This is a genomic window from uncultured Pseudomonas sp. (assembly GCF_913774235.1).
GTDB lineage: Bacteria > Pseudomonadota > Gammaproteobacteria > Pseudomonadales > Pseudomonadaceae > Chryseomonas.
In genome coordinates, this window is sequence record NZ_CAJYDW010000011.1 from 1 (window position 1) to 57671 (window position 57671).

The following is a 57671-nucleotide window of genomic DNA, read 5'->3' on the forward strand; positions in this document are numbered from 1 at the left end:
TGTCTTCCAGCATCAGCGCCAGGCGCTCGGCCGGATAGTCCGGGTCCAGCGGCAGGTAGGCGCCGCCGACCTTGAGTACCGCCAGCAGGGCGACGAACAAGTCGACGCCGCGCTCGCAGGCCACGCCTACACGGGTCTCGGCCGCGACGCCCTGCCCGCGTAGCCAATGCGCCAGGCGATTGGAGCGCGCCTCCAGGGTGGCGAAGTCCAGTCGCTCTTGGCCATGCACCAGGGCGATGGCCTGGGGTTGGCGACGGGCTTGCTCGGCGATCAGTGTGGGCAGCAGTGGCTCAGCCAAGCTCGCGGGCGCAGGTGGATTCCAGCGTTGCCAGGTGGCCAGGCCTTCGGCATCGAGTAGCGGCAGGTCGCCCAGGGGCGTTTCCGGCTGGCGGACCAGGCCGTCGAGCAACTGCCCCAGGTGGGCGGCCAGGCGTTGCACCTGAGCGGGCGCGAAGCGGGCGCGCTGGTAGTGCAGGTGCAGTTCCAAGCGCTCACCGGCCATGACGGCGATGCTTAGCGGATAGTGGGTGCGCTCGCTTACCGTCACCGCGCCGATGGTCGGTGCCTTCTGGGTAGCGCCGCGCAGGGCGGTGTCCACTGGGTAGTTCTCGAAGACCAGCAGCGTATCGAACAGTGCCTGACCGGCATGCCCGGCCAGCCGTTGCACCTCGAACAGCGGCGTGTGCTCGTGCTCGCGCAGGGCCAGGTTGTGGGCCTGCAGGGCGGGCAGCCATTGGGTGGCGGTCAGCTCCGGGGCGGGCGCCTGGACCACCGGTAGGGTATTGATGAACAGCCCCAGCAGCCGCTCGCTACCAGCGACCTCGGCCGGACGACCGGCGACGGTGGCGCCGAAGGCGACCCGGCGCTGACCGGTGTAGCGTTGCAGCAACAGGGTCCAGGCCGCCTGCACCAGGGTATTGAGGGTAACGTGCAGCCGCCGGGCGGCGGCGTCGAGCGGGGCCCGGTCGCGGATCAGGTGCTGTTCGCCACTACGCGGATCGTCCGCCGTGGTCGAGCGACCGAGGCTGTCGGCCAGACGGGTCGGCAATTCGAAGTCGGCCAGTTGTCCTTGCCAGAATTCGCCGCTACGCGCCGCGTCACGGCTGGCCAGCCAGGCGAGGTAATCGCGGTAGCGACCCGCTGCCGGCAGCGCCGCGCCGCGGGTCGCCTGGAGGACTTCCGCCAACAGCGCCGCGCTGCTCCAGCCATCGAGCAGAATATGGTGCAGCGTCCAGACCAACTGCCAGCGCTCATCACCGAGCCGCACCAGCAGCAGGCGCATCAGCGGCGGCCTGGCGAGATCGAAGGGGCGCTCTCGCTCTTCCTGCTGCAGATCGGCCAGGGCGACCGAATCCAGAGGGCGGTCGCGCCAATCCAGTTCGCGCACGGCAAGGTCGAGGTGGCGCCAGATGGCCTGCACCGCCCGGCCTTCGCCGGCCAGCCGCAGGAAGGCGGCGCGCAGCCCGGCATGGCGCCGCAGGGCCTGCCGCCAGGCGTCGAGGAAGGCGGCCTTGGGCAGCCCGTCCAACTCGACGCCTACCTGGTTGACGTAGAGATCGCCCGCGCCGCCCAGCTCGACATGGAACAGCAGCCCCTGTTGCATGGGCGTGAGGGGATAGAGCTCTTCGATGGCGGCCAGCGGCAGCGCATCGAGTTGCGCCTGGGTCAGGGCCAGCAGCGGGAAGTCCGAAGGGGTCGCGCCACTGCTCTGGCGGCACAGGGCGAGGACCTCGTCCAGCGCCGCGCCGAAGGCAGCCAACAGGGCCTGGATACGCGAGGCCTCATGGCGCTGGCCGCTGTAGGTGCAAACGAAGTGCAACTCGCCACCGCGGACGGCCCCTTCCAGGGCCAGTTCGGCCTCAAGTGGGGTGCGAGGATCGCGCGCCTGCCCAGCCGACTCCTCCGCCAGCCGGAAGCCACCCAGGTCGCTGTCGAGCTGGCCCAGATAGTTGAACAGCAGCGAACCGGCGGTGTCCGGCAGCCCCGCTTCGCCACGGGCCTGGAGCAGGCCGTAGCCGAGGCCGCCGCGCGGGATAGCTCGCAGTCGCTCCTTGATGGTTTTAAGGCTAGTGGCGAGATCGGCCTGGTCGCCCAACCGGACTGGATAGAGGCTGGTGAACCAGCCGAGGGTCCGGCTCAGATCGAGTCCGGGGAAGAGATCTTCCCGGCCATGGCCTTCCAGCAGCAGCCGCGCCTCGGCCTGCCCGCTCCAACCATGCAGGGCCCGCACCAGGGCGGTAAGCAGCAGGTCGTTGACCTGGGTGCGGAAGGCGGTGGGCGCCTGGGTCAGCAGCTCGCGGGTGCGCTCGGCGTCCAGGCGCAGGCTCAGGCGCTGGGCGTCGCGCTCCCAGGCGCGCCCGGCGGGATCGTCGCAGGGCAAGGCCGGCGCCGCCGGCAGTTGCTGCCAATAGGCCCTTTCGCCGTCCAGCTCCAGGCTTTGCAGCGCCTGGACCCAGCTGGCATAGGGGGTCGCCGCCGGCAACGCCTGCTCGGGCTCGGCGTAGGCGCGCGCCAGGTCATCCAGCAGGATACGCCAGGACACACCATCCACCGCCAGGTGATGGATCACCAGCAACAGGCGCTGACCGCCCTCGGCGAGGTCGGCGAGCACGGCGCGCAGCAGCGGTCCCTGGTCCAGGTTCAGGCTGGCCTGGGCCTCGTCGGCCAGGGCCGGTAGCTCGGCACGGCTCACCGCCGAATGCCAGAGCAGCTCGGCGTCTTCGCGGGCGCGATAGCCTTGCTGCCAGTGACCCTCGGCCTGGGCGAAGCCCAGCCGCAGAGCGCCGTGGGTGGCCACCAGCCGCGCCAGGGCCCGGCGCAGGCGCTCGGGCTCCAGCGGCGTCTCCGGTTCCAGCAGCAGCGCCTGGTTCCAGTGTTCGGGGCGCGGTAGCTCACGGGCAAAGAAGGCGTGCTGGATGGGCGCCAGCACAAAGGGTTCACGGGGTTCGGCGGCGATTTCGCCGGGCGTCTCCAGGCGCTGCACCGCGGGGGCCAATTCGGCCAGGGTCTGGCGTTCGAACAACTGCCGCGGACTGAACACCAGCCCCAGGCGCCGCGCGCGGGCGATGATCTGCAGGCTGAGGATGGAATCGCCGCCCAGGGCGAAGAAATTGTCGTCCCGCCCTACCCGCTCCACCTGCAGCAGTTCGGCCCAGAGCGCGGCCAGCTCGCTCTCGATGCCCGGCTCCGGCGCGCGATAGGCCTGCTGGGTAATTGCGGGCTCCGGCAGGGCTTTGCGGTCCAGCTTGCCGTTGGGGGTCAGGGGCAAGTGATCAAGCGCCAGCAGATGGCTGGGCACCATGAAGTCCGGCAGCCGCGCCAGCAGGGCCTGGCGCAATGCCGCCTCGTCCAGGCTCGGCGTCACCAGGTAGCCCACCAGTTGGGGTCCGGTGGCGCTCTGGCGCAGCAGCACCACCGCCTCGCTCACGCCCGCCAGCTCGCGCAGCGCCGCCTCAATCTCGCCCAGCTCCAGGCGCAGCCCGCGCAACTTGACCTGGTGGTCCAACCGGCCCAGGTAGTCCAGGGCACCGTCGTCGCGCCAGCGGGCCAGATCGCCACTGCGATACAGCCGCCCACCCGGGGTGAAGGGATCGGGGACGAAACGCTCGGCGGTCAGCCCGGGACGGCCCAGATAGCCACGCGCCAGGCCGACACCGCCGATGTACAGCTCACCGGCTACGCCGATGGGTTGCGGATTGAGGCGTTCGTCGAGGATATGGATCTGCAGGTTGGCGATGGGTCGGCCGATGGGTACCGCCAGGCGATCGGACTCCTGGCAGGTCCAGTGGGTGACGTCGATAGCAGCCTCGGTGGGGCCATAGAGGTTGTAGAGCGCCGCCTGGGGCAGCCGCCGACGGACCTCCTGGGCCAGCTCCGCCGGCAGCGCCTCGCCACTGCAGACGATACGGGTCAGGCTGGCGCAGCCGGACAGATCGTCCTGGGCCAGGAAGGCAGCCAGCATGGAGGGCACGAAATGCAGCGTGGTGATGCCTTCGCGGGCGATCAGGGCACTGAGCGCCGCCGGATCGCGATGCTCACCCGGACGCGCCAGCACCAGACGAGCGCCGGTCTGCAACGGCCAGAAGAATTCCCAGACCGAGACGTCGAAGCTAAAGGGCGTCTTCTGCAGCACATGGTCGTGTGAGTCCAACCCATAGGCCGCCTGCATCCACTGCAGGCGGTTGTACAGCGCCACCTGGGTGTTGCCGGCGCCCTTGGGCCGGCCAGTGGAACCCGAGGTGTAGATCAGATAGGCCAGTTGCTCGGGGTGTACCTGGAGCTCGGGCGCACTGGCCGGTTCGCCGGACAGGTCCAGCCGCTCCAGGTCCAGGACATCCAAATCGAGTTCATTGGGCAGCAGGGCCAGTGCCGGGCCATGACTGAGCAACAAGCTGGCGCCGCAGTCTTCCAGCATGAAAGCCAGGCGTTCGGCCGGGTAGTCCGGGTCCAGCGGCACATAGGCCGCGCCGGCCTTGAGCACCCCGTAAAGAGCGATCACCATCTCCACCGAACGCAGCATGGCCACGCCGACCCGGCTTTCGCGGCCGATGCCGCGCCCGCGCAGGTGATGGGCCAGGCGATTGGCGGCCTGGTCCAGTTCGGCGTAGCTCAGGCGACGCTCGTCCAGGCACAGGGCTTCGCGTTCAGGGTGCGAGGCGACCTGTTCGAGGAAGCCACCCAGCACGCCAGCGGGCGGCAGTGGCGCATAGGCTTCCGCGGTGGCGTTCCAATGGGCCAGGCGCTTGGGCTCCTCGGGCAATAACAGGGGCGCCTCGGCCAGGGGCTGCTGTGGTTTGTCGAGCAGGGCCTGCAACAGCACCAGGAAACGGGCGTGCAGTTGCTCGATGCGCGCCGGTTCGAAGAGATCGCTGGAATAATTCCAGTTGCCCCCGAGACTGCCGTCGGCCAGTTCCCAGGTATGCAGCGCCAGATCGAACTGGGCGCTGCCATTGTCCAGCGGCAGCAGTTCGGCGCTCAGCTCGGGCCCCAGTTGCAGGGCGTCGAGTTGGCGCGGCTGGTGGTTGTAGAGCACCTGGAACAGGGGGTGATGGCTGAGGGTGCGCTCCGGTGCCAGGGCGTCCACCAGTTGCTCGAAAGGCAGGTCCTGATGGGCCTGGGCCTCCTGTACCCGCTCCCGGGCCTGGGTCAGCAGCGCCAGGAAGTCCGCGTCGGCTGCCAGCTCCAGGCGCAGTACCTGGGTGTTGACGAAGCAGCCGATGACCCGCTCGACCTCGCTGCGCTGGCGCCCGGCGACGGGTACGCCGATGCGTAGGTCGCGCTGGCCGGAGAGACGACCGAGCAGGGTCGCATAGGCGGCCAGCAGCACGGTGAACAGCGTGGTGCACTGGGTCCGGGCGAAGTCGCCCAAGCGTTGCGCCAGGGGCGCTGGCACCTCGAAGCTCAGCCGCGCGCCACGCTGGCTGGGCGCCGCCGGGCGCGGCCGGTCGGCCGGCAATTCCAGCACCGGGTGCTCGCGGCCCAGGCGCGCGCGCCAAAACTCCAGTTGGCGCTCGCCGTCCCCAGCGTCGAGGCAGGCGCGCTGCCAGAGTGCATGATCGGCGTAGCTGACCGGTACGGCGGGCAGCTCGGCCGCGCGCCCCTCCAGTGCCGCGCGATAACAGGCGGCGAAGTCGTCCAGCAGGATCTGGATCGACCAGCCATCGGCGATGGCATGGTGCAGGCACAACAGCAGATGCGCCGGCGCTCCCTCCATGCCACGCGCCAGGCCCAGTCGCCACAGTGGCCCGCGCTCCAGGTCGAAGGGCCGGTTGGCGAAGGCGCGGGCCACGGCCGGCAAGTCCTGGGGCGAGACCTCGCCCAGCGTCTCCAGCGGCACCTCACAGGTGTCGGCCACCCGTTGCAGCGGCGTACGGCCCGGCCCCTCTTCCAGCGTGGTACGCAGGCTGGGATGGCGCGCCGTGAGAGCCGCGAAGGCCTCACGCAGCGCGCGCTCGTCCAGTCGGCCGTGCAGGCGCAAGGCACCCGGCAGGTGGTAGGCGGCATTGCCCGGTTGCAGGCGCTCCAGGAACCAGAGCCGCTGCTGGGCATGGGAGGTTTCCGCACAGGCCGCCGCGGCGCCGCCGGGAATCGGCAGCGCCGCGGCATCGAGGCCCTGGTCGCGCAACTTGGCGAGGAAGGTACGGCGCTGAGCCGGCGGCAGGCCGAGGAAACGCTTGGCCAGGGCCTGGGCTTTGTCGTGCAACATCAAGGGGTCTCCTCCAGCTCGTCCAGCAGCGCGTCCAGCGCGTCCAGGCGAGCGTCGTCCAGGGTCTGCTCGCGCAGGGTGTCGATGAGTTCGGCTTGGGCCGCTACCGTGGTGGCGGTAAAGGCCGCGGCAAGGGGCACGCGCACGCCGAGTCGCTCGTGGATGCGCGACAGCAGGCGGGTGGCCAGCAGCGAGTGGCCGCCCAGGGCGAAGAAGTCGGCGTCGCGGCCCACCTCCGCCACCTGCAACAGTTCCTGCCACAGGGCGGCCAGCTGCCGTTCGGTGTCGCTCTGCGGCGGCTGCCCCGGTGCGGCGTCCAGCGCCGGTACCGGCAACGCCCGGCGGTCGAGCTTGCCGTTGGCAGTGCGCGGCAGCCGCTCCAGCCAGAGCGCCTGGGTCGGCACCATGAACAACGGCAGGCGCTGCGCCAGGGCTTCGCGCAACGTGGCAAGGCCTGGGCGCTCGCTGCCCTGGGGCTCCAGGTAGGCCACCAGTTGCGGCCCCTGGGGTGTGGGCTGGGCGGCGACCGCGGCGTCCCGCACACCTGGTTGCGCCCGCAGCAGGGCCTCGATCTCGCCCGGCTCCAGGCGCTGGCCGCGCAACTTGATCTGGAAGTCGGTCCGACCGACGTACTCCAGCTCGCCACGGGCGTTCCAGCGCACCAGATCGCCACTGCGATAGAGGCGCTCTCCGGCCGCGAAGGGATTGGGTACGAAGCGTTCGGCCGTCAGCCCGGCGCGGCCCACATAGCCGCGCCCAAGGCCGGCGCCGCCGATGTACAGCTCGCCGACCCCGCCGCGGGGCACCAGGCGCAGCCGCCCATCGAGCACGAACAGCCGGGTGTTGTCGGTCGGCTTGCCGATGGGGATGTCGGCCTGGGGCGCGCGCAGCAGTTGAAGCGCTACGTCGTCGGCGCACTCGGCCGGGCCATAGGCATTCACCAGCGGGATGCCGGGATAGCGTTGCAGCCAGCGCGCCGCCAGGTCGGGTGCCAGCGCTTCGCCGGTGGGCAGCAGCCAGCGCAGCGCCGGCAAGGGCTGCGGCGGCAACTCCAGCAGCGCGGCGATCACTGTCGGCACGCATTCCAGAACGCTCACCCCGCTGGCGGCGACGCGCGCCAACAGCAGCGCCGGGTCCTGCACCTCGGCTTCGGCGACGATCTCCACCCGGCCGCCGAACAGCGGCGCGGTGAGGAACTGCCAGACCGAGACATCGAAGCCGGTGGCCGCCGTCTGGGCGATGACGTCGTCCTCGCCGAGCTGCAAGTACGGCAGCTTGCTCAGCTGGTTGTTGAGCATGCCCTGCTGGGTGACCATCACCCCCTTGGGCTCGCCGGTGGAGCCGGAGGTGAAGATCACGTAGGCCAGTTGATCCGGCCGGCTGCGCACGCCAGGGCCGCCCTCGGGCTGCCCAGCCAGGAGTTCCTCAAGGATCAGCAGCCGTGGCGCTCTCTGCGTCAGCGCCAGGATGGCCTCGGCCCGCTCTCGCTCGGCCTCGGGCACCACCAGCACCGGTGCGGCGCTGCCGTCCAGCAGCCGGGTGCTGCGCGCCGGGGGATGACGTTCGTCCAGCGCCAGGTAGCCGGCGCCGGCCTTGAAGACGCCGACCATCAGGGTCAGCAACGCCAGCCCCCGCGGCGCCCAGAGCACCACGACCTGATCCGGACCGATGCCTTCGGCCACCAGGGCACGGCCCAGCCGGCCCGCCTGGTGGTCCAGCTCGCCATAGCTCAGGCTGGCCTCGCCGCAGCGCGCTACCAACCGCTCCGGATGGTCGGCGGCATGGGCTTCGAAGCGTTCGATCCAGGGCAACTGATACCAATGCGGCTGAGCCGAGCCGCGGCCCCAGCCGAGCAGGCGTTCGCGCTCGTCCGGCGCCAAGGGTTCCAGCTGTTCCAGGGAGCGTTCCGGCGCCTCGATCAGGGCCAGCAGCAGGCGCTCGAACTGGCCCAGCAGGGTGCGCATGTCGGCGGCGGCGAACAGCCCGCTGTCGAAGGTGAATTGCAGGCGCAGTTCGCTACCCGGCAGCAGGACCACCGTGAGCGGATAGTTGGTGTGGGTACGGTTGGCCAGCGGGGTGATGCCGAACTCGCGCACGGCCTCCTCCACCGCGCCGCCCAGGGGCACGTTCTCGAAGACGAACAGCGATTCGAACAGCGGCTCACCGGCCGGGACCGAGGCCAGCCGCTGCAGTTCGGCCAGCGGCAGGTGCTCATGCTGGCGCAACTCCGCGTTGCGCGCCTGCAACTGCTGCAGCAATTCCAGCGCCGGCACCTCGGCGGTCGGCCGGGCGACGCGCAATGGCAGGGTGTTGATGAACAGGCCAAGGGCTTCCTCGATACCCTCCAGCTCGGGCGGCCGACCAGCGACGGTGACGCCGAAGACTACCTCGTCCTGGCCGCTGTGGCGCATTAGCAACAGCGCCCAGGCCGCCTGGACGAAGGTATTGGCGGTCAGCTGGTGGCGCCGCGCCTGGGCGGCCAGGGCGCGGGTCGCCTCTGCCGACAGCGCCACGGCTTCGTCGCGCATCTCGCCCGAGGCCAGGCCTTGGCGGCGATAGGGCAAGGGCGTGGCCGCCTCCACGCCGGCCAGCTCGGCGCGCCACCAGGCGCGACCCGCGGCGGCATCCTGGGCCCCCAACCAGGCGAGGAAGTCGGCATAGGGTCGGGCGGGTGGCAGCGCCAGCTCGGTCCCGGCGACGGCCGCCCGATAGCGAGCAAAGAATTCGCCCAGCATCAGGCCGCGGCACCAGGCGTCGATCAGCACATGGTGATGGGTTTGCACCAACTGGTAGTCGTTCGGGCCGAAGGTCACCAGGCGCAGGCGCAGCAGCGGTGGCCGGGCGAAATCGAAGCCAGTGCAGCGCTCTTCGGCCAACAACGCCTCCAGCGCGGCCAGGCCCTCCTCCCGCGGCCGGTCGCTGAAGTCCAGCAGGCTGACCGGCGAGGGCACCTGGCGATGCACCACCTGGCGCCATTCGCCGTCCACTTCCTGGAAACCGGTGCGCAGCGCTGGATGCCGCGCCACCACGGCCTCCCAGGCCTGGCAGAAGGTCTCGGCCGCCAGCGGCTGGCGCAGCTCGTAGCGGTCCTGCATCAGGTAGATGCCGCTGCCCGGCTCCAGCAGGCTGTGCATGAGAATGCCTTCCTGCATGGGTGCCAGGGGCAGCACGGCTTCGTGCTCGGCTTCCGGCGCCTGGGCGCCGTCGAGCAGCGCCGCCAGCGCGTCCACGAAGCCCTGATGCAACTGTTCGATAGCGTCCGCCGCGAAGCGCGCGGCGCTATAGCGCCAATCCAGGCGCAACTGGCCGTCCCGTACCTGGGCATCCAGCACCAGGGCGCTAGTCAGGGGGCCCTCGGGGTCGCGACTGCTGCGCAGCTCCAGCCCCCGCAGCGGGAAGCCGTCTACCACCGGCCGTTCGAAGCGGCCCAGGTAGTTGAAGGTCAGGCCATCGCGGGTATCGGCCAGGGTGGCACCGCCCAGGTAGCGCAGCAGGCCGTAGCCCAGCCCCCGCTCGGGTACCTCGGCGAGGGTCCGCCGCACCCGCGCCAGGGTGGCGCTAGGGCTGGACTCGGCGCCCAGCACCAGCGGATACAGGCAGGTGAACCAACCCAGGGTGCGACTCAATTCCAGGGCGCCGCCGCGATCCTCGCGGCCATGGCCTTCGAGGGCGATGCGGGTGGCCGCGCGGCCCGTCCACTGCCGCAGCGCCTCGGCCAGTGCCGCCAGCAACACGGCTTCGGTGCCGGGTATCTTCAGCAGCCGCTCGGTCAGCGCCACCGGCAGTCGTTGCGCCAGGCTACCGGCATCGCGGACTTGGCAGCGGCCTTGCGGATCGACGCAAGGCAGGGTCTCGGGGACCGCGGTGACCGCTTCCCAGTAACCGCGCTGCTGCTGCAACCGCGGCTCGGTGGCGCGTTGCGCCTGTTGCTGGGTCCAGGCGCTCCAGTCGCTGCCCGTATCGCCCAGCGCGAGGGACGCACCGGCGGCCAGCTGTCGATAGGCCAGCGCCAGGTCGTCAAGCAGGATGCGCCAGGAGACGCCATCCACGGCGAGGTGATGGATGGCGATCAACAACCGGGGTCGCTGTTCCGGCCCCTCGGCCAGCACCGCTCGCAGCAGGGGTCCGCGTGTGAGGTCCAGGCTGTGTTCGGCCTCGTCGAACAGCGGGGCCAGCTCGGCCTCGGCGGCCACCTGGCAGGTCCAGAGCAGCCGTTCCGCGTCTTCCTGGAGCCGCACCTGCTGGCGCCAGCCGCCTTGCTCGGTCGGTACGAAGGCCAGGCGCAAGCTGCTGTGGCGGGCGACCAAGGCCGCCAGCGCCTGGCGCAGGGCCGCGGCATCCAGCGGCGCGGCCAGTTCGAGGATGACGGACTGGTTCCAGTGCGCACGTTGCTTGACCGGCTCGCCGAAGAAGCGGGCCTGGATGGGTGTCAGGGGCAGCTCGTCTGTCACGGCAGCCACCGGCGGTTTGGCCACGACGGGCGCGGCGGCGGGCACGGCGACCGCGGCCAGGGCGGCGATGGTCTGGTGCTCGAACAGCTGCTTGGGCGTGAGCTTGAGCCCCTGGCGCCGAGCCCGGGCGATGATCTGCAGACTGAGGATGGAGTCGCCGCCCAGGGCGAAGAAGTTGTCCTCGCGCCCGACGCGTTCCACCTTGAGCGCCTCGCTCCACAGCGCCGCCAAGGCAATCTCCACCTCGCCCTGGGGCGCCGCGAATTCGGCCTGGCGAGCCTCGGGTTCCGGCAAGCGTGCGCGGTCCAGCTTGCCATTGGCGGTGAGCGGGAAGGCCTCGAGCACCAGGATCTGGGCCGGCACCAGCGCCTCGGGCAGGTGCTGCGCGAGGCGCTCCCGCAGGGATTCGCCGTCGAGCTCCCGGCCCGTCACATAGGCCACCAGTTGGCCGCGTCCATCCAGCTGCACATGGGCGGCCCCGACACCGGGCTGCGCCAGCAGGACCGTGACGACTTCGCCCGGCGCCACGCGATAGCCGCGCACCTTGAGCTGGTCGTCGCTGCGCCCGAGGAATTCCAGGCGACCATCCGCGGCCAGGCGTACCCGGTCCCCGGTGCGATAGAGGCGCTCGCCGGGCGCCCAGGGGTCCGGCAGGAAGACCGCGGCGGTATCGCCCGGGCGGCCCTGGTAACCCCGTGCCAGGCCCGCGCCCCCCAGGTAGAGGTCGCCGACGGCACCGGCGGGCAGCGGATTGAGGTCGGCGTCCAGCACCCGGGCGCGCAGATTGGGTAGTGGCGTGCCCAGGGCGATTACCGCCGCCGCATCGTCGAGGGCCGCGGTGAGGGCACCTACGGTGCTTTCGGTGGGGCCGTAATGGTTGAACAACCGGCAGCCGGGCTGGAGTTGCCGCACCCGGTCGGCCAGCGGCGCCGGCAGCGCCTCCCCGCCAAGTACCAGGGCCACGGACGGCAGCAGCCGCGCCGGGTCGGTGGCCTGCAGCAAGGCGTTCAGATGGGTGGGGACGATCTTGAGCACCGCCACCGGCTGGCGTGCGAAGTACTCGGCGCAGCGGTCGGCATCCTGGACCACCTCGTCATCCAGCAGATGCAAGGTACCGCCGCTGGCCAGGGCGCCGAACAACACCGTATGCCCCAGGTCGGCGGCGACGGTGGACACCATGGCGAAGCTGGCCCGCGGCGGCAGCGCCAGCCGCTGCAGCACGCCCTGCACATAGTTGGCGATGGCGCCGTGGGCGACCACCACGCCCTTGGGCCGACCGGTGGTCCCGGAGGTGTAGATCAGGTAAGCCGCCTGGGCCGGCAGCACCTCGACCGCCAACGCGTCCGCCGGGGCCTGCCGCCAGTCGGCCGCGGCGTCCAGCGTCAGCGTGGGCGGCCCCTCGGGCACGGGTGCGCCAAGCAGCAACTGGGCGCCGCTGTCGGCCAGTACCTGGGACTGGCGCGCCGCGGGCCATTTGGGATCGACGAAGACACAGGCGCCGCCGGCCTTGAGAATGCCCAGCAGGCCGACGACGAAGCTGGCCTGCCGCGGCTGGCAGAGCGCGACCCGCACCTCGGCGCCGACGCCCCGGTCCCGCAGCGTCCGCGCCAGGCGATTGCTGTCGGCCTCCAGTTGCGCATGGCTCAGGTGGGCATCGCTGGCCACCACCGCCGGCCCCTCCCCGGCCTGCGCCAACCCCGCGCGCCACAGCGCCAGCAGATCCGTCACCGGGAACGCTAAAGACTCGCCCGCCAGACCCGGGGTCTCCTGGGCCAGACGATAGCGCGCCAGGGGTTGCCTGGCATCGGCCACCACCTGCTGGGCCAGGTGGGCGAAATCGGCCGCCAGCGCGGCGATGCGCGGTGCGTCGAAGAGGTCGGTGGCATAGGTGAACACCGCCTCGATACCCGCCGGAACGTCGGTGATGTCCAGGCCCAGATCGAAGTGCGCGGCGCCATCGTCGAGCTGCCGCGCGGATAGCGTCACCCCGCCCAGGTCCAGCGCCTGGGGCAGCGGGAACTGCTGGGTGAATTTCACCTGGCACAGCGGATTCCAGCCTAGGTGCCGCTCCGGCGCCAGGGCTTCCACCAGCAGATCGAACGGCAGGTCCTGGTGGGCCTGGGCTTCCAGGGCGCGCTGCTTGACCTGATCGAGCAGGACGCTGAACGAACGGGCGCCGTCCAGTTGGCAACGCAGCACCTGGGTGTTGACGAAGAAGCCGATCAGCCGCTCGGTTTCCCGCCGGGTACGTCCGGCCACGGGAACGCCCACGCAGAGGTCACTGCTGCCGCTATGGCGCTGCAACAGCAGCTGGAGCAGCGCCAGGCCGACCATGAACAGCGTCGCCCCCTGGCCCTGGGCCAGGTCACGCAGTCCCTGGCTGACTGCGGCGGGCAGGTTGAAGGCGAAGCGCGCGCCCCGGCCGCTCTGTTGCGGCGGCCGGGGGCGGTCGCAGGCCAGCTCCAACCGCGCGGGTGCGTCGGCCAGTTGGGTCCGCCAGTAGGCCAGTTGCCGCTCGCGGGCTGCACCGGCCAACTCGCGACGCTGCCAGCGGGCGAAGTCGGCATAGCTGATGGCGAGCGGCGCCAGCGCGGACGTCTCGCCCGGCTCCGCCCGGTACAGGGCGGCGAAATCCTCCAGCAGCACCTGGATCGACCAGCCGTCGGCGATGATGTGGTGCAGCACCAGCAACAAGCGGTGATCCTCGGCGTCACGACGGATCAGCGCCATGCGCCACAGCGGGCCTTCGCGCAGGTCCAGCGGACGGCGCACCAGGCTCTCGACCAAGGTGGCCTGGGCCTGCTCCGGCGCTGCCGTCTGGCTCAGGTCATGGTGCTCCACCGCCCCCTGGGCCAGGGCCTCGATACATTGCTCGGGTACCTCGCCGGCACCGGCGCTGAAGCGGGTACGCAGTGCGGCATGCCGCTGTACCAGGGCCTCCAGCGCCCGCTCCAGCCGCGCCACGTCCAAGGCGCCCTGTAGGTGGATTTCACCGGCCAGGTGATAGGCGGCGTTGCCCGGCTCCAGCTGATCGAGAAACCACAGGCGCTGCTGGGCGAAGGATTGGGGCGCACGGGGCGCATCCTCGGCGACGGGACCTTCCGCCGCGGCTTCCCGCGGCAGCGCGGCCACCCGGGCGGAAAAGGCGCCCAGTGTCGAGGCCTCGAACAGCAGTGCTGGATCGACAGACACGCCGAGCGTCTCGCGCAGCCGGGCCTGCACCTGCACCACGGCGACCGAATCCCCGCCCAGGGCGAAGAAATGCGCCTGGGCGGTGAGATCGTCACGGCCAAGCACTTCGGCCCAGGCCGCGCGCACCTCGGGCAATACGGCCGGCGCCGCTGCCTGGGGCTCGCCCTGGGCCAGGGCGCCATCGCGCCACTCGGCGAAGCTGTCCAGGCTGCCGGCCAACCAGCCAGCCCGGCAGGCGGCGCGTTGCAGCTTGCCGCTGGTGGTGCGCGGCAGCGTGCCGGGTTCCAAGAGGGCGATGGCCCTGGGCGCTACCTGGAAGGCCTGGGTCAAGGCCTCCACCAAGGCGGCGCAGATGCGTTCGGCCGGCACCAGGCGGCGCACGTTGCGACTGATCTCCAGCGCCAGGCCGATGCCCTCGCGGCCGTCCTCGCCTGCCAGGGCGAAAGCCGCCACCCGGCCGCGCCGCAGGTAGTCGGCCACCTGCTCTTCCAGCACCAACTCCACATCCTGCGGATAGAGATTCTGGCCGTTGAGGATGATGATATCCTTCAGCCGCCCGGCGATATAGAGTTCGCGCTCGGCGGCGATGCCCAGGTCGCCGGTGCGTAGCCAACGGCGACCATCGCGCTCGACGAAGGCGGCGGCCGTAGCCTCTGGATTGTTCCAGTAGCCTTGCGCAAGGCTAGGACCGGCGACCCAGACCTCGCCGGCCCGCGCCTCGCCGAGCGGCTGCAAGGTGTGCGGATCGACAATCCGCAGTTCGTGGTCGGCATCGCACCAGCCGCAGCCGGCCAGGCGGCCGTGCTGCAGCGCCGCCTCGGCACCGGCGGCGCCGAGGGCGTCACCGGCGAAACGCTGGATACGGAATTCGTCGGTCGGCTCGTGGGCGCAGACATAGAGGGTCGCCTCGGCCAGGCCATAGGCCGGCGTCAGCGCCTGGCGGCGGAAGCCGGCGGCGGCGAAGCGCTCGCAGAAGGCATCCAAGGTGTCCACCCGGATCGGCTCGGAACCGGAAAAGGCCATGCTCCAACGACTCAGGTCGAGCTCGGCCAGCGCACTGTCGCTGATCCGCTCCACGCACAGGCGGTAGGCGAAGTCCGGCCCGCCGCTGACGGTGCCACCGTACTGGCTGAGCGCCTGCAGCCAGCGCGCTGGACGGGTGAGGAAGTGATTGGGCGACATCAGCGTCAGGGTGCCGCCGTGGAAGATCGGCAGCAGCAGCCCGAGCATCAGGCCCATGTCATGGTAGAGCGGCAACCAGCTCACCCATTCCTCGTCGCGCCCGGTGAAGAAGCCGCGCTGCATGGCCCTTTCGTTGGCGATCAGGTTGGCATGGCTGACCATCACGCCCTTGGGCGCCGAGGTCGAACCCGAGGTGTATTGCAGGAAGGCCAGCGCTGAAGGGTCCACCACCTGCGGTCGATAGGCCAGGACCCAACTGGCCTCGATGTCTTCCACCGCCAGGCACAGCGCGCCCTCGGGCAGCGCCTGCGCCAGGGTCTCGGCATGGGCGGCGAGGCAGGCCCGCTCGCCGAGCACCACCCGCGGCCGGGCATCGTCGAGGATGCCGCGCAGGCGCTCGATGTGCATCTGCCGACTGTTTTCCGGGGGAAAGGCCGGCACGGCGATGACCCCGGTATAGAGGCAGGCGAAGAAGGCCGCCGCGTAGTCCGGACCACTGGGCAGCAGGAGCACGCAACGCTCGCCCCGGGTCTGCCCCAGGCGCTCCTGCAGATAGCCGGCCAGGCTCAGCGCCCGCTCGCGCAGTTGGGCATAGGAGGTCAGCTGGGGCGTCTCGTCATTGGTCAGATGCCGCAGCACCGTCTTGTCCGGCTGGCGCTCGGCGTAGAAATCGAGGACGTCGACGAAATGTTCGGCTTGATCCGCTCGGGAGGTCATGGCTTCACCTGCAAAAAAAGAAGGCCGGACGCCGCCACGGCAGCGTCCCGATAAAGAAGGAAGTGGCGGGTGGCTCAGGCGGAACGCATCGCCAGCGGCGTCGCGCTGGCGAGGGTCATGGCCTCGACCAGCTCGGCGGAGCGAATCGCCAGGACCGACAGCAGGGTGTCGGACAGGCCGTGGCTGACCTCGCAGCCGCCTTGCAGGAACACCTGGACCGCCCCGCCCGCGGCCAACGGCAGGCGGTAGTGGCGGTCTGGCTCGCCGTCTTGCAGGTGCTCGCGCAGGCCGGCCAGCAGATGCTGGTGGTAGTCGCGGCGATAACCGGTGGCCAGGATCACCACGTCGTAGTTCAGCATGGTGCGGCTGCCGTCCAGCCGCCCTTCCAGCTCCAGCTCCAGCCCCTGCCCAGACGGCCGGCAGGCCACCACGGCGCGCTCGCAGAGCAGGCGATGGCGCTCCTGGCCACGCAGCTTCTGCAGATAGAACAGCTGGTAGAGGTTTTCGATCAGCTCCAGATCCACCACCGAATAGTTGGTGTTGCGGTACTCGGCGAACAGCCGCTCACGGCGCTCCGGCGATTGCGCATAGATCCGGTCGGTGAACGATGGATTGAAGATCTCGTTGACGAAGGGGCTATCGTCGGACGGCTTGAGTGCCCCGCCCCGCAGGATCAGCGACGCCTCGACCTGGGGAAAGCGCTGGGTCAGATCCTGGAAGATCTCGGCGGCGCTCTGGCCGCCGCCGATCACCGCCACCCGGCGCGGCTGGGCCGGATCGGCCAGCAACGCCTCGATCCGCCCGCGATAGGCCGAGGAATGCAGCACCCGCGCATCGCTCAGCCCGGCGAAGGCCGGCGGTACCTGCGGGGTCCCACCGATGCCGAGGATCAGGTTGCGCCCCAGGCGCCGTTGCAAGGTGCCCTGCTGATCGCGAGATACCACCTGCACGGCGTCCAGGCTGCCGTCGCGGTACCAGGGCTCCACCGCCACCACCTCCTCGCCGTAGTGCACCTGCTCGGCGAAGGCGGCCGCCGCCCAGCCGAGGTAGTCGTTGTACTCCTCGCGGCTGGGGAAAAAGGTCTTGAGGTTGATGAAGTCTTCCAGCCGTCCGCGTTCCTTCAGGTAGTTGATGAAGGTGAAGCGACTGGCCGGATTGCGCAGGGTCGCCAAATCCTTGAGAAAGGAGATCTGCATGGTGCTGCCCTCGAGCAGCATGCCTTCGTGCCAGCTGAAGGCCGGCTTGCGCTCGATGAAGCAGCCTTGGATCTGGCGCTCGGCGGCCTGCTCGTCCGCGGCGATGGCCAGCGCCAGGTTGGAAGGCCCGAAGCCGATGCCGATGTAGTCGTGGACCTGTTCCATGCGAACCTCTCGTCGATAACCGGGTGGGATTGCCCTCGAGCCGTAGCACGACTGACAATCATTCTCACCCTCATCGACGAACAGCCCTGCCGCTTGTTCAGGGCTTTTTTGCCGATCGCTGTCCACATCGGCGACGGGTTCTCACCCTTAGCCGGCGATCTCCCGTAGCGCATCGCGACTGGCCCGCTCGCGCTGCTCGCCGACCAGTTCCACCAGGCGGCCACCATCCATCTTCAAGAGCCGATCGGCCTGATCGAAATAGGCGTCGTCATGGGTGATGGCGAACACCGTCAATCCCGCCGCCTTCATCAGGGGCAGCAATTCCCGATAGAACAGCTGGCGAAACAGCGGGTCCTGGTCTGCGGCCCACTCATCCAGCAGGACGATACTGCGGCCCTCCAGCATGGCCAACAGCAGGGCCAGCCGCTTGCGCTGGCCCTGGGACAGGCGGGTATCACTCAGGCGCCCCGCCGCCACCCGGACCTTGAACTCCAGATGCAGGCGCCGCAGCCAGGTCTGCACCTGAGCCCCGTCGGCAATCCCGCCATCCGGCCCGAGCAGGCGGTCGAACAGATGGAAGTCGGTGAAGACCGAGGCGAACAGCTGGCGATAGGCCGGCCGGTCGGCCTCGCCCACTACCCTGCCATCCACCGCGATGACGCCGCGTTGCGGCTGGTACAAGCCGGTCAGCAGGCGCGCCAGGGTCGACTTGCCGCTGCCGTTACCACCCATCAGGAACACCGTTTCGCCACGCCTGAGCGTGAGATTCAGGGGGCCCACGTCGAAGCCCTGCTCATCGCCCTGGGTCTGATAGCGATACTCCACGCCACGCAATTCCAGACGCTGCCAGTCGCTGGCAAAGGCCGGTGCCGGCTCGGCGAACGTCTCCGCGGCGGGCGCCAGGGCCAGGGCCTCGACCCGCTCCAGCGCGACCTGCCCCGCCATCAGCGGGGGCAACGCCCCGACCGCCATCACCAGCGGCGTGCGCAGGAACAGGATGGTCAGGGCATAGGTGGCAGCCACCTCCGTGCTGGCCCAGCCCAGACCGTTGGCCAGGTAGAACGCCAGGCCTATGGTGCCCAGCACCATGGTGTTGGCCCAGTTGCTGGCGATGGCGTTGTAACGATCCGCCAGCGTCACGTGATCGCGATAGCCACTGGCGCTGACCTCGAAATCCTCTTCGAAGAACCGCTGGGCGCGGGCCCGATTCAGCGCCAGCTCCTTGCGGCCCTCGATCAGGGCCTGGTAGTCCTCGTAGAGGCGATTCTCCGCATCGCGCAGCAGCTGCAGATGGCGATTGAGCCGGGTCACCAACAGCCAACCCAGGCCCAGGGTCACCGTCATCCAGGCGAGGGTCACCAGGAACAACGACCAGGATAGCCAGGCCAGATAGAGAAAGGCTGCCAGGGTCAAGACCGCACCGTAGAGCAGTCCCGGCAGCTGCACGAAGGCCAGGGTGAGGTTGCGCAGGTCGCTGGACAGGCTGGCCAGAATGGCCGGTCCCCCCACGGCTTCGAGGCGTTCGATGTCGGTATCCAGCACCCGCTTCACCACCTGCCGCCGCAGATCGTAGACGAAACGGTGGCCCAGCGCGGTCAGAGCCACCTGGGCGCTGGCGGCCATCGCCAGCAACAGCAGGAGCAAGCCGAGAAACTGCAGCAGCGCCTCGGTCAACGCCGCCTGCGGGGTGACCAGCCGCCAGTTGATGAAGGCGATCACCCCGACGCTGAGCAGGGCCCCGCCCAGGCTGAGCAGCAGCACCAGGGTGGTGGCCAGGGGTCGATAGCGCAGGATGAGGCGGATGAGGGTCATGGGCGACCTCGCTTCGGACAATGACGGGCAAGACAGTTGCCGGTGAGGGACTTGCGACAATGCAGGGTGGCATCCTGCAACAGGACATTGACCAGCGCCGGCGACGCCCCTATCCGCCGGGCAACGTCGCGCTGGGTCAGGCCCTCGACCCGGCACAGGGTGATCACATCCTGGGTGCGTGCCGGCAGCTGCCGCAACGCCCGGACCACCAAGCCGATCTCCTCCCGGGCCTGGACCACGCGCTCGGCGGACACCTCACCGGCTAGGCCCTCGGCCTGTTCATCGGGGCTGGCGAACCAGCGCTCCTCCAGCTTCCGGCGGCGCAGCTGATCGACCGCCAGATTCTGCACCACCCGATACAGATAGCGCGAAGGCTCCATGACCTCCTGGGAATCGCGCCGCTCCCAGAATTTGAGAAAGGCTTCCTGCACAATATCTTCGGCCCGCTTGCGACACCCGAGTAGCCGCGTCGCGAGGGTGAGCAGCCGGCTGCGGTGATGATCGAACAGTTGACCCAGGGCCAAACCATGATCGGCAAGACGCTGCCCTACAGGCTTCGGCTGGGAGGGCTGCGTGGTCGGCTGGGTTATCTCATCGAAAGAGAGCCTGGGCTGACGTGAAGCCTGCGGCAGAGCAAGAGGCGATAGCATTTCTGCGTCCATTGAACTAGGAACGCAAAACTCTAATTGATACTCATTCTCACATCAATGAGTCGTTCAACGTTTCGTGACCCTGCTCGTAGCATGGAAAACCGCGCAGCCTTTTCCACGGGTTACCTACGCTCGGCGATTTTTCGTCCAGAACCTAAGACGACAGCTCCGGCGCCAGCGGCGAGAGGTCCACACCGCGGCAATAGTCCATGAACAACCGCGTCGCCTTGGTCGGCTCGTTGTTGCGCAGGTAGGCCATGATGAAGGTGGAGGCCGGCATGTCGTCGTGGATGTTCACCTGGGCCAGGCGCTTGCCGTCGTAGGTGATGTCCGTCGTCGGCCGGGTGACCAGCACGGAAAAGCCCAGGCCCTGCCCTACCATGCAGCGCACCATCTCGATGGAGGGCGAGCTATAGGCCACCGTGGGGTGGTAACCCTTCTCCTTAAAGATGTCGATGAAGTAGTTACGGCTGGGCACCACGTCCAGCAGGATCATGGGTTCGCGACTCAGCTCCTTGAGGGTCACCGCCTTCTTGCCCGCCAGGGGGTGGGCGGCGGGTAGCAGCGCATAGGGCTTGTGCGGGGCGTTGAGCTTTTCCTTGGTGATGGAGTCGCCCAGTTCCAGATCGTAGAGGAACACCAGGTCGAAGCGACCTCGGTGCACACCGTGCATGAGTTCGTGCTGCTCGCCGTCGTGCAGCTGGATGGTGATCTCGGGATAGAGCCGCTTGAAGCCGGCGACCAGCTTGGGCAGATAGAGCGGCGCCGCGGATTCGAAACAGCCGATGGCCACGGTGCCCGAGACCATCTCGTTTTCCGCCTTGGCGTTCTGTTCCAACTCCTGGGACAGTCGCAGCAGCTCCTTGGCCTTTTCATACAGCCGCCGGCCACTGGCGGTGAGAGAAACCCCTTGGGCGTGATGGCGAATGAACAACTTCTGCTCGAAACTTTCTTCGAGATTCTTGATGGCCACGGAAATGGACGGCTGGGAAATATGCAGTTGCCGCGCCGCCTCGACGATGCTGTCTTCCTCGACCACCGCCACGAAATAACGAAGTTGTCTCAGGGTGAAACGCGTCATGGCACTTCCATAGGATAAAACTTTGCAGATTACTTATCTGCATAGAATAAGCTTTCAAAGCGAAAGCCATGCCATTCCCCGCGACTGGGCTGCGCAGCCCATTTTATCCAGCATTGCGACCACGGCATCGAACGCCCGAGAGGCCAGTTTGCCGGGGTAAAACGCACCAAAAGACTGCATCTCACCACTCTATGATTGCATCTTGCCCCGCGTTGGGGCGTACAGCGCACAGAACAAAATGCCGTGTCTAGCTACTTAGGAAAAGCCTATGCAATGACCCGTAATTTGTTAATTGACGATAAGTCTGGCGAACGCCAATTCTGTTCTCAGCAACAGTGCGAACGCTCCGCGAAAGTGCGCACTTTCTTTGAAATGGCGACAGGTTGGCTTCCCATGACTTTCGACTGGAACTACATGTTCAGCCTGATTGGCGACACTCAATTCTGGCTGGCAACCTGGACGGTCATCAAACTCAGCACCCTCACCTGGATCATCAGCATCGCCCTGGGCTTCTTCATCGCCCTGGCCAAGCAATCCCGGTATCCGGCGCTGAGCCTCCCCGCTCGCGGTTACATCTGGTTCTTTCGCAGCGTGCCGCTGCTGGTGCTGCTGATCTTCATCTACAACCTGCCCCAGGCCGTACCGGCCACTTCGGTGGTGCTGGCCGACCCCTTCTGGGCCGGGCTGATCGGCCTGGTCATCAGCGAGACGGCCTATGTCGCCGAGATCCACCGCGGTGGCCTGCTGTCGATTCCCAAGGGCCAGGGCGAAGCGGCCCGGGCGCTGGGGCTGCGCTTTCTCGGCACCCAGTGGCGCATCGTCATTCCCCAGGCGCTGCGGGTGGCGCTGCCCTCGCTGGCCAACGAATACATCTCCATCGTCAAGCTCAGCTCCCTGGTGTCGGTGATCTCCCTTACCGAGATCCTGATGGTGGGCCAGCGGCTGTATTCGCAGAACTTCCTGGTCATGGAGACCATGGTGGCGGTGGCCTTCTACTACGTGCTGATCGTCACCCTGTTCGACTTCCTGCTCAAACGCCTGGAGCGCTTCCTCGACGTCACCCAACGCAAGGTGGTGCGTACCCCCGATGAGCAGGTGCTGGCCCTGGCCACCCAGGCCTCCACCGCCAGCGCCAAGCCGCAATGGGACGCCGCCACCCCGGCGCTGCAGGCTGCCCGCCTGCATAAGGCTTACAACGATGTCGAGGTGCTGGGCTCGGTCAACCTGCAGATCCAGCCGGGCGAAGTGGTGTCGGTGATCGGCCCGTCGGGTTCCGGCAAGACCACCCTGATCCGCCTGCTGAATGGCCTGGAGCAGTTGGACAACGGCGAGATCCGCATCAACGGTCAGCCCTTCATCCACCTGCGCAAGGACGGCGCCCAGAAGCCGCGCTTCATCGAGCACGCCGAGCATCGCCTGGACATCGGCATGGTGTTCCAGAGCTTCAATCTCTTCCCCCACCTCACGGTGCTGGACAACCTGCTGCTCGCCCCTCGCTACCACCGCCTGGATACCCCCGCGGCGCTCAAGCAGCAGGCCTATGCCCTGCTGCACAAGGTCGGGATGCTCGACCACGCCTGGAAGTATCCGCACCAGCTGTCCGGCGGTCAGCAGCAGCGCGTGGCCATCGCCCGGGCATTGATGATGCGGCCGCAGATCATGCTGTTCGACGAACCCACCTCGGCGCTGGACCCGGAAAAGGTCAACGAGGTGCTGCAGGTGATCGAGGCCCTGGCCAACGAGGGCATCACCATGGTGATCGTCACCCACGAGATGAACTTCGCCTTCAAGGTCTCGGACCGCATCGTCTTCATGGAAAAGGGCCGCGTGGTCTGCGACGACGCGCCCCAGGTACTGCGTAACGGCCAGCATCCACGCGTCGAGGCCTTCCTCAAGGACGTGTCCCTGGCTTGACCCCCACCCCTGGCTTTCGGAGAACAGACATGATCGAGCAAGCGCAACTGGAAAGTTTCCACCAGAACGGTTACCTGGTGGTCGAGAACCTGCTGACGGCCGAAGAGATCGCCGCCCTGCAGGCCGATTTCGAGCGCTGGGTGGAAGACAGCCGCAGCCACTCGCAGGCGTGGGGCGAGACCCAGGACGGCCGGGCGCGCTTTGACGTGGAGCTGGACCACCGGCCCGATCACCCGTCCCTGCGACGGGTCAGCTCGCCCACCGAGATCTCCCCGGCCTATCGCCAGGTCGCCTTCACCTCGCGGATGGCCCAGGTCGCGGCCCAGTTGATCGGCGGCAGCGGTACCCGCTTCCACCACAGCAAGATCAATTCGAAGCTGCCGCACACCGCCACCCAGGTGAAATGGCACCATGATTTCCTCTTCACCCCGCACAGCAACGATGACGTGGTCACCGCGCTACTGATGGTCAGCGAGGTTACCCCGGAAAACGGTCCGCTCACGGTCATCCCCGGCAGCCACAAGGGCCCGCTGTGGTCGCACTGGCAGGATGGCCGCTTCACCGGCGCGGTCGACGACAGCGTGGTGGCCGAACACTGCGGCGAGCCGGTGGCCTGCTTCGGCCCCGCCGGTTCGGTGTGCTTCATGCACACCCGCCTGCTGCACGCCTCCAGCCCCAACCAGACCGAATTGCCGCGCACCCTGTTCATCAGCGTCTACGCCGCCGAGGACGCCCTGCCCTTCGGCGAGAATCCGCTGCCCAGCGAACACGCCGGGGTGCTGGTGGCCGGCCAGGAAAGCGGTCTGGTGCGCAGTGTGGCCAACAGCGTCCGCCTGCCGCAGAAACCGCGCGGCGCCTCTTTCTTCGTCCAACAGGCCGGGCTCGACCAGGCCGCCGTTTGATCTTTCCCATCCCCTCAAGGAGCACCGCCATGCAAAGATTCAGCAGCGCCTCGATTCGAACCCTCACCACCACCGTACTGGGCGCCACCCTGGCGCTGACCGCGACTCTGGCCTCGGCCGACTTCCTGCAGCCGGGCAAGCTGGTCGCCGGTTCCGACCTGACCTTCTTCCCCTATGAGTACGTGCAGGACAACAAGCCGGCCGGCTTCGACATCGAATTCGTCGATGGCCTGGGCAAGATCATGGGCCGCAGCGTGGAAACCCTCGACACCCGCTTCCCCAACCTCATCACCGGCCTGCAGGGCGGTCGCTTCGACATCACCAACTCGTCCATGTACATCACCGCCGACCGCCTCAAGGTGATCGATATGATCCCCTACCTCAAGAGCGGCGAGGCCATCATCGCGCTCAAGGGCAGCGACTATCAGCCCAAGAAGCCGGAAGACTTCTGCGGCCACAAGATCGGCTCCATGGGCGCCACTTCCTGGCTGCAGCAGCTGCACAAGCTGTCGGACGAGTACTGCGTGAAGAACGGGCTCAAGCCCATCGCCGTGAGCGAATACGGCACCGATCCCCAGACCACCCAGGCGCTGCTGTCCAAGGCCGTCGAGGCCCAGATCACCGACGCCGCCGTGGCCCGTGGCCTGGTGGAAAAGCTCGGCAATCGCGTGGTGATCTCCTCCGACACCCTGATCTATCCGGTGCTCAACGGCTTCGGCGTGAAGAAGGGCAACGACGCGGTGAAGACCGCCCTGGTGGACGCGCTCAAGCAATACAGCGCCACTCCGGAGTACGCCGCGCTGCTGAAGAAGTACAACTTCCAGGCGCCCACCGAGGCGGATATAGCCGCCCTGATGCCCAAGCCCTAAGAGCCTGTTCAAAATCTGCTGCGCGTCGGCCAAACCGCGTTGAAAATGCCTTCGGAATGCTCATTTACCACTCGTAAACTCCGCTTCCTCAGGCCTTTTCGCCTTGTTTGGCTCTAGCTCGCGAGATTATGAACAGGCTCTAAGCCTGCAACGGTCGTCCCTGCGGACGACCCCTTTGGAGTCACGACCATGGCACTTTCTCCTGAGAAACGGCCCCACGAGGAACAGCTGCGTATCGATCTGGCGACGACCTTTCGCGTCATCGCTCATCTCGGCATGCACGAGGCGGTCGCCAACCACTTCAGCGCCGCCGTCTCCGCCGACGGCAAGCAGTTCCTGATCAATCCCAAGTGGAAGCACTTCTCGCGCATCCGCGCCAGCGACCTGCTGCTGCTCGATGCGGACGATCCCCAGGGCGCCGAGCGGCCCGACGTGGATCGGACGGCCTGGTCGATCCATGGGCAGATCCATCGCCGGCTGCCGGAGGCGCGGGTCGTGCTTCACCTGCACCCGGTCTACACCACGGCGGTGGCCTGCCTGGCCAAGCCCGAGGTGCCGCCCATCGACCAGAACACCGCGCGCTACTTCAATCGCATCGCGGTGGACGAACTCTACGGTGGCATGGCGGATACCGAAGCCGAGGGTGCGCGCCTCGCCGGGCTGCTGGACGGCAAGCAGCGGCTGCTGATGGGCAACCACGGCGTCATGGTGATCGCCCCCACCATCGGCCAGGCCTTCGACGACATCTGGACCCTGGAGCGGGCCTGCCAGATCCTGGTCACCGCCTGGTCCACCGGGCAGCCGCTCAAGGTGCTGTCCGCCGAAGTCGCCGAAAAGACCGCCCGGGCCTGGGAAGGCATCACCGACTTCTCCGAGCAGCACTTCGCCGAAATGAAAGAACTGATGATCCAGCAGGACCCCTCCGTGCTGGATTGATCGCCGCGGAGCCTCCGCGCTCCGCCCTCCTACTGCTTAGATGACGGCCGCACCCCGTGGAGCGGCCGAAGGGTACCGTCATGACCGCATTACCGACCGCTATCGACACCCTGGTGATAGGCGCCGGCCAAGCCGGCGTCGCCATGAGCGAGCACCTGGGCCGCCTGGGCATCGAACACCTGGTGCTGGAAAAGAACCGCATCGCCGAAGCCTGGCGCACCGGCCGCTGGGACTCCCTGGTGGCCAACGGCCCGGCCTGGCACGATCGCTTTCCCGGCCTGGAATTCCAGACGCCGCCGGATGGTTTCCCCGGCAAGGACGAGATCGCCGCCTACTTCGAGACCTATGCCCAGCAGATCGGCGCACCCATCCGCACCGGCGTTGCCGTCACCCGGGTGACCCGCCAGGAGGGCCAGAGTGGTTTCCTGGTCGAAACCTCCGCGGGCAGCCTGAGCGCACAGCGGGTGGTGGTGGCTACCGGTCCCTTCCAGAAACCGGTCATCCCGGCCATAGCGCCCAAGGACGAGGGGCTCTACCAGATCCACTCCGCCCAGTACTTCAATCCCCAGCAATTGCCCGACGGCGCGGTGCTGGTGGTGGGCGCCGGCTCCTCGGGGGTGCAGATCGCCGATGAACTGCTACGTGCCGGCAAGCGCGTCTACCTGTCGGTAGGGCCTCATGATCGTCCGCCGCGCGCCTATCGCGGGCGCGACTTCTGCTGGTGGCTGGGCGTGCTCGGCCTCTGGGACACCGAGACCATGCAGCCGGGCCGCGAGCACGTGACCATCGCCGTCAGCGGTGCCCGCGGCGGCCATACCGTGGACTTCCGCCGCCTGGCCCAGGCCGGCATGACCCTGGTGGGTCTCACCGACACCTTCGTCGATGGTGTGGTGCGCTTCCGCCCGGACCTCAACCAGAATCTCGACGCCGGCGATGCCAACTACCTGGCCCTGCTGGACGCCGCCGACGCCTATGCCGCCCGCCACGGCCTGGACCTGCCCGAAGAACCCGCAGCGCGTGAGCGCGTGGCGGACGCCGACTGCATCCGTGAACCGTTGCAAGAGCTGGATTTGAAGGCCGCCGGGGTGAGCTCGGTGATCTGGGCGACCGGCTACGCCACTGACTTCAGTTGGCTGCAGGTGGATACCTTCGGCGACAACGGCAAGCCCAAGCATCAACGCGGGGTCGGCGCCGAGCCGGGCATCTACTTCGTCGGCCTGCCCTGGCTCAGCCGCCGTGGCTCGGCCTTCATCTGGGGCTGCTGGCACGACGCCCGCCATGTCGCCGATCAGATCGCCATCCAGCGCCGTTACCAGGAGTACCGCCCCGGCGAGCAATCGACCGTCCAGCCACGTAAGTCGCGCATCGCCTGACACCCCTTTCCAGAGCAGGAGCCCCAGCCATGGCCACCCCGACCCACACCCGTATCCGCATGTTCAACACCAAGGACACCTACCCCAACCAGACTCTGGACAACGACCTCTGCCAGGCGGTGCGTGCCGGCAACACCGTCTATGTGCGCGGCCAGGTAGGTACCGACTTCGAGGGCAACCTGGTCGGGCTGGGCGATCCCCGGGCCCAGGCCGAGCAGGCCATGAAGAACGTCAAACAACTGCTGGAAGAAGCCGGCAGCGACCTGAGCCACATCGTCAAGACCACCACCTACCTCATCGATCCGCGCTACCGCGAGCCGGTCTACCAGGAGGTCGGCAAGTGGCTCAAGGGTGTCTTCCCCATCTCCACCGGACTGGTGGTCTCGGCCCTGGGCCAGCCCCAGTGGCTGATGGAGATCGACGTCATCGCCGTGATCCCTGACTGAGGCCGCGCCATGACCTTTTCCATCACCGCCCGCTGCGCCGCGACCGGTCAGTTCGGCATCGCCATCAGTTCGTCGAGCATCGCCGTGGGCGCCCGCTGCCCCTGGCTGCAGCCCGGTGTCGGCGCGGTCAGCTCGCAGAACATCACCCTGCCCGCCCTGGGACCGCGCACCCTGGATGGACTGGCGCGAGGCCTGACACCCGCGGCGGCCCTGGCCGAAAGCCTGGCTGGCGACGGCTACGCCGAGTATCGCCAGGTGACCGTCATCGACGCCCAGGGCCGTAGCGCCCACCACAGCGGTGCCCATACCCTGGGCGTGCACCAGGCCCGCAGCGGCTGGGACTGCGTGGGCGCCGGCAATATGCTGGCCAGCACCGCGGTTGTGGATGCGCTGGTGGAGAATTTCGAAAGCACCCAGGGCGCCCTCGCCGAGCGCCTGCTGCTGGCCATGCAGGCAGCGATGGCCGCCGGTGGCGAGGCCGGTCCGGTGCATTCGGCGGCGCTGCTGGTGGTCGGCGAGCCCAGCTGGCCCATCGTCAACCTGCGCGTCGACTGGACCGAGACCGACCCCATTGGCGAGCTGGCGGCCCTCTGGCGCGCCTATGAACCCCAGTTGCAGGACTACCTCGACCGCGCGGTGCGTCCGGATCTCGCCCCCGGCTACGGCGTGCCGGGAGACGACCGATGAGCGCCAGCCGGGAGTTGCTGGCCCGGCTGGTGGCCTTCGACACCACCAGTCGCGAGTCGAACCTGGCGCTGATCGACTTCGTCGCCGGCTACCTGGATGGCTTCGGCGTGCCTTATGAGCTGATCCACAACGCCGAAGGCACCAAGGCCAATCTCTTCGCCACCCTGGGGCCGGCTGACGTACCGGGCATCGTGCTCTCCGGCCATACCGACGTGGTGCCGGTGGACGGCCAGGCCTGGACCCGTCCACCCTTCGAGCTCAGCGAAGGCGACGGCAAGCTTTATGGCCGGGGCACCGCTGACATGAAGGGCTATCTGGCCTGTCTGCTGGCGCTGGTGCCCGCCGCCAGCCGCGCGCCCCTGCGGTGCCCGCTGCACCTGGCGCTGTCCTATGACGAAGAGGTGGGCTGCCTGGGGGTTCGCAGCCTGCTCGACCAACTGGCCCAGCGTCCGGTAAAGCCGCTGCTGTGCCTGATCGGCGAGCCCACCGAACTCAAGCCCGTGCTCGGCCACAAGGGCAAGGTGGCCATGCGCTGCCAAGTGCACGGCGCGGCCTGTCATTCGGCCTATGCGCCCAAGGGGGTCAACGCCGTGGAATACGCCGCCCACCTGGTCGTCGAACTCGGACGTCTGAGTGAGGCCCTCAAGGCGCCGGAGCGACGGGACGCCCGTTTTGATCCGCCCTTCTCCACGGTGCAGACCGGGCTGATCGCGGGCGGCCAGGCGCTGAACATCGTGCCCCAGGACTGCGCCTTCGACTTCGAGATCCGCGCCCTGCCCGCCCAGGACCCTTACCAGGTGATCCATCAGCTACGGGACTATGCCGAGCACAGCCTGCTACCGGCAATGAAGGCCATCAGCGCTGAAAGCGCGGTCAACTTCGCCGAGCTTTCCAGTTATCCCGGCCTGGATACGGCCGCCGACAGCGAGGCCGCGGAATGGATCGCGAGCTTCTGCGGCTCACGGGACTTCGGCACCGTCGCCTTCGGCACCGAAGGGGGCCTGTTCGCCGCCGCCGGCATTCCCACCGTGGTCTGCGGGCCGGGCAGCATGGATCAGGGGCACAAGCCGGACGAATTCATCGCCCAGGGCCAGCTGGATGACTGTGATGCCATGCTGGGGCGGGTGTTGGCGTTCGCCTGTGGCTAGGTCGATCATTCCATTTTGCGGAATGCTGAACTGACGAGAAGGCCGATTCCCCCGAAAACGATCTGATCCCAAGCTGGTAGCACGAATCGGGACCACCCTCGGCCCGATGCCTGCCAGGAGTTGGATCATGAAGATCTACCACCTTCCGTTGTCCGGTCATGCCCATCGCGCCGTGCTGTTCGCCTCGCTGCTGGGCCTCGCGCCCGAACTCGTCGAGGTCGACCTCGCGGCCGGCGAGCACCGCACTCCGGCGTTCCTCGCCCTCAATCCCTTCGGCCAGGTGCCGGTGCTGGAAGACGACGGTGTGGTCGTCGCCGACTCCAATGCCATCCTCGTCTACCTGGCGAAGAAACTGGGCCGTACCGACTGGCTGCCGGAAGACCCCGCCGGCGCCGCCGCCGTCCAGCGCTGGTTGTCGGTGGCCGCGGGCGAACTGGCCTATGGCCCGGCAGCGGCGCGGCTGATCACGGTATTCGGCGCACGTATGAATGCCCAGGAAGTCATTGCCCGTGCCCATGTCCTCCTGGAGCGGCTGGAGGCTCATCTCGAGAATCGCGACTGGCTGGCCGCCGATCACCCGACCATCGCCGACGTCGCCCTCTACAGCTACCTGGCCGGGGCGCCGGAAGGCAACGTGGACCTGGCGCCCTACGCCGCCGTGCGCGCTTTCCTGCAACGCGTGGAAGCGCTACCGGGCTTCGTGCCCTTCCCGCAGACGGCTGCCGGTCTGCGCGCCTGAGGCAGCTGGATCACCCGCCTTCCCCACTGCGAGGAGCTACCTCGATGAGCACGCCCCCGAACGCTCTGCCCACCTGGCACCCCGGCGAAATCGCCCTGCAGGAGCGCGTCGGCGTCCGCCAGCGGATGGTCGAGGTCGGCCCGCGGGTGATCCGCAGCTTCATGCCCGACCAGCACCGCGCCTTCTACCAGCAACTGCCCTTCCTGGTGCTGGGTAGCGTGGACACGACGGGCGCGGCCTGGGCGACGATCCTGGAAGGCGCGCCGGGCTTCGTCAGTGCACCCACACCGACCCGGCTGGACATCGCGGCCAGCCTACCGGCAGGCGATCCGGCCGGCGCCGGCCTGGCGGATGGCGCCGCCGTGGGGTTGCTGGGCATCGAGCTGCATACCCGGCGCCGCAATCGCGTCAACGGTGAGGTCGAGTTGACGCCCCAGGGCCTTCGGATGACCGTGGACCAGAGCTTCGGCAACTGCCCGCGCTACATCCAGCTGCGCGACCTGCAACCCAACCAAGCACCGGATAAGACGCCCGCTCCGGCCGCCGAATGCCTCGAGGCGCTGGATGAGGCGGCGCGGCAGCTGATCGAAGGGGCCGATACCTTCTTCGTCGCCTCCTATGCCGAGCAGGAGGGACGGCGCCGGGTGGACGTCTCCCACCGTGGCGGCAAGCCGGGCTTCGTCCGGGTGGACGCCGAGGGCGTGCTGACCATTCCCGACTTCAACGGCAACCTGTTCTTCAACACCCTGGGCAACATCCTCGCCAACGGCCAGGCCGGGCTGCTGTTCATCGACGGCGGGCGCGGCGACCTGCTGCAGCTGAGTGGCTTGGCCGAGGTGCTGTTCGACTCGCCGGAGATCGCCGCCTTCGAAGGCGCCGAGCGCCTCTGGACCTTTCGCCCGCAGCATATCGTTCGGCGCCGCGCCGCCCTGGCGTTGCGCTGGCAGGCACGGGTCGGAGGCGAGTCGGACAGCAGCCAGCTGACCGGCAGCTGGACGCAGGCGCGCGAGCGTCTGCTGAGCCGGGAACTCGGCAACCGCTGGCGACCCTTGCGCGTCATCCGCGTCGTCGAGGAGAGCGCCACCATCCGCTCCTTCCATCTGGCCGCGGCGGACGGCACCGCCTTGCCACCCGCCCAGGCCGGCCAGTTCCTGCCGGTGCGTCTCACTCCGGTCGCTGGCCAGCCCCCGGCGCTGCGTAGCTACAGCCTCTCCAGCGCGCCGGCCGACGGGCACTACCGTATCAGCGTCAAGCGCGAGGGGCTGGTGTCCACCTGGCTGCATGAGCGGCTGCGCGAGGGCGATGTGCTCGACACGCGCCTGCCAGCGGGGGACTTCACCCTGGCCGCCGCTGCCGACCAGTCCCTGGTACTGCTGGCTGCTGGCATCGGCATCACCCCGCTACTGGCGATGCTGAGGCACCTGGTCCACGAAGGTCGCCGGACCCAGCGCCAGCGCCCGATCACCCTCTTCTACGGCGCCCGGTCGAAGGCCGAGCGCGCCTTCGAGGCGGAGCTGGCCGAATTGGTAGTCGCCGCCGGGGGCTCGCTGCGCCTGGTGCGGGCGCTGAGCGATACCCGCGGGGCCGTGGCGGAGACCGACTACGAGGTGGCCGGGCGGATCGACCTGGGCGTGCTGGGCCGCTTCCTGCCCTTCGGCGATCACGCCTTCTACCTCTGCGGCCCGGCGGCCTTCACTCAAGCCCTGTACGACGGCCTGCGCAGTTACGGCATCGAGGACGCGCGCATCCATGCCGAAGCCTTCGGTCCGGCGGCGCTGCGCCGCAGTCAGCCCCTGGAAGCGGCGGCTCCCGTGCGTCCAGCCGCCGCCACGGACAGCGTACCGGTGGTCTTCACCGCCTCGCTCAAGGAGGCGCGCTGGACGCCCGCAGCAGGATCGCTGCTGGAGCTGGCCGAAGCGCGAGGTCTCGACCCCGCCTTCAGCTGCCGCGAAGGTCATTGCGGCAGTTGCCGGACGCGGCTGCTCGCCGGCGCCGTCACCTATGCGCGGGAGCCGGTGGCGCGGGTCGCCGACGGCGAGGCGTTGCTGTGCTGCGCGGTGCCGGCGGCTGGCACCGACCGCCTGGCGCTCGATCTGTGACCCGCGCCGCCGGAAGTTGACTACCATGGAGCCTGGTCGACAAGACAGGACGGCGAGGCAGATGGATCGTTGGCAGGCGATGCGCGTGTTCGTGAAGGTGGCGGAAACCGAGAGTTTCGCCCGTACCGCCCGGGAGCTGCACCTGAGCGCACCGGCGGTGACCCGCCTGGTGGCCGCGCTGGAGGAGCTGGTCGGTGCGCGCCTGCTGGTGCGTACCACCCGTTCGGTCAGGCCCACCGAAGCCGGCGCCCGCTACCTGCAGGATTGCCGGCGCATCCTCGCCGACATCGGCGAGGCGGAACTGGCCGCGGCCGGCCACTACGCCAAGCCGGTCGGCACCCTGACCATCACCGCTCCGCTGCTGTTCGGGCAGCTGCACGTGCTGCCGCTGCTACTGGACTATCTCGAACGCTATCCGCAGATGCGCGCCCGCACCTTCTTCGTCGACCGGCCGGTGAACATCGTCGAGGAAGGCATGGACGTCGCCTTGCGCATCGGTCATTTGCCCGATTCGGGCTTCACCGCCATCCAGGTCGGTCGCGTGCGGCGGGTGGTCTGCGCGGCGCCCGCCTATCTGCAGGCCCAGGGCGTGCCCGCTACCCCTGCCGCGCTACGCGAGCATCGCATCCTTGCCTGCCAGAGCGCCTGGGCGTCCCTGGAATGGCGCTTCGCTGGCGGGCAGCGGGTAATGGTCGATCCCCAGTTGCTGTGCAACACCAACGAAGCCGCCATCACCGCCGCCAGGAGCGGTCAGGGGCTCACCCGGGCACTGCACTACCAGGTCGCTCCGGCCTTGGCGGAAGGCGAGCTGCAGATCGTTCTCGCCGAGCATGAAGAAGCGCCGCTGCCGATTCACCTCATCTACCCCGAAGGGCGCCAGGCGCCGGCCAAGGTACGGGCCTTCATCGACCTGGCGGTGGCGGCGCTCAGGGACAATCCGCTGTTCGCCTGACTTCCTCAGTGACCAAGGATCGCCTTGGTCTCCAAATACTCCTCCAGGCCGTGGACGCCGTATTCGCGCCCGTTGCCGGAGCGCTTGTAGCCGCCGAAGGGTGCCCAGGGATTCCAGGCCGGATAGTTGAGATGGACCTGCCCGGCGCGCAGACGGGCCGCTACCGCGGCCACCTGGTCGGCGTCGCGACCCTGGACGTGGGCGCTGAGGCCATAGTGGCTGTCATTGGCGATGGCGATCGCCTGGTCGAGCGAGTTGTAGGGCAGCAGGCAGAGCACCGGCCCGAAGATTTCCTCCTGGGCGATGCGCATCCCGGAGGTGACCGCCGAGAACACCGTGGGGCGCGCATAGAAGCCGGTGGTGCAGCCGTCCGGGCGCCCCGGTCCGCCGCAGACGAGCCTGGCGCCCTCCGCCAGGCCGCTCTCAATCAGCTCCTGCACCCGAGCGAACTGGGCGCCATTGGCCAGGGGGCCAAGGGTCGTCGCGGGCGCCTGAGGATCACCGACCACGAGGCTGGCCACGGTGGCCGCCGCCAGGCGCTCCACCTCGGCCAGCTGGGCCTGAGGCACCAGCATCCGCGTCGGCGCGCTGCAGGATTGGCCGCTGTTGCGGAAGGCCGCCAGCACGCCCTTGGCCACCGCCTCCGGCAGATCGGCATCGGGCAGCAGCAGGTTGGGCGACTTGCCGCCCAGCTCCTGGGTCACGCGCTTGACCGTACGAGCGGCGGCCTGGGCCACCAGGACCCCGGCGCGATTGGAGCCGGTGATGGAAATCATGTCGACGTCGGGATGCTCGGCCAGCGCCGCGCCGACCGTGGGGCCGTCGCCGTTGACCAGGTTGAACACCCCCGCTGGGATCCCCGCGTCATGAACCGCCTGGGCGAACAGCAAGGCGCTCAGCGGGGCCAGCTCGCTGGGCTTGAGCACCACCGTGCAGCCGGCGGCCAGCGCCGGCGCGACCTTGGCGGTGATCTGGTAGAGCGGCCAGTTCCAGGGTGTGATGAGGGCGCAGACGCCGATGGCCTCCCGCCGGATGCGTAATGCGCCCTCGGCACGCTCGAAGGCGTAGTCGCCCGCCGCCTCGCGCGCCACGCGCAGGTGTTCCAGGGCCAGGGGTACCTGCAGCGCCCGAGCCGCGGCGAGGGGCGCGCCCATTTCCCGGGAAATCACCTGGGCGAAGGTGTCGGCACGCTCTGCCAGCAGGGTCTGTAGGCGCTCCAGCAGCTCGGCGCGAGCGGCTGGCGTCCGCCCGGACCAGGCGTCGAAGGCGCTACGGGCCGACTGTACCGCCTGGTCGACTTCCGCGGCGCCGCCGAGGGCCACCTCGGCGAGCGGACGCTCGGTCGCGGGATCCGTCACCGTGGCCCGGGCGGCGCCAGGCACCGGCACCCAGCGGCCAGCGAGATAGCAGCAGCGGGTCACTTGGGGATCTATCAGCGGTTGCAACGAAGGGTCCAGCAGCATGAGGGTAGCTCCCAGGTAGCGACAGGCAATCAGTCGGCGCGCGCCAGCGCCTCGATTTCGACGAGATAACCATGGTGCAACTGCGGCACCGGAACCACCGCCCGCGCCGGCCGGTGTTCGCCCAGGTACCCGGCATAGAGGCGGTCGAAGGTCGGCCAGTGCTCGATGCCGACGACATAGACGGTCACCTTGAGCAGATCCTGCGGCCCCCGCCCCGCCGCGGCCAGGATGGCGCAGAGGTTGTCCAGGGCGATCTGGGCCTGCTCCGCGAAACTCGCCGCGACCGCATGGCTACCGTCGGGTCGCACCGGCAGTTGCCCGGATACGTGAAGCAGCCCCTGGTAGGCCACCGCCTGGGAATAGTGGCCGCCGGGTGGCGCCGCGGCGGCGGTCTGGATGAAGCGCGCTTCAGCGACCATGCAGGCGACTCCAGGGAGTGACCGCGCCGCTGGCGTCCACGGCGTGATAGCGCTCGAACTGGCCGCCAGTGGCGCAGGCATGGTTGGGCAGGATGCGCAGGCGGCTACCCACCGGGAAGCGTTGCTCCAGATCGTCCGGGCAGCCCCCGGCGAAGCTGACGATGCCATGTTCCTGGTTGGCACCGGTCAGCAGGGCGCCGTCGAGCCAGCGGCCTTCGAGGGTGCAGACCTGGCCATAGCCGAAGTCACGCCGCTGCCGCTGGGTGCCCCGGTCGCGACTCAGGGCCATCCAGCCGGCGTCCACCAGCACCCAGCCTTTTTCCACCTGATGGCCGATCACCGTGGTCAGGACGCTCAGCGCCAGGTCCTCGGCCTGGCAGATGCCGACGTTGTGCATCACCAGGTCCTGGAAGACGTAGACGCCGGCGCGGACCTCGGTAACCCCGGTCAGATCCAGGGCCGACAGCGCCGTGGGCGTCGAGCCGATACTCACCTGCGGACAGGCCAGGCCCTGGGCGCGCAAGCGCTCGGCCGCGGCGACGCAGCAGGCGCGCTCCTGCTCGGCCAAGGCCTGCAGCGCCTCCGGGTCGTCCAGCTCGTAGCTCGAGCCGGCGTGAGTGAGGACCCCTGCCAGGCGCATGCCGCCCGCGCTCAGTAGCTCGGCGATCTGTACCAGCCGGGGATCGTCCGGCTGCAGGCCCGCGCGATGTCCATCGCAGTCGATCTCCAGCCAGACCTCGAAGGCTTCGTCGTAGCGCTGGCCGGCCGCGACGATGGCCTGGGCCCCGGCCAGGCTGTCGGTCAGGATGCTCAGCCGGCACCCCTGCCGTCGCAGCGCGCTGACCTGTTCCAGCCGCGCCGGGGCGATGGTCACGGCATAGAGCACGTCGGTGATGCCCAGGGCGAAACAGGCCTCGGCCTCCTGGAGGGTGGAGACGGTCACGCCCTCGGCGCCCGCCGCCAGTTGCCGGCGGATCACCGCCTCGCTCTTGCTGGTCTTCACATGGGGCCGCAGACGGACGCCGAGGGCATCCATACGCGCCTGCATAAGGTGGATGTTGCGCATCATCCGTGCCTCGTCGATGAGCGCGGCAGGGGTATCGAGGGTGAGCAGGGAGAGGGTCATGGCAAGGACTCGACCGGTGGGCGATGGGCGGACTGTAGCCGCCTTTCGTAAAGCTGTGATTCAATCCTACTGATCCATTCCTTTAGCCCAGATTAATGATCGCCATCGAAGACCTACGTCTGGTAGTGCTGCTGGCCCGCTGTGAATCCCTCAGCGCGGCGGCGCGCGCCCTCAACGTCTCGCCGCCCGCGCTCTCCACCCGCCTGCGCAAGCTGGAGGCACGGCTGGGGGTAGCCCTGGCCAATCGCGATGCCCGGCGGCTGAGCCTGACCCCCGATGGCGAGCGCTTCGCCCAGCAATGCAGCGAACTGCTCGACCGCCTCGAGGCCTTGCCCGACACCTTCACCCGCCAGGATCAGCAGTTGGTGGGCACCCTGCGCCTCGCCGCGCCCTTCGGCTACGGTCGCCAGCGCATCGCCCCGCTGCTGGCGCGCTTCGCCGTGTTGCATCCGCAGTTGCGCCTGCAATTGGACCTACGGGAGACCCCCTGGCCCGACCGGCACGACAGCGATGCGGTCATTCATATAGGCGCCATCGACGACAGCTCCTGGATCGCCAAGACCCTGGCCCACAACGAACGCTGGCTGTGCGCCAGTCCGACCTACCTGGACCAGCACGGCCTGCCGCAGGAGCCCAGGGCGCTGCTGCGCCACCGCTGCATCTGCATCCGCGAGAACGACGAGGACGTGACCCTCTGGCAATTGCGCAACGACCTGGAGCGCCAGACGCTGCGCATCGAACCGGCGCTGCTCACCAACGATGGCAGCGTGGCCCGCCGCTGGGCCGAACAGGGCCTGGGTATCGTGCTGCGTTCCCAGTGGGACGTCGCCGATGCCATCGCGCGCGGGGCCCTGGTCCGGCTGCTGCCGGAGTGGCGCTTCGACAGCGCGCCCATCACCCTGCTGGTCCCCGCCCGCAAGCAGCGCAGTGCCCGCCTCCAGGCGCTGGCCAACTTCCTCGACCTGGCGGTCAAGGGACTGGACACAGGCGCGGCCCCTCAATAACGGTAGGCCAGGAAGCCACCGCACAAACTGCGGCAACGTCGCCGCGAACGCGTTCGACGCCGGTTCACAGCGGTCGATTTCGGCATTCGCCACCGCCACCCCTCCCTAGACTCAGGGCCTGACCTGCCACTGGGAGCGCCACCATGCCGCTGCACCTCGATCTGCGAGACCCCCACCTATTCAAAGCCTCCGCCTATGTCGACGGTCACTGGATCGCCGCCGACAACGGCGCCACCTTCGCCGTGGACAATCCCGCCACCGGCGAAACCCTCGCCCAGGTCGCCGCCCTGGAAGCCCCGGAAACCGCCCGCGCCATCGCCGCGGCGGAAGCGGCCTGGCCGGCCTGGCGCGAGCGTCCGGCGGCCGAGCGGGCCGCGCTGCTGGAGCGCTGGCACGCGCTGATACTGGAGCATCAGGACGACCTGGCCCTGCTGATGACCCTGGAGCAAGGCAAGCCGCTGGCCGAGGCCCGCGGCGAGATCGCCTATGGCGCGAGCTTCGTCAAATGGTTCGCCGAGGAAGCCCGGCGCAGCTTTGGCGACATCCTGCCCGCGCCGGCCCGGGACCGTCGGGTACTGGTGCTGCGGCAACCGGTGGGCGTCGCCGCCGCCATCACCCCCTGGAATTTCCCCAATGCCATGATCACCCGCAAGGCCGCTCCGGCCCTGGCTGCCGGCTGCCCGGTGGTGATCAAGCCCTCGGACCTCACCCCACTGTCGGCCCTGGCGCTAGCCGAGCTGGCCGACCGTGCGGGTTTCCCTGCTGGAGTCTTCAACGTGGTCACCGGCATGCCCGCCGGCATTGGCGGCGAACTGACCGGCAATCCGGCGGTGCGCAAGCTGTCCTTTACCGGCTCTACCCGCATCGGCCAACTGCTGCTGGCGCAGTGCGCGGCCACGGTGAAGCGCACCAGCATGGAGCTGGGCGGCAATGCGCCCTTCATCGTCTTCGACGACGCCGATATCGACCTGGCCATCGCCGGGGTGCTGCAGAGCAAATTCCGCAACGCCGGCCAGACCTGCGTCTGCGCCAACCGCATCCTGGTGCAGGACGGCATCCATGATCGCTTCGCCGAGCGCCTGGCCGCCGAGGCCGCCAAGTTCAAGGTGGGCAACGGCCTGGTGGCCGGCGTCTCCCTTGGTCCGCTGATCAACCGCCAGGCGGTGGACAAGGTCGCCCGCCATGTCGACGACGCCCTGACCCAGGGCGCCAAGGCGCTGTTCGGCGGCATACCTAGCGGGCGCGACCAGTTCGTCGCCCCCACGGTGCTCACCGGCGCCACGGCGGACATGCTGCTGGCCCGCGAGGAGACCTTCGGCCCGGTGGCGCCGCTGTTCCGCTTCCGCGATGAAGCCGAGGCCTTGGCGCTGGCCAATGCCACGCCCTATGGCCTGGGCGCCTACTACTACACCCAGGACCTGCGCCGTGCCTGGCGCGTCGGCGAGCAGCTGGAGTTCGGTATGGTGGCGCTCAACACCGGCACCCTGTCGATGGAGGTCGCGCCCTTCGGCGGCGTGAAGCAATCCGGCCTGGGCCGCGAGGGCTCGCACCTGGGGCTGGACGAGTACCTGGAGGTCAAGGCCTGGCACCTGGGCGGGCTCGACTGAAACCGGGGCTGGCCGGCAACCGAAAATGCCGCCGCCCCTGAACAAAACAGCCGATCACGATGCCAGGGGCGGCAACTTCAGCGTTACCGACCCTGCGGCCTGCGTAGGCTGGAACTCTCGCCCCTGCCTGGAGTATCGCTGCATGAATTCCGCTGCCAAAGCCACCGACCGCCTGCTTGGTCTTCGCGAACAAGGCGTTCCCCGCGGCATCATCACCGCCCATCCCGTCGTGGTGGCCCGCGCCCAGGGCAGCGAAGTCTGGGACGTGGACGGTCGCCGCTACCTCGATTTCGTCGGTGGCATCGGCGTGCTCAATGTCGGTCACAACCACCCGCGGGTGGTGGAGGCCGTGCGCCGTCAGGTCGGGGAGATCTCCCACGCCAGCTTTCAGGTGATGGCCTACGAGCCCTACCTGGAGCTGGCCAATCGTCTCAACACCCTCATCGGCAACGGCGAAGCCTACAAGACGCTGCTGCTGACCTCCGGCGCCGAGGCGGTGGAAAATGCCATCAAGATCGCCCGCGCCCATACCAAAAGACCCGGGGTGATCGCCTTCCGCGGCGGCTTCCATGGCCGTACCCTGCTCGGCGTGACCCTCACCGGCTTCGCCCAGCCCTACAAGCAGAACTTCGGGCCCTTCCCCGGTGACATCTACCACGCGCCCTACCCCGATGCCTTCCGCGGGGTGGATACCCAGCAGGCCCTGGCCGGGCTGCGCGAGGTGTTCGCCACCCAGGTCGCACCCGACCAGGTGGCCGCGATTCTGATCGAACCGGTGCAGGGCGACGGCGGCTTCCGCCCGGCGCCCGTGGAATTCCTCCAGGCGCTGCGCGCCCTCTGCGACCAGCACGGCATCGTGCTCATCGCCGACGAGATCCAGACCGGCTTCGGCCGCACCGGCAGCCTCTTCGCCTTCCAGCAGACCGGCGTCCAGCCCGACCTGGTGACGGTGGCCAAGAGCCTGGCCGGTGGCCTGCCGCTCTCCGGGGTGGTCGGTCGCGCCGCCATCATGGACGCCCCCTTGCCCGGCGGCCTCGGCGGCACCTACGGCGGCAACGCCCTCGCCTGCGCCGCGGCCCTGGCGGTGCTGGACGTCTTCGCCGAAGAAGACCTGGTCGCCCGTGGCGTCGCCCTGGGCGAACAGCTGCGCAGCGGCCTGCTCGACCTGCAGCGGCGGCATCCACGCATCGGCGAGGTGCGCGGCCGCGGCTTCATGCTGGCGGTGGAGATGGTCGGCGCCGATGGCCACAGCCCCGACGCTACCCTCGCCCAGCAGGTCATCGACGGCGCCCGCCAGGCGGGCCTGCTGGTGATCAAGTGCGGGGTCGAACGCAACGTCATCCGCTTCCTGGCGCCGCTGGTGACCACCGAGGCACAACTGGCCGAAGCCTTGCACATGTTCGGCCAGGCCCTCGCCCAGGCCGGTGCCTGAGGTCGAACGTAACGCCGCCTGACCTCGGCAGCGCGGCGCCAAGGGGAAACCGACCATGAGAATCACCCGTTACCAGGCCATAGGCTTTTCCTGCTACGGCACCCTGATCGACCGCGAAGGAGGCATCCTCGAAGCCCTGCGCCCTCTTGTGGCGCAGGCGGGGCTCAGCACTCATCCCGATTGGCTGCTCGGCAGCTATCACCGCCTGGCCCGCGAACTGCGCCAGGCGAGTCCGGGCGCCAGCCAGACCAGCCTGCACCTGCGCATCCACCAACGTCTGGCGCAAGAGTTGCAACAGGAAGCCGATCTGGATGCCAGCGTGGCTTTTGGGAACGCCACGTCGTGCTGGCCGGTGTTCGAGGATGCACCCGGAGCCCTGCAGTACCTGAGCAAGTTCTATCGGTTGGTGTTGCTGGCCTCGCCCGATGACGGCGAAGCCACAGCGGTCACGGCGCGCTTACCCGATGTTTTCGCCGCTGTGGTGCCCAACCGGGGTGGCGATCTGCGTCTGGCGCTGGACGACACCCTGGAAGCGTTGGGCTTGGCCCGTGAGGATCTGCTGCCGGTACGCGGCAGCGAACCGGACGACCCCTGGAACCCCTTGGTGGATTTTCCCCTGTGTACCCTGCGCCGCGACCGTTCGCGGCCCTGGAATCTTTCGCGGCAGGCCCTGGACGGCACGCGGTGCGAGTACGCGAGTCTCGCCGATCTGGTGCATGCCCACCAGACCGCCCTGCGTGCCTGAGCCTGCCGTTCACGACTGCGAGGAATGACGATGGACGCCGCAACGAAACTGGACCGCATCGACATCAACATCCTGGTGCAACTGCAGAAGGACGGGCGGATGACCAACGTCAGCCTGGCCGAAGCCGTGGGTCTCTCCCCCAGCCCCTGCCTGCAGCGGGTCAAGCGCCTGGAGGCGGCCGGCTACATCAGCGGCTATGAGGCCCACGTCAACCTCGCCAAGATCGCCAACTCGGTGACGGTCTTCACCGAAGTCACCCTCTCCGACCACAAGCGCGCCGACTTCGTGAAGTTCGAATCCTTCATCCGCGGCGTCGACGAGATCCTCGAATGCCACCTGATCAGCGGCGGCTACGACTACCTGCTGCGCTTCATGTGCAGCAGCATCGGCCACTACCAGGAACTGATGGAATCCATCCTCGATCGCAACGTCGGCATCGAGAAGTACTTCAGCTACATCGTCATAAAATCGCCCGTGGTCAAGAATGCCCTGCCGCTGCGTAGTCTGATCAAGGCGGGCTGACCACCACGCGGCGGTCCTGCCAACATCAGAATTGTTCAACAGGGAGGGCAACCGCATCGGGTTACGCTTTTATGCTGGTTAACGTAGTTTTCTAGCAGGTGACGTTCTTGTTCTTGCTGTAGTCTTGAATTTCGCCGTACCCGTGGTCATTCGCTCACTACAGCGGTGAACATGCGGCTGCCGCTAATACTGATATCATGCGGTGAGGGTGCTGTGTCCGATATTACAGGAAAGGGGCTTTCGGCACTACCACACCTCCAGCCAGAATATGGCAGACAGTAGATTAACCGAACCATCCTTCAAAGTTGAAAGCTCCTACTTTCTTCTTTCAGGGCCAGCAATTCACTTGACAATAAGGCATGAGGAATTTTGCCATAGAAGTCAATTTCATCGCCTAGACTTACTATTGAAAAGCAACATCCAATTTCAAGACCAAAAAACACCCCGACATCGATCTCGTCACGCAAAGACCTTATCTCTGAAAAGTAGATTATCCTTTTACCCAAGCATTGGGAAAACACGCTATTCTTACTTAAGTCGAGTAACTTTTCCTCGCCGTACTCTCCCAGGTCCTTTTCCTTTGGGAGTCCTGTTAGAATACGAACGGTAGAACCCACTGGCCCCGTGCGAAAGGTAAAAAACTTACCGCCATCGAGTTCTAGGCACACTTCTTGAGGGGAGCCATTTATTTCATTCTCATAGATATGAAAAAGCCCGTAAGCGCCCGTCAAGCGAGAAGAGCGAAAACAGTTATAAAGAACATCCTCAGCCATGCCACAGCCCTCCGTTATAAAATAGAGTTTCTTGATCAAAAGCCAAACACCAACAAGAACGTTGAAGCTTAGCCAATAGCCAAGTAGACAAAGACAGACACCCTCCCAAATCCCATCTAGCGACGAATACCATCCATCAAAACACACCCCCTCTATCAGCGGACATATTCAAGCATCTCCATCAAACTTTTCAACACACTCTTTACCGACCTCGGAAAGGATTTTCCTAACCGATGGATAGCCGATTGAGCATTTTTTTCTGAAGCTAACTCAGGATGCAATACAGCTTGCGCACCGTCTCCCGGCTATCCCAGGCCATGGCGGTTTCCGCCGGCACCAGCACTGCCTCACCCGCCCTGACATGACAGGGCGCCTCGCCCGCGACCACCAGGCTCACCGAACCGGCATAGAGCAGCATCAGCTCGCAGTGGGTATTGCTCACGGCCTTGCGCGTGTATGCCGTGCACTCCCACATGCCTACCCGCAGGGCCCCGCCGCCGCTTTCGAACAGGTCACAGCCGGTGGCGGTGGGCTCGGGACTAAGCAGCACGCTGGGCGCCGGCGGCGGCGAGGGTTCGCGCGGGGCCGCCGGGTCCAGCAGCACGGGGGCCTGGGGCATGGGGCCTTCGCTGGCGCGACCGGGAAAGGCCATGAACAGCCGCCGCAACTCGCCTGCATGGCGCCAACGGCAATTCAGACCGCGCGGCAAGACGAAGGCATCGCCGGCCTTGAGGTAAAGGGCATTCCCCTCCCATTCCAGCTGCAACTCGCCGGCTTCGATAATGCTGACCTCCACCCAGGGGTAGTCGTCCAGCTGGCAGTCGGCGGAATGAGCGACGGCGCTGCCCATCACATAGCCCAGGCGGCCATCGTGCAGGTGCAGTTCCCGGCCGGCGGCCAGGGGATCATCGTGCAGGGGCTGGAGCGCGCGGGGCAGTTGGCGGTCACCGGGCGGCTGGCAGTAGTGCAGCAGGGGCATGGCGGTTCCTCACGTCGAGAGGCGCGGCAGGTGTGCCGCGGACCCGGCCAGTATCGACTTCCAGGGCGCCCGGGTTATGGCGTTTGTACCCCCCGCCAGCACAGAAGCTGCCGTTTTTCCGAGGTGCGGCGCAGTATCCACCGCACCACCGATCATGGCGGCGGTGCCTGGGATTTCGGGACAAACTACCGCCCCGTTGCGTCATCCTTGGGCTTTGCCGGAGATCTCCCCATGACGCTGCTCTACAAGGCCGATCCCGCACGCGGCCAGGCCTGGCGACGCCTGTTCCAGGAACGCGCACCCGATATCGAATTTCGCCAATGGCCGGACGTGGGCAAACCGGAAGAGATCCGCTACCTGGCCTGTTGGCAGCCGCCGGAAGACCTGGCCCACCGCTTTCCCAACCTTGAGGTGCTGTTCGCCACCTCGGCCGGCGTCGATCAGTTCGACCTGACCCTGCTGCCCCCGGCGCTACCCATGGTGCGGATGCTGGATCCCGGCATCGTCGCCGGCATGGTGGAATACGCGACGCTCATGGTCCTGGCGCTGCACCGCCAGTTGCCGCGCTATCTCGACCAGCAGGCCGCGGGGCGTTGGCAGGAACATGCCCTGGTGAGGGCGGAGAACAGGCGCGTGGGCGTGCTCGGTCTCGGTCAGATCGGCCAGGCAGTGCTGGAGCGGCTCGCCACCTTCGGCTTCAAGCTTTCGGGCTGGTCGCGCTCGCCCCATGAGCTACCCGGCGTACGCTGCCATGCCGGCGCCGAGCAGTTGCCGGCGTTCCTGGCCGATTGCGAGATCCTCCTCTGCCTGCTGCCCCTGACCGGGGAAACCCGTGGCCTCCTCGACGCCCGCCTGTTCGCCGCCCTGCCCCGCGGTGCCAGCCTGATCAACCTGGGTCGCGGCGCCCAGCTGGTGGAAGCCGATCTGCTGGCGGCGCTGGACAGCGGTCAACTGAATCAAGCGGTGCTGGATGTGGTGGAGCCGGAGCCGCCAGTGGCTAACCATCCCTTCTGGCAGCACCCGCAGATCTGGCTGACGCCCCACGTGGGTGCCATGACTGTGCCGGAGACGGCTTTCACGGTCTTGCTGGAGAACATCCGGCGCCATCAACGCGGCGAGTCGATGTTGGGTTTGGTGGATCGGCAGCGGGGATACTAAGCGGCAGCCATGTACAGACGTTAAGGCCAGCCCTCCCGCTCGATTGACTGTCCAGGCGTCCGCCTCATGGCAACTCCACCTTGCACCACTCCACCGTCAGGTACGGAGGTCCCTTGCTCCTGTGAATGTCAGGAGGAACGTGTTTCGACCCTCCGCTGACGTGCAGGAGATAGTGCCCCCCTGAGCTTGCATCAAGGCCCGAGCAATCGCCAAGCCCAAGCCCGCATTGCCTTCACCCTCGCGGCGCGCAGGGTCCACCCGATAGAACCGGTCGAAGATCCTCGTCAGGTGCTCCGGGAGAATCCCCGGGCCGGGATTTTCTACCCGAAGCTCAACGCGGCTACCTAGATCCTGGATGTTGACCTCAATCGTCTCCCCGGACGGCGTATACCTCAGGGCATTGGATAGCAGATTCGACACGACCCGGTCGATCATCACGCTATCCGCGAAAATCAACGCGCTTCCCGATGTCTTGAGCTGGATACCCTTGTCCTCGGCCAGCAGCTCGTAATACCCGAACAACTTGCTAATGACCCTACCCAGGTCTAGCTCGACCGGCTCGGGCACGATGAGCCCGTTGTCGGATTTGGCCAGGAACAGCAGGCCGTCGATGATTCCAGATAGACGATTGAGCTCTTCCAAGTTGGAAGTCAGGTTCTCCTCGTACACCTCCGAGTCCCGCTTCTTGGCCAGGATCACTTCGGTGTGGGTCCGCAGATTGCTGATCGGGGTGCGAAGCTCGTGCGCGATGTCTGCGGAGAAATTCGATAGACGCATGAACGAATCGTCCAGGCGACCGAGCATGGAATTGAATGCCGTGATGAGTTCGCGCAACTCGTCGGGCACGGGCTCGAGAGGAATACGCTCCTTCAGTGAGCCCGCGGACATCGAGGCGGCTGCCTGGGTCAGTTTTGCTAGCGGACGCAGCCCACTCTTGGCGACCAGCCACCCGAGCGCGGCACTCAGCACAGTACTGGCTATCAGAACGCCCCAGAACCAGCGCTCGAGCAGGGCGAAAAAGTGCATATGCGTGGTCACGTCCAAGACCAGCCATGTGGTCAGCGGAGGGCGGATTGCTGACGCTGCGACTGATGCCTTCATAGCCCTGAACAGGTGCCCGTCGCTTTCCCACTCCCACACGCCAGCGTGTTCGGTAGCCCGGGCCAGAGACGGTGCCGATGACTGAGGAGGCTGGGCGAAAAAGAGGTTGCCGTCAGGCTCCAGAAACACCGCGCTGAGATCTGGATGTGCTGCTAACAGCGTATGCCAACGAGCCTTCAGTTGGTCCGGACTCACTGCGGGCTCCTGGGCGATCTGGGTGATCGCTTCCAGCTTTTCTTCCAGTGCCTGGGCATCCAGCGCACGAAAGTGGTGGCGACTCAGCTGGTTGAAAGCGATGCCCACAATGAGGAGGACAGCGACGACCGCGACCACGAACATGAGGCTCAGGCGAAAGGTAAGTGAACCCGGCTTCATCCTTCGTCCTGTACGTCTAGCCTGTAGCCCATTCCACGGCAGGTATGGAGTAGTTTCGTCTCGAAGTCATCGTCGATCTTGGCCCGCAACCGCCGGATCGCTACCTCAATGACATTGGTGTCGCTATCGAAGTGCATGTCCCAGACCTGGGCGGCTATAAGGGATTTGGAAAGTACCTCCCCGCGCCGGCGCATCAGCAGCTCCAGCAAGGCAAACTCCTTGGTCGTAAGGTCGATTCGTTTACCTCCTCGCGTGACGCGGCGTGTGAGCAGATCGACCTGCAGGTCTCCGATCTGCAGGCTTGTCTGAACTGGCAGGCTGCCGCTTCTGCGCCTTAGCAGCGTTCGAATTCGCGCGAGCAGCTCTGAAAAGGCGAACGGCTTGACCAGGTAGTCGTCAGCGCCCAGCTCCAACCCTTTGACTCGGTCATCTACCCCGTCTCGTGCCGTCAGAAACAGCACCGGCACGGAGAGACCCGCAGCACGCAGGCGCCTGACGACCTCCCAGCCATCGAGGCCCGGCATCATCACGTCGAGGATCAACAGGTCATAGGTTTCGGCCTGCACCTGATCGAGGGCATCCGCTCCGGTGACCACGCGATCCACCGTGAAGCCAGCCTCTCGGAGACCCTGCTGTAGATAGATGCCGGTCTTGGGTTCGTCTTCGGCTACCAGCAGCTTCATGCTCCATCCTCAGCGACCCGATCTTTTCGGAACGACACTACGGGACCAGGCGGCTTCACATTCCCGCTTCCATCTCAGGAGATAGCGTACCGAGCCAGGCAATCAGTCCTAGCACCAAAATGGCGGAGCCGAGCTCCAGAGCCATGCTGAAGCGGATAGACCGTGCCGCACGCGGGTAATCGCCCTGATGGACTGCTTGCTCCAATGCCGGGCTCAAGAGAAAGCGGTTGGCCGAAGCCAGCCCGATCATCACGGCGAAAAGGCCCAGCTTACCCAGCAGCAGCAGGCCATAGGTGCTTTGCGCCAGCCCTCTGATTTGGGGTCCGACGATGAGCAGATAGTTCATCACACCCGTGAAGACGATCAGCATCACGATCACCGCGCCGGCTCGCTCGAAGCCGCTAAGCGTGCGCAACAGGATCTGGACTGACGCCCGTGTTTTCATTTTGCCGGGCCACAGCAATAGGGCAAAAGCCACGAGCGCGCCGAACCAGCCACTGGAGGCCCACAGGTGGAGAATGTCAGCGCTAAAGTGCCAAAAGCGTCGAGAGCCTTCGTCCATGGCGCCGTGCCCGGCCCACGCCAGCGTAGCCAACGCCACGCCTGCCAGTAGCGAAACCACGAGCAGGCTCGCCATTGGCCAACGAGGGTTGAAGGCAATGGCCACAGCAGCGGCCACGAGGGCGGCCATACGGATAAGCCAGGCGGTGCCTAGCTCCGTCTCGGCGATCATCATCTCGACATGCGGCATGGCCTCGCCCCATTCAGCCACCCCACTCATAGCCTTGGCCATTTGCACCATGGACACGACCGAGAGCAAGAGTCCCGCCACCGCGGTTGTCGCCAGCAGAGGCAAGAAGGGCAACACCATGCCCGAACGGCGCTCAAGGCCACGCAAACTATAGAGACCGAAGAGCGCCAGCCCGAACAGCATCATCAAATCGACATACAACGCGAAGCGAAGTCCGATGCTGAACGGATCTTCCATATTTACCTGACCTTGAACGTCACGCTACCGGTGATGGGGTGGGTATCTGACGACACTGCCCGCCAATCGACCTTGTAGGTGCCGGCCGTCAAAGACGATGTAGGTGCGATGACCATGGTCTTGGGATCAGCGCCCCCCGAAACAGCCGCCTTGACCGCCATTGGCGGGTGCTCCATACCAGGCATCGCCGTCATGACCAGTTTCGCGCCGGAAAACTGAGTGACCAGCTTTTCCGAAAAGTGCAGCTCGATCCTTGCCGGCGCAGCCCCCTCACTTCCTTCGGCAGGCGTCGAAGACACCAGCTTGGGATGGGCTTGAGCCAGGGCGCTAAGCAACATCCCTGCGGCAAAGCACGTGACGAAAGGCGCGCGATTGAACATGCGAACTCCTGCAGCCCGAGGGGCGTCGGTGGGGAATGAGATTTGGTGTCTGGTTAGAACCACATACGCACACCCAGGACCAGGCGGGCTTCACTGCGGTCTTCACCTTCCTCCCGGGCAAAATCAGAGGTGGTGCCATAGGAGCGGTTCCAGCCAACGCCAATGTACGGGGCGAACTCCCGGTAGATTTCATACCGCAGGCGCACCCCGATTTCTGTCTCGGACAGGCCAGAGCCGATTCCACGTTTGGGATCGTTCTGCCCGTAGAAATTGGCTTCGGCGGTGGGCTGCAGAATCAGCCGGTTGGTCAGCAAAATGTCGTAGTCGCCTTCCAGTCTCAACGCCGTTTGGCCACCTTCTCCAAGGAAGGCGGTTGCTTCGGCCTCGAAGTTGTACAGCGCCAAGCCCTGGAGGCCAAAGGCGGCCCAGGTCTGTGGCGGGCCAGGCTTGAAGTCCTGCCGTACGCCAGCGACCACGTCCCACCACGGGCCGATCGAGTGGCCCCACAACGCTTGTAGCTCTGCGGATTCGGTTTTGCCGTTGGTGCGCTCTCCCTCGGAGCGAATCCACAGCCGGCCAATATCTCCCCCTACCCAACCGTTGACGTCCCAACTCAGCACACTGCCGTTATCAGCGTCCTGCCACTCGAGCTGATCGAACAACAGGAAGTAGTTGAGGGCATCGTCATGGACCGTATGACCTTTGCCGCTTTGATAGACGGCCGCCCGGTTGGCATCCGTGATGGGCGGAATAGGTGTGCGGCTTTGCGTGGGGGCTGCCAGCTTGCTGGGCGCCATGGTGGTCATTCCAGCGTCCATGCCCTGCATCTTGGAATGATCCATCCCCTGCATCTGGCTATGGTCCATGCCCTGCATCTTGGAGTGATCCATCCCCTGCATCTGGCTGTGGTCCATGTCAGAACTGGCAGCTTCGGCAGCAACGGCACCAATCGGGGCGATGCTGCAGCTGGTGATAGCAAGCAGCGAACAAACGTGGAGTCGATTCAACGCGGTCACTGGCATCACTCCTCTACCCGGACTTCACGGAGCATACCCGTCTCCATGTGGTACAGCAGATGGCAGTGATAGGCCCATCGCCCCAGGGCGTCAGCAGTTACGCGATAGCTGCGTTTGGAGCCTGGAGGCATATCGATGGTGTGCTTGCGCACCCTGAAGTTGCCCTCCTCATCCTCCAGGTCACTCCACATGCCATGCAGGTGAATGGGATGGGTCATCATCGTGTCGTTTACCAGTACGATCCTGACGCGCTCCCCGTATTTCAGCACCAGAGGGTGAGCTTCCGAGAACTTGATGCCGTCGAATGACCAGGCGAACTTCTCCATGTGTCCTGTCAGGTGTAGCTCGATGGTACGGCTTGGCTCGCGGCCATCAGGGTCTTCGAAAGAGCTTCTGAGGTCGGCGTAGGTGAGCACCTTACGTCCGTTGTTACGCAGGCCCAGGCCGGGATCATCCAATTTGGCGGTAGGGATCATCGCCTGCATGTCGACCAGCGGGTTGTTCTTCTCACTCGCGGGATGACTTTGCATGGTCCTGCCGCTCATTCCAGGCATCGAACCGTGCTCCATCCCCGCCATAGCGCCGTGGTCCATGCCCTGTATGGAGGGCATTTTGCTGTGGTCCATGGCTGGCATGGGCGAGCCTCTCATGCTGCTCATGGTCTGCGTACCGTCGCCGGACGCTGAATTCATGCCTTCCCTGTTCCCGTGGTCCATGCCGCCATGGTCCATACCGCCCATACCCATGTCGTCCATCGTGAGCAAGGGCCGAGGATCAAGCGGAGGGACCGCCGCCACCAAGCCATCCCGTACGGCAAGGGTGCCGCGGGCATAGCCGGTACGATCCATTGACTGAGCGAAGACCGTGTAAGCCTCGCCAGTGGGCTCGACGATGACATCGTAGGTTTCGGCCACGGCGATGCGCAGCTCGTCGACCTCCACTGGATTCACGTAAAGGCCGTCAGATGCAACTACGGTCATCTTCAGGCCTGGGATACGGATGTCGAAGTAGGTCATGGCAGAGCCGTTGATGAATCGAAGGCGCAGCTTCTCGCCAGGACGGAACAGGCCAGTCCAATTCATGTTCGGAGCCTGGCCATTGAGCAAGTAGGTGTAGGTTGCGCCGCTTACATCCGCGAGATCCGTGGGGTTCATCTTCATCTCAGCCCACATCTTGCGATCCGTCAGCGTCGCGGCCCAGCCCTGGTCAGCCACGTCGTTGACGAAGTCGCCAAGGGTGCGCTTGTGGAAGTTGTAGTAGTCGGACTGTTTTTTCAGCGTGCGCATCAGTGCAGCCGGATCTTCATCCGTCCAGTCCGTCAGCATCACCACATGCTCACGATCGTATTTGAAAGGCTCGGGCTCCTTCGCCTCGATGACCAAGGGGCCATAGACTCCCACCTGTTCCTGGAAGCCTGAGTGGCTGTGATACCAATAGGTCCCGTTCTGGTGGAGCTTGAATTGGTAGACGTACAGGCCGCCCGGCTCGATGCCTGCGAAGCTCAGTCCCGGTACCCCATCCATGTTTGGCGGAAGGATGATGCCGTGCCAGTGAATCGAAGTAGCCGCATCAAGCTTGTTGCGCACGCGAAGCGTCACCGTGTCGCCCTCCCTCCAACGTAATAGAGGGCCCGGCAAGCCGCCATTGATCGCCATCGCTGTGCGGCGCTTGCCGGTGATGTTCACCGGCATCTCGCCAATCGACAGGTCGAATTCCGTACCCGTCAGAGTAGTAAGCGCCGGTGAGCCAAGAGCCGCCCAACCGGGCGAACGCCACATCCCCAGCCCACCCAGCATGCCGGCAGCGGCGAAGCCTTTGACGAAGGTACGTCGAGAGAGTCTTGAAACCATACGCGCATGTCCCGGTAGCAAGGACGGCAGCGGAGCCGTGCAAGCAGTTGAAAGCCTGAGCGGGACGATGTCATGGCGCTTTGCGGGATGCGATTACATTTCTGTAAGGATCGGGGCTGCGATGCGAGGCCCCAGGATTCGCCACGATCCTGGCGCACCCGCTGGTTACGGCCTGGGAGCAGCGTGAATGGCCTACCCCAAGGCCACCCGCAACCGCCCCAGCAAGGCATCACAGGCGTCCAGCTGGCTCAACTCGACATACTCGTCCGGCTTGTGCGCCTGCTCGATGCTGCCGGGGCCGCAGACCACCACCGGGGTGTCCAGCCGACTGGCGAAGAGGCCGCCCTCGGTGCCGAAGGCCACCTTGAGCTGGGCGGTGCCGGGTTCGACCAGGGTCTGCAGGAAACGCACGGCTTCGACACTGGGATGGGTGTCCAGGCCCGGATAGGCGTTGACCGTCTCGATCTCGATGGCGGCCTTGGCTGAGGTTTGCCGTGCCTCCCTGACCAGGCGGTCTGCCGTTTCCTGCAGCGCGGCGACCAGACTGGCGGGATCGTCCGCCGGCAGGTGGCGGATCTCGAAGTCCAGGGTGCAGAGGTTGGGCACGATGTTCAGCGCCTTGCCGCCGTCGATCCGCCCGACATGCAGGGTGGTATAGGGAATATCGTAGGCCGCGTCGTGCGCACCCTCTTCGGCCAGATGCCGCTGGCTGGTACGCAGGGCGCTGATGAGGTCGCTGGCCAGGTGAATGGCGTTGACGTGCAACGGCGCCAAGGAGGAATGGCCCTCCTGGCCATGGCAGTGGGCGCGCAGCGCCGCCTTGCCCTTGTGGCCGAGGGCGACCTGCATGTCCGTGGGTTCGCCGACGATGCAGAGGAAGGGTCGCACCGGCGCCAGTTCCAGCACGTCCAGCAGGCGACGCACGCCGACGCAGCCGATCTCTTCGTCGTGGGACAAGGCCAGTTGCAGTGGCCGTTTCAAGGGCGCCCCCCGGGCGGCGGCCAGCAGGGCCACCACCGCGCAGGCGACGAAGCCCTTCATGTCGCAGGCGCCGCGGCCGTAGATCCGGCCGTCCTTGAGAGTCCCCTCGAAGGGTGGCAGGGTCCAGGCCTGGCCGGCCACGGGCACCACGTCGGTATGCCCGGAGAGCAGCACGCCGGGCACGTTACTCGGGCCGACGCTGGCGAAGAGATTGGCCTTGCGTCCGCTCTCGTCGAGCACCAGCCGACAGGCGATGCCGGCGGCTTCCAGCAGACCCTGGACATGCTGGATCAGCGCCAGATTGGAGTCGGCGGAGACGGTGGGAACGCCAATCAGGGTGCGCAGCAGGTCCTGGCTGTTCATCCGGCGAGGCTCTCGCTACTAGGCTGCGCGAAGCGGGCCACGTCGAAGGCTGCCAGGGGCGTCTCGGTGCGACCGGTGGCGATCAATTCGGCCATGGTGTCGCCCACGCCCGGGCCAAGCTGGAAGCCGGCGCCGCAGAAGCCGAAGGCGTAGTAGAGGCCGTCCACCTGGCTACTCGGCCCCATGATCGGCAGGTCGTCGGCGATATAACCTTCCACCCCGCTCCAGGTACGGATCACGTTGACCCGCCCCAGCGCCGGCGCCAAGCGGCGCAGTTGGGCGAGCTGGTTGAGCATGCCATGGGGTTCGGCGCGGGCCAGGCGGGTATCCAGGTCCGGTCGGGTACGGAAGCAGCCGCCGAAGATGACGTTCCCGCGCGGAATCTGGCGGAAGTAGATAGTCTCGTCGATACGCGGCGAGGAAACCCCCACCGTCTCACGGAAGACGTAGGGCAAGGGCTCGGTCACGCCCATCTGCGGGCCATGGGTCTCGATGGGCACCGGCTCGCCGAATTGGCTCGACAGCCGGCTGCCCCAGGCACCGGCGGTGATCAGCAGGCGGGGCGCCTGGAAACGGCGGCCATCGCTGGCCTGCACCAGGAAGTCGCCGTCCGGCTTGGCGACCTGGGTGATCTCCACGCCTTCGTGCAGACTCACGCCCTCCCGGACCCCGGCGCGGGCGAAGGCCGGTGCCGCCAGGCGTGGATTGGCGTGGCCGTCGTAGGGCGCATAGGAGCCTGCGACCACCTCGCGGCTCAGGTAGGGAAACTTCTGGCGCAGGGCATCGCCTTCGAGGATCTGCAGCCCCAGGGGAGCGGCTTCCGGCGCCTGGGCGTATTCGCGCAGCATGGCGATGCGCGCAGGATCGTAGACGACCCGAAGGTGGCCGCCCTGGACGAACTCCAGGTCATCCCCGATGAGTTCCGGCAACCGGCCCCAGATACCACGAGAGCGAGTGGCCAGGGGGACCTGGCACAGGTAGCGCCCCTGCCGTCGGACGTTGCCGAAGTTGGTGCCGCTGGCGAAGCGGCCGACCTGGTCGCGTTCCAGCAAGAGCACCGACAGGCCGCGACGCCGCAGGAAAAAGGCACTGGCGCTGCCCATGATGCCGGCGCCGACGACGATGATGTCGGCCCGGTGACTGGCGGTCTGGTTCATGACGAAAGCTCCTCTTCGCTGGCGACGATACCCAGCGGCAGTGGCCGCACCGGCGCCTGGCCGCGCAGGCGGCCGACGGCCTCCACCGGCACGCCGGCTTCGGCGGCGATGATCTCGGCCCCGGCCTGGGCGCAATAGCGACCCTGGCAGCGGCCCATGCCGACCCGACTGAAAGCCTTGGCTCTATTGGCTTCGCGGGCGCCCTTCTCGCGTACCACGGCGCGCAGCTCGCCGGCGGTGATGCCTTCGCAACGACAGACCACCGCCGTATCCGGCAGGCTGGCCATCTGCTTGGCCGGCCAGGGAAAGGCCTCGGCGAGACCCAGGCGGAAGCGCTCCTGTACCTCGATGCCCTCGCGGCAACGCTCGGCGAGACCGTTTGGCGGCGTGCGGCCGAGGTCGGTCAAGACCGCACAGGCGGCCAGTTGCCCGGCCAACTCGGCACCATCGGCACCCCTCACCCGGGCGCCGTCGCCAGCGGCATAGACGCCTGGCGTGGACGTCCGCCCCTCGGCATCCAACTGCAACACCCACTGTCCGGTCGCCTGCTCGAATTCGAAGGCGCACCGGGCGAGATCGGCCAACTGGGTCTCGGGGCGCAGGTGGTAGCCCAGGCCCACGGCATCGCCGACCACCTCCTGGCGCAAGCCGCGGGCATCGGCGAAGGCCACGCCGCGCACGCCCTGCTCGGCATCGCCGAGGATTTCCAGCGGCGCCACGCCGAAATGCAGCGGCACCCCGGCGCGCTTGAGCGAGGCCATGAGTTGCACGCCCTTCCAGGCCACGCCCGGGCGGGCCAGCAACTTGGGTGTCGCCAGGGCGCGCAGGCGCAACGGTGCGGTATCCAGCACCGCGGCCACGGTGGCCCCGGCCTGCTGGTATTGGCTGGCGACCAGGTAGAGCAAGGGGCCGCTGCCAAGGAAGATCACCCGGCGGCCGATGGACACCGCCTGGGCCTTGAGAGCGATCTGGGCGCCGCCGAGGGTATAGGTGCCGGCCAGGTTCCAGCCCGGCACCGGCAGCAATCGGTCACCGGCGCCGGTGCAGAGCACCAGGGCATCGAAGTCCAGGGGCCGCTGGCGATTGCCCTGCACGGTGTAGAGGGTGCGTTCGTGCAGATGCCAGGCCAGGGTGTCGGGCCGGTAGTCGAGGCGTCCGCGCAGGCCATCGAAGGTGCGGTGCAGGTCTGCGGCCTTGCCGGCCTCGCTGCCGTAGAGGGTCGCATAGGGGCGTTGGAAGCCCTCGGGCTGGCGGCGATAGATCTGGCCGCCGTCGCGGCGGTTCTCGTCGATCACCACCGGGGTGATACCGGCGGCCAACAGCGTCTCGGCGCAGCGTACCCCGGCGGGGCCGGCGCCGACGATGACCACGCGGGGTTGCTTCAGGCCAGGTTCCATGCGACCTCCGGTTGCTCGGTGAGGATCTGCAGACCCTCGCGGACCTCGGTCCCGCAGGCCCGCAGACGTTCGCCCTCGGCGGTCCATACCCAGCAATCCTGGCAGGCGCCCATCAGACAGAAGCCGGCGCGGCGGTCGTCGCCGAATTCGGAGCGGCGCAACGCCGGACCATTGGTGAGCAAGGCAACCATGAGGGTATCGCCGGCCAGAGCCGTGACCGGCAGGCCGTCCACCGTGAGGCTGATCTGCGGCCGGCCGGTCTCGCCGAGGCGCTGGAAGCGGGTAGTCATGCGCGAACTCCTTGGGTGTGCAGCACGGCCCCGCCCTGCAGTCGCTGCAGGGTGTCGCCGTCGTGATGACAGAGGATGCGATTGCCACCCGCCAGGGTTTGCGGGCGAGGCGGCAGGCGGTCGCAGCGGCCTTCGAGGCGGACCGGGCAGCGACGCAGGAAGCTGCACAGCGGACCGCTGGCCTGGCTCGCCGGTGCCAGCGGCGCCACGCTGCGGATCGGCTGCTCTTCCAGCCAGCCCTGGCGCAGCGCGGGCACGGACGCCGTGAGCAGCTCGGTGTAGGGATGCAGCGGTGGCTGTTGCAGCGTCGTCGGGGTGCCCAGTTCCACCGGTTGGCCGGCATAGAGCACCAGCACCTCGTCGCACAGACTGCGCACGGTGGAGATGTCGTGGCTGATGAACAGATAGGCCAGGCCCAGTTCGCGGCGCAGCTCCGCCAGTAGATCGAGGATGGCCGCGCCGACCACGGTATCCAGGGCCGAGGTGACCTCGTCGCAGAGGATCAGCTCCGGCTCGGCCGCCAGGGCGCGGGCCAGATTGACCCGCTGCTTCTGGCCACCGGATAGCTCGCCCGGGCGCCGGTTGGCGAGACTCGCCGGCAGTTGCACCCGGTCGAGCAGTTCGCGGACCTTGCGCTGGCGGGTAGCCTTGTCGAAGGTGTGATAGGTCTCCAGGGGACGCATGAGGATGCGCTCCACGCTGTGGGCCGGATTGAGCGCCGTATCGGCATTCTGGTAGACCAGTTGCACCCGGCGGAACTGCTCACGGGTGCGCCCGTCCAGCCCCGGTGGCAGGGCCTCGCCGCCCAGGTGCACGCTACCCCGCGCAGGCGGCAGCAGGCCGGCGATCACCCGCGCCAGGGTCGATTTGCCGGAGCCGGATTCACCGATCACGCCCAGGGCCTGTCCCGAAGCGATACTGAAATCGATGCCCTCCAGTACCCGGTAGCGTGGCAGCCCATCCGCCCCCTGCGGGCCGTAGCCGGCGACCAGGTCGCGCACCTCCAGCACGGGCGCGCGCGTGTCGACGGCCGGCAGGCCGCGCTCAGCCAGGGGCTCCGGCCGGGCCGCGGCCAGCAGGCTGCGGGTATAGGGATGGCGGGCGCTGGCCAGCAGGCGCTCGGTGCGCCGATTCTCGTACACCTCGCCGCCGTTGAGCACCAGGATGCGGTCGGCCATCTGGGCCACCACGGCCAGGTCGTGGGAGACGTAGATGGCGGTCACCCCGCGCTCGCGCACCACCTGCTTGAACACCCGGAGCACCTCGATCTGGGTGGTCACGTCCAGCGCCGTGGTGGGTTCGTCGAGAATCACCAGGGTCGGATCGGTGATCAGCGCCATGGCCGCCATCAGCCGCTGCAGCTGGCCACCGGACACCTGGTGCGGATAGCGCTCACCGATGTGCTCGGGGTCCGGCAAGGCCAGCTCCCTGAACAGCTGCAGGGCCCGCGCCTCGGCTTCGCGGCGGGTCAGCACGCCATGGATCAGGGCGCTTTCGATGATCTGTTCCAGCAAGCGGCGCGACGGGTTGAAGGCCGCCGCCGCGCTCTGGGCGATATAGGCCACGGTGTGACCACGCAGCCGGCGCAGGCCGGCGCCGTCCAGCTCCAGCACCTGGGTGTCGCCGACGCGGATCGAACCGCCGGCCAGCCGGCACCCTGCTCGGGCATAGCCGAGCAGCGACAGGGCGATGGTGGTCTTGCCCGAGCCGGACTCGCCGATCAGCGCCAGCACCTCGCCCTTGGCCAGGCTGAAGCCGACGTCCTTGACGATAGTGGTTTCGCTGCCGTCTTCGCCCTGGGCGACCACGCGCAGGTCCTTGACCTCGACCAGCACTTCCATCTCAGCGCCCTCCCCGGCGCCGTGCGCCGAATCGGTCGATGAGCAGGTTGACCCCCACGGTCAGGGTGCCGATGGCCAGGGCCGGCATCAGCACCGCCGGAGCGCCGTCGGCCAGGCCGCTGATGTTTTCCCGTACCAGGGAGCCGAGGTCGGCATTGGGCGGTTGCACACCGAGGCCGAGAAAGCTCATGCCGCTGAGCAGCAGCACGATGTAGACGAATCTGAGGCCCAGGTCGGTGAGCAGCGGCAGGCGCATATTGGGCAGCATTTCCCGCAGGGCGATGTACAGCCGGCCCTCGCCGCGGGTGCGGGCGACCTGGACGTATTCCAGCTCGGTGAGATTCATCGCCAGGCTGCGGGCGATGCGATAGCAGCCCGGCGCGTAGCCCACCACCGCCATCACGATCAGCAGCGGCACCGAGGAGCCGAAGGCCGAGACCATCACCAGCGCCAGCATCTTGCTCGGCAGGGAAATCAACGCATCGATCAGGCGCGACAGCGGCTCGTCCACCCAGCGCCCCGAGAGCGCCGCCAGCAGGCCGAGGCCGGTCCCCACCGCGCAGGCTAGCACCGCAGCCACCAGCGCTAGGCCCACGGTGAAGCGGGCGCCGTCGAGGATGCGGCTGAGCACGTCGCGGCCTAGGTAGTCGGTGCCCAGCAGGTGTGCCTGACTATAGCTGGCCAACACCGCGCTGTCGCCCAGGGCGCCCGGATCATAGGGCGCGAGCCAGGTGCCGAAGACGGCGATGAACAGCCAGAAAACCACCAGGCTGCCGCCGAGGAGCCCGGTCAGGGACCAGCGGCTATGCCGGCGGGTACGGGGCGGCGAGAGCTGGGCGTCGAGCGTCTTGCCGTCCACCGGCAGGACCGCCGCGGTGCGTACGGGAGTCACGGGTCGGGTCATAGCGTTCTCAGCCTCGGGTTGGACAGGATGGCGCAGAGGTCCGCCAGGGTCATCAGCACCAGGTAGGCGCAGCAGAACAGCATGGCGCAGGCCTGGATCAACGGCAGGTCGCGGCTGGCGACACCGTCCACCATCAATTGGGAGATGCCCGGGTAGTTGAAGATGGTCTCGACGATCACCACCCCACCCATCAGGTAGGAAAGACTCAGGGCGATGGCGTTGGCGATGGGCCCCACGGCGTTGGGCAAGGCATGGCGCAACACCACGCGGACCGGGCCCACGCCCTTGAGCCGAGCCATTTCCACATAGGGACTCTGCAGTTGGTCGACCAGGGCGGCGCGGGTCATGCGCGCCATCTGCGCCACGATCACGCAGCACAGGGTACCCACCGGCAGCGCATA

41 protein-coding genes (1 of these 41 running past the window's edge) are annotated in these 57671 nt (G+C 67.3%); 17 read left to right on the plus strand and 24 right to left on the minus strand.

All coding sequences use genetic code 11. The annotated features are described in order from the left end of the window. The 6 genes from QZ471_RS08945 to QZ471_RS08970 form a co-directional block, all read right to left on the minus strand. On the minus strand, positions 1-6205 hold a 6205-nt coding region (locus QZ471_RS08945), incomplete at its 3' end, for a non-ribosomal peptide synthetase (RefSeq protein ID WP_295462832.1). Continuing rightward, positions 6205-15747: a non-ribosomal peptide synthetase gene (locus tag QZ471_RS08950; protein WP_295462834.1), complete on the minus strand. Its 9543-nt coding sequence runs from the start codon at positions 15745-15747 to the stop codon at positions 6205-6207. The genes QZ471_RS08945 and QZ471_RS08950, both read right to left, overlap by 1 nt. Positions 15748-15821: 74 nt before the next feature. Beyond that, complete coding sequence (locus QZ471_RS08955; protein WP_295462837.1) at positions 15822-17108, minus strand: lysine N(6)-hydroxylase/L-ornithine N(5)-oxygenase family protein; 1287 nt, start codon at positions 17106-17108, stop codon at positions 15822-15824. A 147-nt stretch (positions 17109-17255) separates the two neighbouring features. Then, a complete protein-coding gene (locus tag QZ471_RS08960) occupies positions 17256-18920 on the minus strand; it encodes a multidrug ABC transporter permease/ATP-binding protein (protein WP_295462839.1) in 1665 nt (554 codons plus the stop codon). Then, the gene (locus tag QZ471_RS08965) at positions 18917-19444 is read right to left on the minus strand and encodes a sigma-70 family RNA polymerase sigma factor (protein ID WP_295462841.1); all 528 of its coding nucleotides are present in this window, start codon (positions 19442-19444) and stop codon (positions 18917-18919) included. Before QZ471_RS08965 ends, QZ471_RS08960 begins: the two co-directional genes overlap by 4 nt. Before the next feature lie 280 nt (positions 19445-19724). Then, complete coding sequence (locus QZ471_RS08970; protein WP_295462843.1) at positions 19725-20651, minus strand: LysR family transcriptional regulator; 927 nt, start codon at positions 20649-20651, stop codon at positions 19725-19727. 393 nt (positions 20652-21044) lie between these two features. Between QZ471_RS08970 and QZ471_RS08975 the strand changes: the two genes are divergently transcribed. From QZ471_RS08975 to QZ471_RS09025, 11 genes are all read left to right on the plus strand, one after another. Next, complete coding sequence (locus QZ471_RS08975) at positions 21045-22565, plus strand: amino acid ABC transporter permease/ATP-binding protein (protein WP_295462844.1); 1521 nt, start codon at positions 21045-21047, stop codon at positions 22563-22565. A 29-nt stretch (positions 22566-22594) separates the two neighbouring features. Continuing rightward, entirely contained in the window at positions 22595-23467 is an 873-nt protein-coding gene (locus QZ471_RS08980; protein ID WP_295462846.1) for a phytanoyl-CoA dioxygenase family protein, read from the plus strand. 29 nt (positions 23468-23496) lie between these two features. Beyond that, positions 23497-24336 carry an ABC transporter substrate-binding protein gene (locus QZ471_RS08985; protein ID WP_295462848.1) on the plus strand — a complete coding sequence of 280 codons (840 nt, stop codon included), beginning with the start codon at positions 23497-23499 and terminating at the stop codon, positions 24334-24336. A 189-nt stretch (positions 24337-24525) separates the two neighbouring features. Then, entirely contained in the window at positions 24526-25272 is a 747-nt protein-coding gene (locus QZ471_RS08990) for a class II aldolase and adducin N-terminal domain-containing protein (protein WP_295462850.1), read from the plus strand. An 80-nt stretch (positions 25273-25352) separates the two neighbouring features. Next, positions 25353-26645 (plus strand): NAD(P)/FAD-dependent oxidoreductase, encoded by a 1293-nt coding sequence (locus tag QZ471_RS08995; RefSeq protein WP_295462853.1) that lies wholly within the window; start codon positions 25353-25355, stop codon positions 26643-26645. 29 nt (positions 26646-26674) lie between these two features. Further along, positions 26675-27091: a RidA family protein gene (locus tag QZ471_RS09000; RefSeq protein WP_058763000.1), complete on the plus strand. Its 417-nt coding sequence runs from the start codon at positions 26675-26677 to the stop codon at positions 27089-27091. A gap of 9 nt (positions 27092-27100) precedes the next feature. Next, positions 27101-27778, plus strand: a complete 678-nt coding sequence (locus QZ471_RS09005; RefSeq protein WP_295462857.1) for a DUF1028 domain-containing protein — start codon at positions 27101-27103, stop codon at positions 27776-27778. After that, positions 27775-28926, plus strand: a complete 1152-nt coding sequence (argE, locus tag QZ471_RS09010) for an acetylornithine deacetylase (protein ID WP_295462859.1) — start codon at positions 27775-27777, stop codon at positions 28924-28926. Before QZ471_RS09005 ends, argE (QZ471_RS09010) begins: the two co-directional genes overlap by 4 nt. A 127-nt stretch (positions 28927-29053) precedes the next feature. Beyond that, positions 29054-29665, plus strand: a complete 612-nt coding sequence (locus QZ471_RS09015; protein WP_295462861.1) for a glutathione S-transferase — start codon at positions 29054-29056, stop codon at positions 29663-29665. Positions 29666-29709: 44 nt separating this feature from the next. Beyond that, complete coding sequence (locus QZ471_RS09020) at positions 29710-31764, plus strand: pyridoxamine 5'-phosphate oxidase family protein (RefSeq protein ID WP_295462864.1); 2055 nt, start codon at positions 29710-29712, stop codon at positions 31762-31764. A gap of 61 nt (positions 31765-31825) precedes the next feature. Further along, complete coding sequence (locus QZ471_RS09025) at positions 31826-32716, plus strand: LysR family transcriptional regulator (protein ID WP_295462867.1); 891 nt, start codon at positions 31826-31828, stop codon at positions 32714-32716. 5 nt (positions 32717-32721) lie between these two features. On the opposite strand, the gene QZ471_RS09030 is transcribed toward QZ471_RS09025, so the two are convergent. From QZ471_RS09030 to QZ471_RS09040, 3 genes are read right to left on the minus strand one after another with little or no spacing between them, the layout of a single operon-like run. Next, entirely contained in the window at positions 32722-34179 is a 1458-nt protein-coding gene (locus QZ471_RS09030; RefSeq protein WP_295462869.1) for an aldehyde dehydrogenase family protein, read from the minus strand. A gap of 29 nt (positions 34180-34208) precedes the next feature. Then, positions 34209-34598, minus strand: a complete 390-nt coding sequence (locus QZ471_RS09035) for a RidA family protein (RefSeq protein ID WP_295462871.1) — start codon at positions 34596-34598, stop codon at positions 34209-34211. Further along, on the minus strand, positions 34588-35724 hold the full coding sequence (locus QZ471_RS09040) for a DSD1 family PLP-dependent enzyme (protein ID WP_295462873.1): 1137 nt from the start codon (positions 35722-35724) through the stop codon (positions 34588-34590). The genes QZ471_RS09035 and QZ471_RS09040 overlap by 11 nt, the downstream gene beginning before the upstream one ends. Before the next feature lie 95 nt (positions 35725-35819). On the opposite strand from QZ471_RS09040, the gene QZ471_RS09045 reads away from it, so the two are divergent. The 5 genes from QZ471_RS09045 (at position 35820) to QZ471_RS09065 (ending at position 41034) form a co-directional block, all read left to right on the plus strand. Beyond that, positions 35820-36728, plus strand: coding sequence for a LysR family transcriptional regulator (locus QZ471_RS09045; RefSeq protein WP_295462875.1), 909 nt, complete (start codon positions 35820-35822; stop codon positions 36726-36728). Positions 36729-36871: 143 nt separating this feature from the next. Beyond that, positions 36872-38335 carry an NAD-dependent succinate-semialdehyde dehydrogenase gene (locus QZ471_RS09050; protein ID WP_295462877.1) on the plus strand — a complete coding sequence of 488 codons (1464 nt, stop codon included), beginning with the start codon at positions 36872-36874 and terminating at the stop codon, positions 38333-38335. A gap of 142 nt (positions 38336-38477) precedes the next feature. After that, complete coding sequence (gabT, locus tag QZ471_RS09055) at positions 38478-39767, plus strand: 4-aminobutyrate--2-oxoglutarate transaminase (RefSeq protein WP_295462880.1); 1290 nt, start codon at positions 38478-38480, stop codon at positions 39765-39767. Positions 39768-39822: 55 nt separating this feature from the next. Further along, entirely contained in the window at positions 39823-40512 is a 690-nt protein-coding gene (locus QZ471_RS09060) for a hypothetical protein (protein WP_295462883.1), read from the plus strand. A 30-nt stretch (positions 40513-40542) separates the two neighbouring features. Further along, the gene (locus QZ471_RS09065; RefSeq protein ID WP_007161776.1) at positions 40543-41034 is read left to right on the plus strand and encodes a winged helix-turn-helix transcriptional regulator; all 492 of its coding nucleotides are present in this window, start codon (positions 40543-40545) and stop codon (positions 41032-41034) included. A 299-nt stretch (positions 41035-41333) separates the two neighbouring features. Here QZ471_RS09065 and QZ471_RS09070 read toward each other — a convergent pair whose 3' ends face one another. Together QZ471_RS09070 and QZ471_RS09075 are read right to left on the minus strand one after the other, a co-directional pair. Further along, on the minus strand, positions 41334-41807 hold the full coding sequence (locus QZ471_RS09070; RefSeq protein WP_295462894.1) for a hypothetical protein: 474 nt from the start codon (positions 41805-41807) through the stop codon (positions 41334-41336). Positions 41808-42072: 265 nt separating this feature from the next. Further along, positions 42073-42786 carry a cupin domain-containing protein gene (locus QZ471_RS09075; RefSeq protein ID WP_295462896.1) on the minus strand — a complete coding sequence of 238 codons (714 nt, stop codon included), beginning with the start codon at positions 42784-42786 and terminating at the stop codon, positions 42073-42075. Positions 42787-43017: 231 nt separating this feature from the next. On the opposite strand from QZ471_RS09075, the gene QZ471_RS09080 reads away from it, so the two are divergent. Then, positions 43018-43944, plus strand: coding sequence for a glyoxylate/hydroxypyruvate reductase A (locus QZ471_RS09080; protein ID WP_295462898.1), 927 nt, complete (start codon positions 43018-43020; stop codon positions 43942-43944). A 96-nt stretch (positions 43945-44040) separates the two neighbouring features. On the opposite strand, the gene QZ471_RS09085 is transcribed toward QZ471_RS09080, so the two are convergent. The 13 genes from QZ471_RS09085 to QZ471_RS09145 all read right to left on the minus strand — a co-directional run. After that, positions 44041-45420, minus strand: coding sequence for a heavy metal sensor histidine kinase (locus QZ471_RS09085; RefSeq protein ID WP_295462900.1), 1380 nt, complete (start codon positions 45418-45420; stop codon positions 44041-44043). Beyond that, entirely contained in the window at positions 45417-46103 is a 687-nt protein-coding gene (locus QZ471_RS09090) for a heavy metal response regulator transcription factor (protein ID WP_295462902.1), read from the minus strand. The genes QZ471_RS09085 and QZ471_RS09090 overlap by 4 nt, the downstream gene beginning before the upstream one ends. A 55-nt stretch (positions 46104-46158) precedes the next feature. Then, on the minus strand, positions 46159-47091 hold the full coding sequence (gene copD, locus QZ471_RS09095; RefSeq protein WP_295462904.1) for a copper homeostasis membrane protein CopD: 933 nt from the start codon (positions 47089-47091) through the stop codon (positions 46159-46161). A gap of 2 nt (positions 47092-47093) precedes the next feature. Next, a complete protein-coding gene (gene copC, locus QZ471_RS09100; RefSeq protein ID WP_295462906.1) occupies positions 47094-47471 on the minus strand; it encodes a copper resistance system chaperone CopC in 378 nt (125 codons plus the stop codon). Positions 47472-47524: 53 nt separating this feature from the next. After that, positions 47525-48385, minus strand: a complete 861-nt coding sequence (locus QZ471_RS09105; protein ID WP_295463079.1) for a copper resistance protein B — start codon at positions 48383-48385, stop codon at positions 47525-47527. Between the two features lie 107 nt (positions 48386-48492). Beyond that, the gene (locus QZ471_RS09110; protein WP_295462908.1) at positions 48493-50337 is read right to left on the minus strand and encodes a copper resistance system multicopper oxidase; all 1845 of its coding nucleotides are present in this window, start codon (positions 50335-50337) and stop codon (positions 48493-48495) included. A gap of 192 nt (positions 50338-50529) precedes the next feature. Further along, on the minus strand, positions 50530-51681 hold the full coding sequence (gene argE, locus QZ471_RS09115) for an acetylornithine deacetylase (protein WP_295462910.1): 1152 nt from the start codon (positions 51679-51681) through the stop codon (positions 50530-50532). Continuing rightward, positions 51678-52838, minus strand: coding sequence for an FAD-binding oxidoreductase (locus tag QZ471_RS09120; RefSeq protein ID WP_295462911.1), 1161 nt, complete (start codon positions 52836-52838; stop codon positions 51678-51680). The genes argE (QZ471_RS09115) and QZ471_RS09120 overlap by 4 nt, the downstream gene beginning before the upstream one ends. Then, positions 52835-54235: an FAD/NAD(P)-binding oxidoreductase gene (locus tag QZ471_RS09125; RefSeq protein WP_295462913.1), complete on the minus strand. Its 1401-nt coding sequence runs from the start codon at positions 54233-54235 to the stop codon at positions 52835-52837. The genes QZ471_RS09120 and QZ471_RS09125 overlap by 4 nt, the downstream gene beginning before the upstream one ends. Beyond that, the gene (locus QZ471_RS09130; RefSeq protein WP_295462915.1) at positions 54220-54525 is read right to left on the minus strand and encodes a (2Fe-2S)-binding protein; all 306 of its coding nucleotides are present in this window, start codon (positions 54523-54525) and stop codon (positions 54220-54222) included. Before QZ471_RS09130 ends, QZ471_RS09125 begins: the two co-directional genes overlap by 16 nt. After that, on the minus strand, positions 54522-56366 hold the full coding sequence (locus QZ471_RS09135; RefSeq protein ID WP_295462917.1) for an ABC transporter ATP-binding protein: 1845 nt from the start codon (positions 56364-56366) through the stop codon (positions 54522-54524). Before QZ471_RS09135 ends, QZ471_RS09130 begins: the two co-directional genes overlap by 4 nt. Before the next feature lies 1 nt (position 56367). Further along, entirely contained in the window at positions 56368-57270 is a 903-nt protein-coding gene (locus QZ471_RS09140; protein ID WP_295462920.1) for an ABC transporter permease, read from the minus strand. Continuing rightward, positions 57267-57671: the final stretch of an ABC transporter permease gene (locus tag QZ471_RS09145; protein WP_295462922.1), read on the minus strand. Its footprint extends 552 nt past the window's final position; only the last 405 of its 957 coding nucleotides appear in the window; the start codon falls outside the window, past its right edge — the gene reads right to left on this strand; its stop codon occupies positions 57267-57269. Before QZ471_RS09145 ends, QZ471_RS09140 begins: the two co-directional genes overlap by 4 nt.

Excerpts from the sequence above, each read along its gene's own strand:
- QZ471_RS08950 (WP_295462834.1), bottom strand. The coding sequence starts at position 15,747 with ATGACCTCCCGAGCGGATCAAGCCGAACATTTCGTCGACGTCCTCGAT.
- QZ471_RS08955 (WP_295462837.1), bottom strand. The coding sequence starts at position 17,108 with ATGGAACAGGTCCACGACTACATCGGCATCGGCTTCGGGCCTTCCAAC.
- QZ471_RS08960 (WP_295462839.1), bottom strand. The coding sequence starts at position 18,920 with ATGACCCTCATCCGCCTCATCCTGCGCTATCGACCCCTGGCCACCACC.
- QZ471_RS08970 (WP_295462843.1), bottom strand. The coding sequence starts at position 20,651 with ATGACGCGTTTCACCCTGAGACAACTTCGTTATTTCGTGGCGGTGGTC.
- QZ471_RS08975 (WP_295462844.1), top strand. The coding sequence starts at position 21,045 with ATGACTTTCGACTGGAACTACATGTTCAGCCTGATTGGCGACACTCAA.
- QZ471_RS08980 (WP_295462846.1), top strand. The coding sequence starts at position 22,595 with ATGATCGAGCAAGCGCAACTGGAAAGTTTCCACCAGAACGGTTACCTG.
- QZ471_RS08985 (WP_295462848.1), top strand. The coding sequence starts at position 23,497 with ATGCAAAGATTCAGCAGCGCCTCGATTCGAACCCTCACCACCACCGTA.
- QZ471_RS08990 (WP_295462850.1), top strand. The coding sequence starts at position 24,526 with ATGGCACTTTCTCCTGAGAAACGGCCCCACGAGGAACAGCTGCGTATC.
- QZ471_RS08995 (WP_295462853.1), top strand. The coding sequence starts at position 25,353 with ATGACCGCATTACCGACCGCTATCGACACCCTGGTGATAGGCGCCGGC.
- QZ471_RS09000 (WP_058763000.1), top strand. The coding sequence starts at position 26,675 with ATGGCCACCCCGACCCACACCCGTATCCGCATGTTCAACACCAAGGAC.
- QZ471_RS09005 (WP_295462857.1), top strand. The coding sequence starts at position 27,101 with ATGACCTTTTCCATCACCGCCCGCTGCGCCGCGACCGGTCAGTTCGGC.
- argE (WP_295462859.1), top strand. The coding sequence starts at position 27,775 with ATGAGCGCCAGCCGGGAGTTGCTGGCCCGGCTGGTGGCCTTCGACACC.
- QZ471_RS09015 (WP_295462861.1), top strand. The coding sequence starts at position 29,054 with ATGAAGATCTACCACCTTCCGTTGTCCGGTCATGCCCATCGCGCCGTG.
- QZ471_RS09020 (WP_295462864.1), top strand. The coding sequence starts at position 29,710 with ATGAGCACGCCCCCGAACGCTCTGCCCACCTGGCACCCCGGCGAAATC.
- QZ471_RS09025 (WP_295462867.1), top strand. The coding sequence starts at position 31,826 with ATGGATCGTTGGCAGGCGATGCGCGTGTTCGTGAAGGTGGCGGAAACC.
- QZ471_RS09030 (WP_295462869.1), bottom strand. The coding sequence starts at position 34,179 with ATGCTGCTGGACCCTTCGTTGCAACCGCTGATAGATCCCCAAGTGACC.
- QZ471_RS09035 (WP_295462871.1), bottom strand. The coding sequence starts at position 34,598 with ATGGTCGCTGAAGCGCGCTTCATCCAGACCGCCGCCGCGGCGCCACCC.
- QZ471_RS09040 (WP_295462873.1), bottom strand. The coding sequence starts at position 35,724 with ATGACCCTCTCCCTGCTCACCCTCGATACCCCTGCCGCGCTCATCGAC.
- QZ471_RS09045 (WP_295462875.1), top strand. The coding sequence starts at position 35,820 with ATGATCGCCATCGAAGACCTACGTCTGGTAGTGCTGCTGGCCCGCTGT.
- QZ471_RS09050 (WP_295462877.1), top strand. The coding sequence starts at position 36,872 with ATGCCGCTGCACCTCGATCTGCGAGACCCCCACCTATTCAAAGCCTCC.
- gabT (WP_295462880.1), top strand. The coding sequence starts at position 38,478 with ATGAATTCCGCTGCCAAAGCCACCGACCGCCTGCTTGGTCTTCGCGAA.
- QZ471_RS09060 (WP_295462883.1), top strand. The coding sequence starts at position 39,823 with ATGAGAATCACCCGTTACCAGGCCATAGGCTTTTCCTGCTACGGCACC.
- QZ471_RS09065 (WP_007161776.1), top strand. The coding sequence starts at position 40,543 with ATGGACGCCGCAACGAAACTGGACCGCATCGACATCAACATCCTGGTG.
- QZ471_RS09070 (WP_295462894.1), bottom strand. The coding sequence starts at position 41,807 with ATGGCTGAGGATGTTCTTTATAACTGTTTTCGCTCTTCTCGCTTGACG.
- QZ471_RS09075 (WP_295462896.1), bottom strand. The coding sequence starts at position 42,786 with ATGCCCCTGCTGCACTACTGCCAGCCGCCCGGTGACCGCCAACTGCCC.
- QZ471_RS09080 (WP_295462898.1), top strand. The coding sequence starts at position 43,018 with ATGACGCTGCTCTACAAGGCCGATCCCGCACGCGGCCAGGCCTGGCGA.
- QZ471_RS09085 (WP_295462900.1), bottom strand. The coding sequence starts at position 45,420 with ATGAAGCCGGGTTCACTTACCTTTCGCCTGAGCCTCATGTTCGTGGTC.
- QZ471_RS09090 (WP_295462902.1), bottom strand. The coding sequence starts at position 46,103 with ATGAAGCTGCTGGTAGCCGAAGACGAACCCAAGACCGGCATCTATCTA.
- copD (WP_295462904.1), bottom strand. The coding sequence starts at position 47,091 with ATGGAAGATCCGTTCAGCATCGGACTTCGCTTCGCGTTGTATGTCGAT.
- copC (WP_295462906.1), bottom strand. The coding sequence starts at position 47,471 with ATGTTCAATCGCGCGCCTTTCGTCACGTGCTTTGCCGCAGGGATGTTG.
- QZ471_RS09105 (WP_295463079.1), bottom strand. The coding sequence starts at position 48,385 with ATGGACCACAGCCAGATGCAGGGGATGGATCACTCCAAGATGCAGGGC.
- QZ471_RS09110 (WP_295462908.1), bottom strand. The coding sequence starts at position 50,337 with ATGGTTTCAAGACTCTCTCGACGTACCTTCGTCAAAGGCTTCGCCGCT.
- argE (WP_295462910.1), bottom strand. The coding sequence starts at position 51,681 with ATGAACAGCCAGGACCTGCTGCGCACCCTGATTGGCGTTCCCACCGTC.
- QZ471_RS09120 (WP_295462911.1), bottom strand. The coding sequence starts at position 52,838 with ATGAACCAGACCGCCAGTCACCGGGCCGACATCATCGTCGTCGGCGCC.
- QZ471_RS09125 (WP_295462913.1), bottom strand. The coding sequence starts at position 54,235 with ATGGAACCTGGCCTGAAGCAACCCCGCGTGGTCATCGTCGGCGCCGGC.
- QZ471_RS09130 (WP_295462915.1), bottom strand. The coding sequence starts at position 54,525 with ATGACTACCCGCTTCCAGCGCCTCGGCGAGACCGGCCGGCCGCAGATC.
- QZ471_RS09135 (WP_295462917.1), bottom strand. The coding sequence starts at position 56,366 with ATGGAAGTGCTGGTCGAGGTCAAGGACCTGCGCGTGGTCGCCCAGGGC.
- QZ471_RS09140 (WP_295462920.1), bottom strand. The coding sequence starts at position 57,270 with ATGACCCGACCCGTGACTCCCGTACGCACCGCGGCGGTCCTGCCGGTG.